Below are 57671 nucleotides of genomic sequence, written 5' to 3'. Positions count from 1 at the left end.
GAACTGCCGATGGAATATGCGGTTGAGATGAATCGTTTGATCAAGTTCGAAATGGAAGGTAGTATTGGTTAACGGAACAGCTAAGCGTATCGGCTATTCTTGGTTTTATTTATTGGTCATGATACCGATTAGTCGAATACGCTCATTGCTTCACGCTTTCTTTCGACGTAAAGGTGCCCGTAGGTGTTGGCTGTTTGCTTGATGTCGTCGTGTCGCATCAGTTCCTTTACGAGATAGATATATACACCTTTGTTAATCAGGTAAGATGCGTAGCTGTGACGTAAGTCATGAATTCGCAGTTCAGGAAAAACGCGTTTAAAATGTTTGCGAAAGTGTGAATAGTGGTATGGGGCCACTATACCGAATACAAACATATCATTATTGAATCCGTAGTTTTTCTCTGCGGATTCTTTTTTTATGCGTTCCAGCATTTCGCCTATAAAGGCAGGAAACGGAACATAACCTACACTGCCCTTAGTTTTGGTCGTAGTGATTTTGCGTGTGATTATATCAAGTGTTTTGTTTACGTGGAGCAGATTCTTTTCAAAGTCCATATCTGACCACTTTACTGCAAGTCCTTCTCCTACTCGTAAACCCGTGTAAAACAGTAATCTAGCCAACTCCTGGTAGTGTAGATGCTCAAGACCCTTAACCCGATGGTCAAAATCCTCACGTCTTATGAAATTAATATTCGGTCGCACTCGCTGAATTGAACCGGCCGCCAGAGTAGGATCAACTTTAACCCGAACTATTTCCACGACGAAGGATTGACCCTGGCTGTATATGATCGACCGCCTGTAAAGGTTGAAATCCCTGATCCCTACCAAAGTTATTCTGCTTTTCAAGGAGGAGGTAAAGGTGAGTGAACGGACATATAAGCTATAAAAGGGCGATCAGGTTGTAATACACGGTTGCTATGAAGCCAGTAAGGAGAAGTACAAGGATAAGGTATGGACAGTAGAATCTGAGCCTTGGGACTTGGGACTTGTGTGGTTCGGAGGTTGTGCGGCTTGAAGGGTACAACGGAGGATTTGCTACGGAATATTTGAAGAGGGTTGAGGCATAACAGCCTTTACCCCCGTACTCTAAAACCCTTCAGATTTATAAAACTACTTGCAACTACCAATTCAATTATAACTGAGAGAGGTATTCTATACCTTCTGTAACTATAAAAAATCCCAAAACGATAAATATAAAGTAAGCAAAAAAGGTTAGAGCTTTTAGTGTCGTTTTTGGGATTCTTTTTTTTGCTTCTGGATCACGAGTGATTATAAAAGCTCTGAATGCAGCATAAAGCGGAATACACATAAGAAGTACTGTTAAAAAGTTCATGTTTCTCTCCTGATTTTTTGAATTTAATTTTATCAGATTTAATTGAGGTGAACAATATGTTAAATGAAGTTATAGACAATATGAGAGACAAAGTTTTAACTCGATACTTATGATGATTGGATTGTCAACAGTAAATCTGGATTACTAAGGAATATTTCTTTTAAAAATGAAAATGGGAAAGTTTTAAAGCAAGTTTCCTTGGGTGGAGGAAGTGTCCAAGAAAATCTAACTGTTAATTTAACAGGGGTTCATAAACTTGACATTGAAATAACAGGAGACGGTTTTGGCATCGTAGATTTTATTAACCCTACTATTAAATAGTAACGATCAGTCATATAAAGTTTTTTTAAGCCACCCGATGCTGGTCATACCCCTGTCAAGTAGACAGAACTAAAAAGACATCTTTAAGCGGCAACCGTTTCTCGGTATTCAATTGGGGAACGGTTGTTTAATTTTTTCTGAAATCTATTTTCATTATAAAATGAAATGTACTCCCGTACGTGTTGTTCTACCTCCGCTAGGGTTCCGGGTTTCGTTAAATAAATCTTCTCTGTTTTAAGATGGGAAAAGAAGGATTCTATACAGGCATTGTCTAGGCAATTTCCACGCCTTAAATGGCTTCCAAGCATTCCAAGCCGCTTAAGTTTGCGGTTAAACGGCTTGGAGGTATACTGAAACCCCTGGTCTGAATGGAGAATGACACCCTCCATGTTCACGTTCTTACTTAGAACGTCTAGCGTCTCGCTAACTAGAGCAAGGTCATTTCGTTCCGAAAGACGCCAAGCCACAATTTCATTGTTAAACAGATCTTGAATGACAGAGAGATATACAAACCGCTCTCCAGCTCGTATGTATGTAATATCGGTAACCAGCTTGGATAAAGGAGAATCTGCCTGACATTGTCGATCTAATCGATGGGCATTTACCACAGATGCCTGTTTGCCGAAAAAGCGCCGCTTCTTTCGAATGACGGAACGGATTCCTAATTCCTTCATTAGGCGGTACACCTTTTTGTGGTTGACCAAGATACCTTCTCTACGTAAGCAACGGTCATACGCAGATAACCAAAATAAGGGTGAATCCGGTGGATCGACAACATATGCAATTCTAGGAGCTCTTCCTCTTGCTTACGCTGCTGGGTTGTTTGCTGAGTCTTTCTCCATTTATAATATCCTGCCCGAGATACATAGGCTAATTCAAGTAACCATTTCAACGAATATCGTGTTCGCATTCCCTCAATAATTTCAAACCTTGTTTCTTTCCTCGTCACTCCTTGTGTAGATTTGGATACTGCTTTTTTAAATATTCAATCTCCGCCCGTAGATACGCCATCTCTTCTTCCATACTGGAAAATTTCGTTTTGGGTCGTCCCTGCCTTGTGGTCGTTGGCTGGAGGTTCTCCCCCGCTCGATATTTCATCACCCAGTTTTGCACTTGGGATTTATTACGAATGTCCAAGTGTTTCGTCACTTCACGAATACTCATATGTTCTTCGTTCACCAACCGGACTGCCTCCATCTTCACATCTAAGGAGTATTGCCGGAATGATTGTCCCTTTTTAGCCATGAAAAATCCCCTCCGTTCAACAAGTTAAGTCCATCTTACCAGGTGTGTTTTTTCTCTTGTCTACTAGAAGGGGATAATACCATAAACAGAGGGCTTTTACTTTTATAAAAGAGGATTAGTATTAGACTGCCTTCAATAATAGAAATAACCCTATGCCTTAATACGTTTATTGAATCGGAACGCAAATTTCGCAATAATGATTATTAATAAGTTCAACTGTATATCGCTCCAAGATAGGTCTGGTTTCATCTAAGCTGAACCTTTGATTTTCCAACTCCAGGAATATTTCAGTCCAAGCCTTTTGAACAGCTTCTGCTGTATGATTTATTTTAAAAACAGCGTATCTTCCTCCACTAATGTTGCTCAGACTTACTTCAACAGTATTAACACAGTAATCATCAGGAAGAACCAAACATGCATCGTAGCGACAATTTTTCGGCTTCACAAATGCAGGATTATCTTGGGCAATACCAAGGATAATAGACTTATCATTAAATAATTTATTAGATTCTACCCAGTATTTAAATTTCTCCATTAGTTGTGAATTTGCAATTCCATAAGGACCAATCTGTCTCATGTATACAATTCTACAAGAAGGTATTTTTTCAATTTCAGCTTTCATTTTTTCTTCTCTTTCTTTTTATAGTACATCGATGTCTGAAACCATCATATAATGCTTTAAAATTAGAAACAAATCAATTTTTAAAATAGTCAAATTGGCGCCTAGTACCCACCGTTCTTTATTCTAAGAAGGCTTGGTAAATAATTGTTTTATAGGCTTTCTTACTTAATTCAGTGCCAACTCTTTTTAATTATTTTATCGTCTTAGGATTCCGATTAGAGTTTAGATTTAAGCCTATTAGTTCAGAAAACGGCAGCCACTTTATCGGCTGCCGTCTCTTCATGTTTATTGAGTTATTGTGTCCCGTTAGCTTTATATAAATATTTATCAACGTACAAAAACATAAAGGATTGACGCACTAAAAGGAATAGGTACCTTCACTGCCTTAAATAAATAAGAATATTATAGACACTATGTGCAATCGTTGGAGCCCATATCGAAGAAGTCTTTTTATATATAAATCCAAGAATGTATCCTACGAGAAATATGGTCACATAGTTAAGAAGTGAATATCCTGAAATAATACCTATTGGAAAGTGTATCCCCATAAAAAGTATCGCTTGTATAAAGCTATATCCTTTTACCCGATGGTCTCTTAGTTTATTCATAACGAATCCCCGGAACACCACTTCTTCAGAAAATGCCGCTAATGGTGTAATGATCCATCTGATTCCTATGTCAAATCTAAAACCATTAAAGATAGTAACCTCGATTACTACCAATAATAATCCAATAATTCCGCCAGTAAATACTCCCTTGATAATATTTTGTTTTAATTTTATGTAGTCAATGATTTGTTGCAACCTTACTCGATCGATATATACGAAATAAATGAATACCAGCCCGATCCAAAAAATCAGTTTTATTAAGAATGATATCAAATAAAGATTCAAATCAGATATTTTTGGATGGAATGTTAGTTCCTTAATTGTCCAGCCTATGTAAAAAAACAATATAAAGAGAATAAGTTTACTTTTAGTCATTTTATTGTTTCCTTTAATAAATTTCAGCTGATGGTTTAATATTACCATAAATTATTCTGTAACTCTAATATCTGTAGTGATTTTAGATTCGCGTTTATTGGGGATAAATAGAACAATGTTTCCCTTTAAAATCCGCAGCGTTATAGCAACAGAAGTAATTTAAGATATGAGTATGAAAGCCTCTGATAACTCAGGGGCTTATTTGGCGTCCCAAGGAGGTGATTATAAAAGTGACAAAAATAAAATCTGCATTGGATATACAACTGGATCTAACAAGGCCGGTTGAAGAATTGACGGAGGTAATTTCTGCTGTCATTGCTTCGCAACCAGCGCGCCGGAAGGAAATACTTAAAGGATTGGATATAGCTGTAGGAAATGCACTAGCAGAGATACAGGCTCAAGAGGAAAAGGATCAGAAAACAGATGATGATAGTTCAGGAAAAGTTTCCTGAACGCAGAGACGGGGGGGACACGATGGATATTACAGTTATTTTTTCGTTAATTGCTGCGATTAGTGGGATTATTTTAGGTTGGGCCGGGCGCAGCAGGTCAATGTGGCAAGACATCATTCAAGAGGCGGGAGCGGAAGCTTTGCAGCGTGCGGATGTTGATTACATCAAGCGCGGCGTGGACGACATTCGGCTCGAACAGCGGGTGCAGGGGCAAAGGATTGATGCCTTATCCGAACGGGTTACGCGGGTTGAAGAATCAGCGAAACAGGCTCATAAACGACTTGATCGAAAAGAAGAAACGGGAGGAATTTAACAATGGATTGGAATACAGTATGGTCGTTAATCGGCCCTGAATTGTTAATCGTTGTAGCTGTTTGTTGGGTTATTGGTATAGGGATCAAGCAAACGCCTAAAGTGCCGAACTGGAGCATTGTATATATCGTCACGGGTGTTGCTGTGATCCTAACGGTCTGGATTCAAGATTGGGGGCCGCAGGCAGTCATTCAGGGCGTGCTTGCTGGAGCATTCGCCGTGTACGGGAATCAGTTGGTCAAGCAAATGAAAAAGGGGGCTGACAAGTAATGCGGAAAATATCGAAAGCGGGCCTTAGTTTAATTAAGAACTTCGAGGGTTGCCGCTTGACAGCTTATAAAGCTGTTCCGACCGAAACGTACTGGACCATAGGTTGGGGGCATTACGGACCGGACGTTAAAGCAGGTATGACCATAACACAAGCCAAGGCCGATGCTATGCTGGTGGAGGATTTATCCAAATGCGAGGCGTATGTAAACAACCCGGCCTATGTCCCGGTAACCGACCAGCTCACGCAAAGCCAGTTCGACGCGCTCACTCTGTTACAACTGCGGGGCCGGAAGTCTGAGAACACTCTGTAAAGGACGCGCGGTGGCGCAGATTGCCGCCAACATCACGAAATATAACAAGGCTGGCGGGAAGGTGTTGGCTGGTCTGACACGCCGTAGAATTGCAGAGTGGGCTCTGTTCAAAAATACTGTCGCAGACACTAGAGATTATAAGACAGTGGACAAGGTTAACGTGGTTGTAAACGGTAAGGGTATCGCTGACGTTAAGATGATCGATGGCAAAACCTATGTTCAGCTACGTGCCGTGGGCGAGGCGTGGGGCGCTACAGTGAATTGGAACGACAAAACTAATACAGCTACAGTAAGCAAATAGGTGCAAGAAGAACGTCCTAATTAACAGAAGGGCGTTCTTCTATAAAGTAAGTTATTTTTACTATATGAGCACGATTTAATAATATTTCGCTATTATTAAATCGTGCTCATATTTACTATAAAGTCACCTTTTTTCGTAATGGTAATTAATCTAGCATTTAATAATTCTCCATTTATCATCTCAATGTTTAAGTAAACATTTTTAAAAAATGAACTAAGTGTTTTTTCAAGTAGTTCGTTTAACATAACAATAAATGAGTATGAAAGAACATACCCTATGAAAATTACCATAAGAAATAACAAAAATGATTGGGAGAAAATAGATTTTTGGTTTCGATAAAATTCCAATGAAAAATTTATTATATAAAAATAGACCATTATTAGCCATAAAGTTATAATGATAAATATGTATCTTCTAGGCATTTCTATATTCTCTTTTTTAATTTTCCTTGTAGAAATTATTGTAAAAGTAATATAAATGAGAAAAGCTGATACTGTTGCTAAATAACCATTTACGTATTTTGATAAAAAGAACGATACTGCAATTATCAATACCATTGAAATGGGAATTACTGTCCAATTACTTACTTTTCTTTTTAGCTTATATCTATTCTCCATTTTTTCAATCATACTTATATTAGTATCTAAAAAGTTTGCTGCTTTAACTATTGTCCCTAAATTTGAAAAAATCATTATTATGAACCCCTCACATTGATTAAAAATGAATTAAATTAAGATTTATTTTACAAACGATTCGACAGAAAGGATGATTTTTCCTTCTAACTATACAGTAGCGTTTTCATAATTAGCAAGAGCCTCTTTATAGCTATAAAGGGGCTCCATTAGAATAATTCTGTCTAACAAGGGATGATAATTTTTGTATAACACTAAATTGAAAAGAAAACATCATTTTATTCCACAAACTCATCTTGCTAATTTTACTAAGGATGGAACTATAAATAGCCGATTGTGGGTTTTTGACTCTCTAAATAGTGGTCAGTGGGAGTCAAAAATCCGTGAAGTTGCCCACAAAAGAGATTTATATAGGGTTCATTATCCAGAAGTCAAGCCTGATATTTTTGAGGATATATTTGGAGAAATTGAAGACAAGGTAGGCCCTATAATAAGAGGTGTATGTGAAAAACTACTTATGCCGATGGGCGATGAATACATATGGTTAATGAATTATATAGCTTTGTTGGCTGAAAGAACACCTGCTCGACGCGAAGTGATTTCAAAACCTATGAAAGAGTTACAGAAACTATTTGTTGAAATGGATTCTTCCGCTTCTGAATATCATAAAACCATGATGGAAGAAACATACATGGATAATATCACCAATAAAGAACGACGTAAGGTTACATTTGAAGATGAGCATTCCATTAGGCTTGATAATAATACACATATGAAATACTTACTTACTGCGATTGATGCTATCATACCTTTTCTAATTGATAGAAACTGGAGTGTTGTTTACTGTCCTCCAACATTAGGGGATTTTATCTGTTCTGATAATCCTGTCAGCTTACATTGGGTAGAAGATAAAGATCGAGGGATATATTCTTCTCCAGGGTATGGACTTATGGGAACAGAAGTGAGCATTCCATTAAGTAGCAGAGTGATGCTTTTAGGACGCTTCGAGCAAGTCCATCCTGCTTCTGGAATTATTCCTTCAAGAAGAACGCTCGCAATTTTAAATAGCTACACAGGTATGTTTTGTGATAGGTTTATATTTTCACGTAAAAACGATTTTTTTTGGTATACTGCAAAGAATAAAATAGGGAATATAAGAGATTTCAAACAGATAGTAAAAGAAGAAGCTGAATCCAAATAAGGAATATGAGGAAGAGGAAGTGGAATTGTTTATGAATATAGCTGGGTTAATTTTAAATATGTTAGGTACTGTGATAATGGCAATTGATGTGTTATGTGTAGATCCGCAAGCAGGAACATACGCTGATTTAACAGATGGAAAGAAGAAGGCATATAAAAGTAGAAAATTTGCAATTGTAGGATTGTTATTTATATTTCTGGGTTTCTTACTTCAATTTTTTGTTGAAGTATCAAAATAAGATGTAATTGAGATATTATGTCAGATAAGTAGTTATTGAGTATCTCGTTGAAGGATTGTCTAAACATTCACCGAATCATTATTTGAGGTTAACAGCATGAAACATACATATAAGATATTTGCAAAATAACCCAAATCGATTATACTCTCCATATAAATCCGAAAGCATCGGTGATACCCTGCTGGCATACGCTGGTGGGGGGTTTTTCTGTTTGCCGTTGGAAGGATATCAAATTAAACAGTTCAATTTCCGATATTATATTTAGTAATGCAGTGTATAATTTTATAAATCATACAGGGATTTTAAATATGAAACTTATAAACTGTAATAATGTAAAGGAATAATATAACATTTAGATCTTGAGTATGTTAGGAGGAAGTGTTTATATATGGGAGAACAAGCTATTTTGTGGATTTTTGTTATCGGTGCTTTTTCTGTTTTTTGTATAATACCGATTATAATGCAAACATGGGAAGACATCGACAACAAAAAGAAACCTATTGTGACCCGTGTGGCTAAGGTACTTGATAAGCGAATGTACCAAAAGGAAGACAGTTCGATTAGATACTACTATTTTACCTGTGAATTTGAAGATGGAGAAAGAGGAGAATTTGAAGCACCTGAATCTGAATACGGAGTAACTATTGTTGGAGATAGAGTTATTGTACTTCAGCAAGGTACATTTTCAAAGGTCGAGAGAGTTGTTGGCAATTAATAAGCATTGAGGTTCTACTTGCGTACTGATAACAACACATCTTGAAGCGCCGTGGCACCCTATTGGCTAAGTTGGTGGGGTGTTTTTATGTTATGGAATACTATATAATTTTGAGGAGTGAATAAAATATGCTCGAAGCGTTTCAAATTTTTCTTACCATGATCGGTTTAATATTAGTTGTTTTTGTGCCTATTATAATATCTTCAAACCGAGAACATGCTAGAAATTTAAAACAACCCAAAATTGAACGAATCGCAAAAATAATTGATAAACGAGTAGACTGGGTGGAGAATTCTTCAACAAAAAAATATTTTATTACATGCCAATTTGAAGGATCGGATCGGAAAGAAGTCAGAGTACAGGAAAATGAATATGGCATTTTAATCGTTGGAGATGAGGTTAAAGTAATAACCTAAGGTACTTCAGAAAAGGTGGAACGTATTACAACATGAGGTGATCAGCATGAACCAAACATATAAAGTGTTAAAGTCGGATATAGAATTATTTGCAGCTGCATTAAGCCAGGTAAAGGTGTACGTTGTTCAGTCATTGGGAGAGGATTTGATATCGGTTATAGACTATGGTGGCACTATAGAAAAGTTTTCGACTGATTCGGTTAAGATTGCCGAGCTTATTACATACGGAACCAGTTTGAACTTAGAGTAGATGTGAAAGAGGATTCCAACGGTATATAGCCGATAGAGTCCTTCTCTGTTTTATGTGAGGCGGATGTATATGAAGCCACTTAGTAATTTCTGTACATTAATTAGAACTGTCTTGCGCTTATATTGAGGTCCATCTGGGAACCGTCTTGGGTGTAAATGTATACACTATATGAGTTTTTACTTTGGGAATAAATTTGCAAGGTCTTTTGACTACCAGGTGAAACCGAAGTGTCTATAGAGGTGCTAGAACCTGCTTTCTTAATCTCTACATAAACTGTTGAACTTCCATTATCTTTAACGAACACATTGGCGTCTTCTCCATTCTCAGGGATCATGGTGAAGGTTTTCTCAAATGCTCCTTTTCCAGTGTGATGTATCGGATTAATCAATTGAACATCAAAAGGAGTAATAACATGCCCGTCCTGATTCTCAGTATTTTCAATCACTTTAATGAAACCATTATCAGTTTGATTTGCTGAAATTGAATCCTGTGCAAAAGCAGCAGGGCTTAGTGACAGAAGCAATGATGTGGCGATACCAAAACTCATTAATCTTTTCAAATTAAATCACTTCTTTCTATAATTTAACTACAAAAATAATTATAATTAATCTGCACATCTGTGTACATAGTCACTAAGTACCATTAAATGATGTTGTTATGTGAATCAACTGGGGGGATAGTTTGATTTATCTATATATAGTAAAAAGCTCTGCTAACCTTAATTGGTCAGCAGAGCCTTTTTCGTTGATCAGTTTGAATTTAGAGTGACGCGAAAAAGGCACTTAATCAAATGTGTATTTTTCATGTCAGACAAAACTCCCCTTACTTTGACAGTTATTAAGCTGTATGTTTATTGATGAAGATTAAAAGAAGGAGGGGACAGAAAAATGAGTATGAAATTAGGAAGGAAAGCTACTTTATGTTTTTCCACAATCGCTCTCTTGTTTTCAGTTATCGCTCCGCTGTCAGCTTCTGCAGATGCAGCAACTGTAACGCTTGACACTTACAAAAAATCTTCAAATCAAGAATTAGTTTTATCACAATCGGTAATTTTTAAAGATGACACGGCATATACAGATGTATCTATTATAGGGAAAAGAGTGAAATTTTCAATTAATGGTTTAGAAAATCCTTTTAATGCTAATTATTATAATCGTTTGGCCTGGACAAGTGATGAAAATACACCGAGTATAGAAAATACGTTATCAGTAAAAATTGCCCCAAAAACAGGGAGTCTTTACGGTTCCTCCAGCTATGAGAACCTTTCTCTGATAAAACAAAAAATCACCTCTGATTCAAAAGTATATGGATGGATTCAATTAGAATCAAAAGAGTGGGCTAAAGCAGGATCAGCTATAATTAAATATTAAAAAATCCTTAACGTTTGAAGTAAGTGAATACTCTAGATAAATTGAAAAGCTCTGCTAACCTTAATTGGTCGGCAGAGCTTTTTTCGTTGATCAGTTTGAATTTAGAGTAGATGTGACAAAGGACTCCGCTGGTATGTAACTAGTATGGAGTCCTTTGTTGTTTATTATTTTATTCCAATCTTAAAGGTATATAGTCTTAACGGTTGCTGAATGGTCCTCTATTAATATAGTGGTTGTTGTTATCATAAAACGGGGGTTTATTATATGTATAATTTTATAAAAAATTGAAAAGTTATCTGTTCTTTTGTCTAAAACCCCATTACATACTATATTTAAGATACGATTCGTGTGTTACATAAATTCAATTAATTGGATGGATTTATTATGAAAAAATTATTATCTGTTGCCGTTACGTCTATTCTAGCTGTCACCATGGTGACCCCAGCTTTTGCTTCTGAAGTTAGTCATGCTGTAGTTCCAGCCTCAACAGACGCAACATACAACATAAAATCTGTAACTCCATTTGCTGAGCCGGTAACAAAGATGTCTACAGAGAAGCAGAATCAAAAGCATCGCTTCAATCAATTTACTATTACACGTTAAATGGTGTGAACAGCTATACTATATCAGATGAGGCATTCAATATTTCCGGAGGAAATGTAAATATTACATTAGTTCAATATTTAGAAGATAGTCGTTACAATCCTGTTGTTAGCTACCAATTAGTGGGGTGGGGAAATAATAGTCATGAGCAAATAATTTCAGTTCCAGGGACATTTACTAATCTGAATACAACAAGAACTTTTTACAATGTTAAGCCAGGAACATATAAGTTAAGAATCGGTAATGTGGGAGAACTAAGTCCTTTATGGGGAAATGGATATCTTACTTATTGATTTTTAAGTATGTGAAAAGTTTCTTTAACTATGAAATACCTCGTGGAACATATCAGAGGCGATTGAAAAAGTCCCTTTGTTGCAAAAGGTAAAGTTACTCATGAAAAATGAGGAGTCTGTACCTTTTTTCTGCCAACAGCATAGAACCCTGAGATAAAGACAGGAAGGCGCACAGAGGACATAAAGGCGGGGCTACTGGCTTTGGAACAAGACAACAATATTGCATGGGATAACAAGAGCGATACCCGCCACATCATGATAATAGAGGGCTGGGATCGCGATCAAAAGATCGTTACGCCTCCTGGCTGCAAATAGGTACTATACAGAATAAAACAACCCCGGATTGCTCCGGGGTTGTTTTATTCGAGACCAAATTGTGCTTTTGCTTGTAGTTTGTTGCCTTGGAATGTGAAAACGGCATTTGCACCAGGTCCGACTTCACCTTTATACGAATACATTACAGTATAAAATTCGTCTCCTTTTTCACCAACCTCTGAAACAGCCTCACCGGGACCACCGATAATTTTCGCAACTTCCTCATAAGTCATTCCATTTTTAATGTTGTTATATTTAGCTTTGGTAATAATTCCGAGGTTTGGCGATTCTGCTACTGTCCGACCCTCTATTTTTCCGTTATATAGTTTCCAATGGGCTTCTCCCTTAACACCACGGGAACCAAGTTCACCCTTAAAGGTAACTATATCCCCCTGGTTAAGACCATTTAATTCTGAACGATCTGAAACTTTTACAACAATAACATCCCCGAGTTTTTTCTTTTCAGCGCTAATATCTGACCATGATTCACCGTTGTAATCTGCTGGTTTACCATAGACATAAAGGCTGCTTGATCCAGCTTCAATAACAACGCCTGACCATGAAACAACTTGATTTCTTACACTGTCGAATGCTTCCCCTTGCTTGGATACTGGCAATGCAAAGAGAGCAGATGAAAACTTATCAAAAGGAAGCGATGTGTCAATCAATGTTTTTTTAGCATCAGTCTGTCCCTTTTGAACTGGTTCAGTAGTAACTTCGTTCCCTTTAACAGGTGTGGTAGCTACCGGTTTGGAATTAGTTTCGGTTGGTTTCTGAGTGTCAGCGACTGATATTCCAATAATAAATACTAGGAAAGCACCTAAACCAAAGAGAAACATTTTCTTAGCCTTGCCGTTCTTTTTTATTAAAGCTATAGCCCACAAAACAAAAAACACAAAAAAAGCCAGCAAAGCAATCACAGCAATTGCAGTCATTACATAACCCCTATCTATTGGTAATGTTATAGTAAAATTAGTATATATGACCTAGGAATAATTTTCTAGAACAAAAGTCTTAGAAGTAGAAAACAAAAGCCCTTGTAAGGAACATACGTTCGGGATATAATTTGAACATATTACATCAGGAGGCTACATACATGTCTAAAAAACTAGAAGATAACGGATTATGGGAAAGCAGTCGCATTATCATACCAGAGCATAAAGAGGCTTATCTGAAGCTAATGAAAGACCGTCAGCGGCGCGGTAAACCGGAGTTGGATGACCAAGAGGTACAATTAATCGAGCATGCTCTAATAGAGTCTTACAATTCACGTCAGCCTGTGACAGTGGTTGTTTTCAGTCCGTTTGACGATGCGGAGTTAACAGGTGTGGTTACATCAATAAACACCGCTAGACGTGAAGTAAAACTATTTCGTGATGAGGATGATTTTAGTTGGATTAAGCTAGAGGATATTATATCAGCTATTGTATAGTCCCCTAAAAAGGAACGGGCTCACTGAGCCTTCTTCGAACAATGGATTTTTGAGCAGTAAAAAGAGCCTTCGATTTCTCCCGAAGACTCCGCATGTGGACTAATCTTGAATTGCTGTTACGACTCCATTTTCGAAATAGATGTACTTGTAATGATCATAGACCCATTGTTCGTTTACACCGTAAGTAGTAGTGTTCTTATTAATATGTTTGGGTAGTCCCCATTTTGAATAAGTTACTTCCTGTTCAGACATACCAATTTGGGGAGCGAGTTTTTCGGGCGGGATATCCTCGTAATATCCAATCTTGGTGAAGGTGTTGACTCCAAGGCTTTCATCCTTTGAAATAAGCTTGTCATTCTTTAGGTAATAAATTGTGCCGTTATCAGCATGTAATTCTGTACCAATTAGGATAACAGGCCAGGTATAAGTGCTTTCATCTTGAGAATTAAAGGAGAGTACCTTGGTTACTTCTCCATTTTTAAAAGTCAGTTTCTCGTAACCTGATTCATCTTCCCAAATGCCTTGAAAGCTATTATACAAAGAAGCTTGAGTCAAATATTGTATTGAGTCCTGATAGTCTTTACTTGCATGAATAATTCTTTTGCTTCACGAAAGTTATACGCCCTAAATTGTTTAACTCCTTCCCGATAATTCGCTTCTCTCAGTAAATTAGAGGAATCTTTATAATCTTGGATTGGTTCAAGTAATTCAATTGCCGAAGCGTAGTTACCTTGGGAGGAATTTTGCTTTGCCAGTAAGTATATTGATTCTGTTTTTGCTTGACACTATCTTTGTAGTTGACTAAATTGATAAACAATTCAATAGCCTTTTCGTATTCTTTATTTTTTAGAAGGTGTTGTGCCTTTAGATAATTTGTTTCATTAATCAACTCATCGGAATCTTTGTACCCATCCAAATTGGTGAAGGTGGCTTGAGTTGCTTTGTCAAATTCACCGTTATTCATTAATGACTTGGCCTGAATATAACTGATATAGGGAGCTGCGATTAAAAAGCCTACGATAATAAGGCATAAAATAAGAAATGGAGCAATTGAGATAATAATTTTCTTTCTATAGCTGATCTCTTTAGGAATCGGACCATCATTCCTAATTTCGGATGTTTTTTCTTGCGGTGCTGTATTGATAGTTACTTCCCTTCCGCAATAATTACAGAAGGCGCTTCCTTTGGGTATTTCTTTCCCACATTTATCACAGAGCATTCTTTTTTACTCCTGCCTTTCCTGGAACTCTGCTGCTTCATAAAAAGTAGTCTATCAAACATAGGAATATTTTTCTAGGTCTAATTACATGAGAAGAATTCGGATAACCTGTCTATAAATAAATCTAACGAGGTGATGCATAGATGCATATTGAATTTATTACATCTGATTCTACTGATATTACGAGCCGCTTGTTATGAGTATAATTATAAAAAATATGGAAGTGTACAGCGTGACAGGCGTTATGTAAGAATTTCAACGGAAGAACAGACGTGCAAGATCATCTGGAAAGATCATCGTTTGAAATTGCTGACCAATGATGATGTTACAAAATACTTGATAATGATTTTTAGGGAATTTCTTAGAGACATTCTTAGTAAAACAATAATGGCTACTGGAGTATGAAAATAGCTTATTTCTAGAGTCAGGTGATCAATATTGAAAGGAGGTTGTTTTAACCGCCCTTGTGAATTCGGAAAGTAGTTTGCGTAAATACATAGTAGAAATGACTACAGGCCGACGAGCTGCTTTGGTTCTGGGTGGGGGGCAAGTCTAACAGTTGTCCTAAAGGAGGTATTGGATGAGGAAAAGAAAGGCGAATGTTAATCGCCAAAGAAACATCATATATAATAGAAGAAAAAATTTAGGCTTTCGGTAAAATGTGATACCATCCATGATACCGAAAGCTTTGAAGACTAAAGAAAAATCGTTAATTTAGCTGTGCGCACAAATACATACATCCTGTAATTAAGCGGATTCTCGTTTCGTTTGCACCTAATCCAAATCGAGATGGAAGGCAGTATCGGTTAAAATCCATTAACCCTTGGTGTCACGAGTTTTTGAAGTAATCTTAAGCTTGTTAAATCCGAGTCATGCCGATTTTATGCCGACTCGGATTTCCTGCTAGTATAGGAGACGAACTTTTTAAGTTCGTCTTCTTTTGTTTTTTCTGTGATACCTAAGTCCATAAGCCTTCTTTCTACTACAAAAAAAAAATTATGCTTAGGACTGCAGATAGTTGCCTAGCACTTATGTATGTTTGCTTAATAGGATGTTGTGAGTGACATAAACATAAGGAGGCATGCCAACAGATGCAGAAGAACAGAGCTGGAGTGAAGAAGAAAACCCTCTCTTCTAAGCAGACACAGAGACATGTACATGAATTTGAAGGTAGCACCAAACTGGCCGAAGAAGGTGCAGACCGACATAACCACCGCTTTGCAGGTGTTACTGGGCAAGCGATTCGAGTTGGAAGAAGTCATGTCCATGAAATTGATCTTACCAAAACTGATTTCGTGAACCATTTTCATAATCTGAGAAGGATTAGAACAGGGCCCGCTATTCCAGTCGGAAATGGTAAGCATGTACATTTTGTTACGGGCCAAACTACATTAAATGATGGTCATGTACACCAGTTTAATTTTGCAACATTGATTCAGGCACCTCTTATTTAATGAACGGTGGTTTGATCCGAAGCTGAGGTAACACAAATGATGGTTATAGACATCTGCTCATACAGAATGAGAGCATCGTCTTTGAAATCAAAAAGCTCTGCTAACCATAATTGGTCGGCAGGGCTTTTAGACTTACATTAATTCTGTACTTCATGATTTATGATCGGCTATGATTTTATGCCTTATGATAAGCCGCCTTATTCGAATATTAAGTATATATTTTTTGTAACATTTTTATGGTCAGTGTCACCAATAAGCAATCTTTAATGTTGGGACAGCTCTTCTGCCGGTTGTTTATTTATCTGAAGTTTTATGGTCTAAGTCATGATGTAACTCGGTTGCTGGTATTTTGGCATTATAGATTTGTCCTTTGGCAACTGGTTTTGAGATGTATACATAGCTCCCGGTTCCATCCGGCGCACTCCCTGTTGCCCACAAACCTTCACTAGATTCTTCGCCCTCAGACAAATTCCAAAACTCATAAGCTTCAGGCTGAGACTCTTGTTCTGCCTCAGGGGGAAAAGAAGCCGGAACCACAACACCGTTTTTCTCTTCTAATTCTTGGATTGCCGCCATCCACTGATACTGGTGATAGCGGTCACGCGCTAGCATTTTCCGTAGTGTAGCTCTGACGCTTTCATCTTGTGTCATATGATATAGCCTTGCTACCTGCAATCGACCCTGACTCTCTGCGTGCAAATTGGATCGCATATCTGCCAAAAGGTTGCCACTTGCGACGATATAAGAGCCGTTCCATGGAACTCCATTTGAATTAGTAGGCAATCCGCCTAGACCGCTGACCAGCAAATGCTGTGGGTTAATTCCCCCCATTATGGCAGCTGTAACAGGGTCTTTTGCAGCTTGTTCTTGATCTTCTGGTTTAGCTCCATCAAGTAGTTGACTAATTAAAGCACACAGCATCTCCACATGCCCTACTTCTTCAGTTCCAATATCCATCAGCATATCTTTATATTTTTCATCACCGCGACAGTTAAACCCTTGAAATAAATATTGCATCATTACGGTCATTTCTCCAAATTGCCCTCCCAAAACTTCTTGTACCTGCCGGGCAAAAAGAGGATCAGGGCGCTCTACTTTCACTTCAAACTGCAACTCTTTTTGATGTCTAAACATATTTACTCCTCCTATAGCTAAAGCAGCTTAGTGAATTCTAACTGTATTTAACCTTTTCAAGATGTAATAAAACGAGGAGCAGCATCACAAAAATCGATACGGGTTTTTATATTTAACTTTCTGTTTGTTTGGTTTGTATATAAATTATTAAAGAGGGAAGCCTATGTTTCACTTTAAAATGAAGAGTCTAAGGAGGGTATTTGAATTGTATTTTTATAAAGAAGATTTAATTAACTTAATAGTACCCGATAAGCCCGATCCTGCTGCTGCTAAAGTGATTCAAGAAGTGTTAGGTGGTCGATTCGGAGAAATGCGTACTATGATGCAGTTTTTCTTTCAAAGTAATAATTTTCGTGGTAATGCTGTGCAGTACAGGGATTTGATACGAGGAGTTTTTCTAGAGGAGCTTAGTCATGTTGAACTGGTCCAACATACTATAAATCAACTTCTGACTGGCTCAGGCGCAGACCAAGCCGGCGATGCGGGAATGGATCATGCTCCTTTAGATGAGGCGATAAAACACGCAAATCCTCATCATTTTATTATGGGAGCCCAAAGTTCCTTACCTGTTGATGCAAGTGGGAATCCTTGGCTAGGTAGTTATGTTTATTCCCACGGGAATCTGGTTAGTGATTTGCTTGATAATCTCGTACTCGAATCTACAGGGGTCCTGCAAAAATCCCGAATTTACGAAATGAGCTCGAACAAAACATTCCGGGAAACGTTGGCTTTTTTGATTGTGAGGGATAATGCTCATCAAAACGCGTTTGCCAAAGCATTAGAGACACTTGGAGTTGATTGGGGAAAATTGTTCCCGGTTCCAAATTACGATATTAACAAGTATCCAGAATGCCGGAAGTATGTTGAGATGGGCTTTCACAATGCGCAGTTTAATTTTCGATTGGATTCTACCCGTATTGGGGAAATATTCAATGGGCAAACTCCAAGCAGAAACGGTGGGGATTTGAGTGTAATAGATCCTCCTGAGGGTTTTCCTCTTCCGTATATGCCCGAATTGCCTAATGAACATAGTCCAGGGCTACACGATCTTACCACTTAGGATTAAACCATAAATAAAGATAGTAACAAGGTTAATATCCGTAACTTAAAAAGAGGCTGTCCTTCGTAGAAGAACCTACGAATCAAGGACAGTCTCTTTTTATTCGCGTAGTCTGTGCTTCGGCAAAACATTTCGTTCCACCGAAGTAACGCCAGGAGGCAGTAGCGGATCAGGATTCCAAATAAATTTCATCAATGGATACATGGCGTTCCCTAGACAAATCTACATATTCATCATCGTTAATTCTTACTAAGGGTCTGAAGTAATCAGCAGGATTGTTCAGAATGATCGTTCCTGTCTGACCTGTAGTCAACAGAACCTGCTTATTAATGAAATTAGGAAGCATGTGTCTGATGAACACTTGGGTAGCTTCTGGGTTTAGATGTCCAAAACTCATGCTGTGCAGCTCGCGTAATACGGTGAGTAGCTCCTGCTTCGTCTGATACACACGATTGGAAATCATCGCGCTATACACGTCGGCAATAGCTGTTATGCTGGCAAAAGGATGAATTTCTTCCTTGAACAGACCATGGGGATATCCACTTCCATCTTCACGCTCATGATGCTGTAAGGCGACAATTGCAGAAATCTCATCGCTGGTTGAATTGCGAATAATATCATAGCCATATAGCGAATGTTTCTTCATTTCATGAAATTCTTCAGGTGTCAGTTTATCCGGTTTGTTCAAAATTTCATCGGGTATCATGGACTTGCCTATATCATGTAAATATCCAGCTTTACCGGCGGCATATGCTTCTTCTTCCGTATACCCAAGCCATGTGGCAATGTAATATGACAGTACGCCTACTTGGAGAGAATGATTATAGGTATAGTGATCTCCCCGTTCCATAATTAACAGCAGAGATACGACATCTTTTTGACGAGCTAGCTCTGAAACGAGAGGGCCGAACAGCTCATCAACTCGATATTCATCAAATTTGCCAGTTGAGGAAGCTTCGAGAAACATACTTTCAAAGCCACTGATCGTCTGCTCCATGAGAGGAACGGCACGTTTGAGGGACTCGGGGGAAGCTGGAACATCGGGGGCAAAGTCAACCGGAATGCTCGCAGAACCGGCATCAATGTCGATATAATCGACACCGTGCATAATGAGCTTGGAAATATCGTCATGCTGTAGCTCGGTGCCCTGAACCATGACAGGCACACCGTGCCCATTGTATGTATCGGATTTGAGGCGATCTCCTGGCTTGGCATCGGTAACGTGTACTCTCATGCGCTAACCTCCTTATTGTCGTAAATTTGTCGAAAATACGAAACAAACTTAATATATCAAGAATTATATGGGATGACAACGACTAATTTACTATTATTCCAAGCTGTAAAATAGGTCCCAGGAACCCAATTCCTATCAGATACCTACAATAGATAACGTCAATACTTTTCACTATGTTTGTAATATGAGATTGCCCAGAGACTACAGCGAAGCTTAAGGACTATGTCTACCCATATGTACCATATTGCTAAATAACATGATATGCTTAAACATTAGAAGCTCCAAAGTCGATATATAAAATATAGAGGAGGGCGGTTATGGAGATGACGACTCGGCAAACGTTGACCATTTTGCATACCAATGATATCCATAGTCATTTTGGCAGTATGCCTTCGATAGCCGCGATGATTAATGAACGAAGAGCTGCATTAGGGGATGCGCTACTTGTGCTTGACATAGGAGACCACATGGACCGGATGGCCCCCGAAACGGAAGGAACGCTAGGTGGGGCAAATGTGGATGTGATGAATCTAACAGGATATGATGCCATTACGATCGGTAATAATGAGGGACTGACTTTTACCCCGGATATGATTGAACAGGCATATGCGGGCATTCATTGTCCGGTCATATGTGGCAATATGACTGAGTGTGCCACAGGGATGAGTCCTGCGTGGATGAAGGAATCCCTTATTGTAGACAAAGCAGGAATCAAGGTCGGTTTACTTGGTGTGACGGCTCCTTTTGTAGAGTATTATCAATTGCTGGGCTGGGATGTGCTCAATCCGTTTGATGTGCTGGGGAAGCAGATCGCGGCACTGAGAAAGCAGGTTGATGTTTTGGTCGTGATGTCGCACCTGGGCCTACCTTCCGATAAAAAGTTAGCGTCGCAATTTCCTGAGATTGACGTTATCCTTGGAGGTCACACCCATCATGTGCTGGAGGAACCGCTTTGGATCGGGAAAACAGCTTTATGTGGGGCGGGTAAGTTCGGAACGCTGCTGGGTGAAGTGACGCTAAGTCGTAACAATAGCCTCGAACCGTTTCGAGTCACGTCAGGCGGTGTAGTTCCTGTGGATCTGACAATACTGGACGAAAAAGTGGCATCGGCCATTGTGGTGCATCGCAGACAAGCAGAGCGCGCCATGGAGAGCACGGTTGCTGTGACGGATCGGAAACTGGAGATCGCATATGATCAGGAATCCCCTTTCGGGAATATGCTGGCACAATCAGTGTCCCATTTTACAGGAACAGAAATTGCCCTCGTCAATGCGGGACAACTGCTCGGCCCATTACCTCAAGGGGATATCAGTAAAGGAATCCTGCATTCCTTATGCCCTTCACCGATTAATGCCTGTGTTATGAAGTTGCGGGGGAGCGATATTCGGTTGGCGCTGGAGCAGTCTTTGCTGCCTGAATTTGCGGACAAGCCTATGACGGGCTTTGGCTTCAGAGGCAAAGTGCTTGGTACGATGTGTGTGGAAGGCTTGGCTATTCAGTATGACCCTGGCCGTGCTCCTTATGAAAAAGTAACGGACATTCGTGTAGCAGGTCAACCTCTGGAAGAGCATGAAGAATACACAGTGGGCACGTTGGATATGTTCACTTTCAAAGCAGGTTATGAGGTGCTTGCGAACGGAACAGATCTCCGATTTATGCTTCCAGAATTTTTACGGGATTTGATTGAAATGGAGTTGAAGCGTCCGGGCGCGATGGAAGAATGTTTTGCAGCTAGGTGGCTTCAGGTATCAAAACAATCGGGAGAGGATTAAGCTGCGACTGGTACCTGTTACATTATTGAGAGCCGGCATGAAGCTGGGCAAAAAAATATACAATGAAAATGGAATGGTGCTGCTCTCGGAAGGTGTTGAGCTTACTTCGCGATTGATTGAACGTCTAGGCCAAGTCGGTATTGGATATGTATACATTGAGGATGCTGTGACAGAAGATATCGTCATTCCTGAGATGATCCATGAACAGACAAGGGCGGCGGCGCTACAGGAAATCAAAAAGCGATTTCAAGGGTTGTCATCCTACTCCGTAGATCATAAGCACAAATATTTTGGCAAGTCATTTTATAAGGTGATGGAATCTATTCTGGACGATATTGGAGGCCGGCAGGACGCCGTCATTATGTTGATGGATATTGGGGCCGCAGATCAGGATTTGTATCATCATTCTTTGAACGTATGTCTATATTCACTTGTACTGGGAATTTCCAACGGCTACGATAACAATCAGCTGATGGAGTTGGGAATAGGTTCACTACTGCACGATATCGGTAAAATGAAAATTTCACCTCAAGTACTCTATAAGCCGGGTAAATTGACCGAAGAGGAATATGAGCATATGAAAACACACACGGTGATCGGCTACAAGCTGCTTAAAGACGAACCTGGAATTCCCTTGTTGTCGGCTCATTGTGCATTACAGCATCATGAGCGTATTGACGGCAGCGGATACCCACACGGTTGGAAAAAGGACCAGATCCACGAATATGCGAAATGGATCGGCCTGGCAGACTCGTACGACGCAATGACAGCAAGTCGGATATATAAGCAGGCTTTGTTGCCTTATGAGGCGATGGAAGTGCTGTACGCCGGGGCAGGAACGTTATATGAGCAGCGAATGCTAGAAGCCTTTCGTGACTGTGTGGCTATTTACCCCTTGGGACTCTCTGTGGTGCTCAACACGGGGGAAGAGGGGGTCGTGGTGCGTATACATTCCAAAATCCCGCAAAGACCCGTCATTCGCATTGTAAGGGACCGGGATGGGCAGGAAGTGAAAGCACCTTATGATGTGGATTTGTCCATATCCCTCTCGGTTATGATTACAAATACATTGGGTGCTACTGTGGCCCCTTTCGGAGGAGTACACGTAGATTAGCAGATGATGTGGAAGAAAGCATGCAGACACTTTACACATCATGATATGATAATTATACGTCTTTTGAGGTTAATAACAGAAATAAGGTGAAAACATAATGACAGTTCTACAAAATAACACGCTACCCCAAATATCGCCAACCTATGATCCGTGGGACCCGATTGTCTCATTGCGTACACATGGTCGTCATTTGCTTACGAGTGTGGAAATGACCGTAACGCATCTGTGTAATATGCGCTGTGAGCATTGCGCTGTTGGCGACATGCTGGTTATGAAGGAGGCCCCTTTCCTTCCGTTAGACCTAATGCTGAAGCGTCTGGATGAAGTCGAGCATCTGGAGACCATCAGTATTACAGGCGGGGAACCTGCTTTGCTCGATAAAACAGTGGATGAAGTGATCGTTCCACTGTTGAAATACGCCAAAGAGCGCGGTATTCGCTCGCAAATCAACTCCAATCTGACGTTAGATATTCGCAGATATGAGAAGATGCTTCCTTATCTAGATGTGATGCATATTTCGTTTAACTATTTGAATGCGGACGATTTTTATGAAGTGGGTTTTGCAAATACAGGCCGGCCGACCCCACGTGCGGGTGCTGTTCGCCTGTATGAAAAAATGATCGAGAATGCCTGCAGATTAAGTGAAATGGGAATGTTCATTTCAGCTGAATCCATGATTAATTATCGGACACACACGAAGCTGGAGGGCATTCATCAGTTGATCAACGAAATGGGATGCCGACGGCATGAGGTTCATCCAATGTATGCGTCAAATTTTGCCTCTGCTTTGCCTGTGCTTTCACTCGACGACATGCGGAACTCTATCCATAAGCTGCTGGATGTACGTAATCAGGACATGTGGATGTTGTTTGGCACATTACCGTTCTTTGCTTGTTCGGACCGGGAAGAAGATCGCAAACTGCTTCGCCGCTTGTGTCAGGAACCGAATATTACGGTGCGTAATGATCCAGACGGAAGAAACCGTGTGAATGTGAATATGTTCACGGGTAGCGTGTATGTGACGGATTTTGCAGACATTCCGGCTTTCGGCAACATTCAGGAAGACAGTCTGGACGATATTTTTGGTGAATGGCTGAATGAGCATCCGTTGAATCAGACTGTGAACTGTCATTGTGATGCCGCTGCCTGTTGTGGACCGAACCTGCTCGTAGCGGATATGTACTACAAAGGAATAGACTTTAAATCAAGAAAAGCATTACAACTATAGAAATGGGGAGTTCGTATTGGATGGTCATACCGAGTTTCATTGGGGATTGCTAGCTGTGAATCTCCTCTTGGTACTGCTGCTTGTCTTTCTAAATGGTGTATTTGTGGCCGCAGAATTTTCGTTGGTCAAAATGCGCCAATCCCGATTGACGCAGCTCCAAAGCGAGGGTCATCGCCTGGCAGGCTATGCGCTGAAGGTGAACCAAAGGTTGGATGCTTATCTGTCCGCCACCCAATTGGGCATTACGCTGGCTTCATTGGGTTTGGGTTGGATTGGAGAGCCAGCAATATCCGGCTACCTGATAGAGCCACTCATGCACAAACTCGGTGTAACTGACGGCACCCTGATTACAACGATATCCGTTGTCGTCGGATTTTGCGTAATTACCTTTTTGCATATTGTATTGGGGGAATTGGCTCCCAAGTCTTTAGCGATTCAGAAGACTGAAGGTGTGGCGTTGTTTTTATCGGCGCCTTTGCTGCTTTTTTATAAGGTCTTTCTACCTGTGATCTGGGTATTGAATGCTGCGGCAAACTTGCTGTTGCGTGCATTCGGGATTCAGCCGGCGAGTGAAGCCGAAGCGGCTCATTCGGAGGAAGAGATTCGTATATTGATGAATCAGAGCGCCAAAAGCGGTGTGATTGATAAGGACGAAATTAAGCTGATGGATAATATTTTTGATTTTTCCGACTTGCTTGCACGTGAAATCATGCTGCCGCGTACAGATATGGATTGTTTGTATACGAATTTGTCGTTTAAGGAAAATCTCAAGATTATCAGCGAGACCAAGCATTCCCGCTACCCGGTAGCGGTTGAGGATAAAGACCAGATTATCGGTTTTGTCCATATCACGGATCTTCTGCTAGCTGAGCAGGGGGAACAACTGGATCTGGCTTCGGTGGTACGTCCTATTTTGAATGTGCCGGAGTCTATGGAAGTGAGTCACGTGCTACGCCTTATGCAGAAAAAACATTCCCAAATGACTCTCGTGGTAGATGAATACGGCGGAACGGCCGGGCTGCTGACAGCGGAGGAAATTTTGGAGGAAATCGTCGGGGATCTCTATGATGAGTTTGAGGATGAACGCCCAAGCGTGGAAATCAAGGAGAACTTCATCTCTGTGGACGGTCGTATGCTCATTGAGGATGTCAATGATTTGACTGGAGTAAACATTGAAGACGACGAGGTGGATTCCATCGGAGGATGGCTGTTCAAGGAATTGGAAGGCATTCCGGTGAAAGGGAAGAAAATTGAGTTTTATAACCTTACCTTCGAGGTGGAGGAAGCAACAAGGCTTCGCATAATGAGAGTGAAGATTCACCGCAAGCCTGAGCCTGTGATTGAAGATGAGCTTTCTACCGATTGAGTCCTGATCCACAGAGATAGGTAAGATCAGTTCAGGTATGTAAGTTATTATAGTGTGCTGAAGCAAGAACCTTTAGATCCACGTTACCGTGGTTTTAAAGGTTCTTTTTGATTAGAAACAGTTTTATAGTTATTTTTTTTGAACAATTATTTTTATCTGTGATTTTTTGTTCGAGACTTGGGCGATGCGGCATATGTTGAATAGTAAAGCAGATGGATCAACCAAAGGAGGTCCCGGCCCGTGAAATTTCCACAGCAAGGTGAGTATGCCCCGTTTGTCGGCCCGTTCGATCCGTGTCCGCCCGTTCTGTGCAAGACTTATGTGCTTCCGCCAAACTTGTTTGTGCAATTTCAGCCCCCTGGTCTACCGCAATTCAGTCCAGATGAGGCGCTGACGAAGGGAACGCTATGGCCTTTGCTTTACAGCCCTTATGAGCCTAGAAGAAACCAGGGGGGAGGCGAATAGAATGGAGAATCCAAATCAGGGTCAGTCCCCATTCCAATTCCAGCAGCAAAATCAGCATGAGAGTGGACAGCAACAGCCGAATCCATATCAAAGCCCTTATTCAAATCCGTATCCATACCAGAACCAGTATCAGAACCAAACTCAGGGCTATAGTCAAGCCGGAAACCCGACCCAAGGCTGCACGTCCCAAACCAAGCCGGGGGATGCCCAGTTTTATGCGTTGCTGGAGAAGCTCCAAGCGGTGGATTTTGTGTTGGTGGAGCTGAATTTGTATCTGAATACGCACCCAGATGATTTACAGGCCATCGAGCAGTTCAATAAGCTGACGCAGGAAAGAACGGCGATTGCTAACGAGTATCAGATGCTATATGGGCCTTTACAAAATTTTGGTCGTGCCTATTCCAAGTATCCTTGGGAGTGGAGTCAATCCCCTTGGCCGTGGCAGGTCTAGGCAGGTACAACCTTTTAACAACCTTTTATAAAGGAGGGGACATGAATGTGGGTATATGAGAAGAAACTGCAATATCCCGTACGTGTCAGCAAATGTGATCCTCATATGGCCAAACTGCTTATGGAGCAGTATGGTGGAGCGGATGGCGAGCTGGCAGCGGCATTGCGCTATCTGAATCAGCGATATACGATTCCCGATAAGGTGATTGGTGTACTGAACGACATAGGCACGGAGGAATTTGCGCATCTCGAGATGATTGCGACTATGATTTATAAGCTGACCAAGGATGCGAGCGTAGAGCAAATGAAGGCTGCCGGTCTGGGTGAATATTATGCGGCACACGACCATGCGCTATATTATCAAAACGCTGCCGGAGTTCCTTTTACAGCGGCTTATATTCAAGCCAAAGGCGATCCTATTGCCGATCTATATGAGGACATAGCGGCAGAGGAAAAGGCACGAGCTACATATCAGTGGCTGATTGATCTGACAGACGATGTGGATTTGCAAGATAGTCTGAAGTTTCTACGTGAACGTGAAATAATCCATTCGCTCCGTTTCCGTGAGTCAGTGGAAATTTTGAAGGGGGAAAGAGACCGGAAGAAAGTGTTCTGATAAAATGATATACGAGGTCTCTTGGTGAGCTTAAGCTTGCAGGAGACTTTTTTTCTTTTGAGGTAATCTAAGCTAATGAAATGGTCCTTCCCGAGGAGCAGCAATGGGCATTTATATATAAGAGGGGGTAAAAATAAAAGCCCCGAAAAATTGCAGGCTGTCCGCCGGGTATCGTGCCGAGCACATATCGGCATGATGACTAAGGTCGGCTACATTGAACGACCTTTCCCCGGCGCGTCTTTCTCATCCCTATTGCTTCAGTTGTGCGAAATACTTCTCGTTATATAAAACACTTGGATGAGTAGGGTGGTGCAACTGAGCTATGCGATGATGCGATTTTGCCTTTTCGATGTCACCGATTCGGTCGTAACACAGGCATAATTGCAAGTGTGGAAACCAGGTATAGTACGACGAATTGGTTAGGGCCATCACATCTTGTGGAGGCTCTATCAACGTTGCCTGGTGAAACCAGTAAATGGCTTGAGTATACTGTTCGTCTTCAATCAACAAATTGCCAAAGACACAGCAGAACTGGGCGCGTGGTACATCAAGGTTAAGTGTGCGAAGCAGAGCCATACGCTGCTCCTGTTTTTGACCCTGGTGGGCGTAGCAATCCGCTAGCTTAAAGCAAGCAGCAATCCGATCCTCAATCCATCCTTGATCGAGTCCCAGATAGTGCTCGTACTGCTGGATGGCTTCTAGTATGCGTCCGTTATCATATAGTTCATTCGCGAAGTAGTAGTGATCTCGCTCAGAAAATGCAGTGCCTTGCTCCCGATGCTTGAGATATATATGCAAATTACGATCAGTGTAGGCACGTGTCTTTTTATGAGTCACCGCTATATTACTGTGAAAGGTGCTGCCAGTCACATGCAGGAATTCGTGCACAAAGCCGATCCATCTGAATCTTCGATCACGCCGCACAATTCGGTTTCTTTTGAGCTTATACAACGGCTGTCCTTGTTCATCTACAGACAGCACATAATCCATCGTAATGCTGTCATAGGAGAGGGTGGCTTGTTTCTTCCAGTTGAGAAATGATATTCGGTCTTTTTCTTCCAGTATGTCATCAGCGTCCAGCCAAAATTGATATTCTTGCGTTGCCTGATCAAACGCATAATTGCGGGCTGCAGAGAAATCATCGCACCATTCAAAATGGTATACCCGAGCATTGAACGATGCAGCGACCTCTTGGGTACTGTCAGTGGAACCAGTATCTACGATAATGATTTCATCTACCAGGTCATGGACTGATTTCAGACAGGTATGAAGGGCTTCTTCTTCATTTTTGACAATCATACATAAGCTGACAGTTACCATGCTCTTTGTCCCTCCCAAAAAACTTGGTATAATCTCCATTTTATTAGGATAGCTTGCTCATTATGTAGTAATTCCTATGGATCGTTTAGAGGATGTGCGATGATCATAAATTCAATCTTGCTCTAATAAATTAGAAAATCAAAGTCTGATATGAGGGGGAGGAGATTGTGCGAAATTCGATATTATCAAGCGACCGGGAAATAAATTTGATGGCTAAATGTAGTTAGAAAACGGGTAGAAAACTGAAAAAGAGTAGTTGTTTGGATGGTAAGATTGTATTTTTGTATGGATGTCGTTTTCATTGATATTTCCAGGTGCAAGTCCATTCATACTACGCTCACTCCCATATCGCTCGGTTGCAATTATGGTATGCCTTAGGATATGGAGGGGGAACGGTTATGAGGCTTCTGCCTGATGGAGGCGTTGAATCATGCGTATACTAATCGGTAGCCCGGTGCACCAGAAACCGGAAATATTGTCTTTATTTCTTCAAGCTTTAGAGCGACTGGAGGCACCTGATGTGCTGCCCGATTATTTATTTGTCGATGATAATGACAATCCGACTTCAAGCCAATGGCTTGCCGATTTTTCCAATCGGCTGCCGGGCAGGGTTTTGCCCTTGTTAACAGGTCCACAGCAAGTGGAGAACCGAAGTGATGAGCACACTCATTATTGGCCGCCAGCCCTCGTCTGGAAAGTGGCCGACTTCAAAAATCGTCTTATTGATTATGCACTTCAGCATAATTATGACGCGCTGTTTTTAGTCGACTCAGACCTGATTCTCCATTCCCGTACCTTATGTAAACTGGTAGAGGCGGAGAAGGATATTGTATCTGAGATTTTCTGGACACGCTGGCAGCCGGAGGGGCCTCTATTGCCTCAGGTGTGGGTTAGTGATGAATATAATTTGTTCCATCGTGAAGAAGGGGAAGTGCTGTCGGCAGAGGAGCGAGCGCAACGCGAGTTGCATTTCATACACCAAATGCATGTTCCTGGTTTGTACGAAGTGGGGGGTCTAGGCGCTTGCACCCTAATCCGCAGACGTGCACTGGAAGCAGGGATTCACTTTGGTAAAATCAAAAACGTTTCCTATTGGGGAGAAGATCGACATTTCTGTATTCGGGCAGCTGCATTTGGATTTCCACTTTTTGTGGATACACACTATCCGGCGATGCATCTGTACCGGGAAGCGGACAGAATGAAGGCAGAGCAGCTACTATTCACCCTAAATTATTTTACAACGAGCGCTGTTCATACGGACCAATCAGAACATTTAGCATATCTAAATCACTCCGATACTTCTACTAACTCTCCTGCCTTCAATCCTTCTGCATCATCAAGTCCATCTAAGTTCCCTGAACCTCCTGTTATACCGTATGACCTCCGTGAGTCAGCTGTCTTTGCCAAGTACACGGCAGATTCTTTTGTTATACCACAAACGTTCCCTGGTCCACGACAAAGTGAACTTCATACGCCGCCTGTCTCCAAACCCAAATTGACGCTGACCATGACGGTATACAATGAGGCAGATCGCAAGCTCATTGACGTGCTGCGGAGTCATCGAGAATATATTGATGAAGCGGTCATTATTGATGATGGCAGTCAGGATGATAGCGGAGAGTTGTGCCGTGAGATCCTAAAGGGAATCCCATTACGTTTAATACGCAATGAAACAGCTTCTTTTAGCAATGAATTGGAACTACGTAAGCAACAGTGGAGAGAGACGTTGGCTTCTTTTCCGGAATGGATATTAAATATGGATGCTGACGAAATGTTCGAATCTCGTTTTGCTCAAGGGGTACATTCTTTGTTAGCGGGAACGAAAGCGGATACGATTTGTTTCAGGTTGTTTGATATGTGGAATTCCACGCATTACCGCGATGATGATTATTGGCAGGCTCATCAATATTACCGTCCTTTTTTAATTCGATATAAGGAAGGGTTCTCTTATAAATGGAAGGAGCAGTCCTTGCACTGTGGGAGATTTCCCGAAAATGTGCTTGACCTTCCCAGTGAAATCAGCAACTACCGCATCCAGCATTGGGGATGGTGTACACCTGCTATTCGCATGGCCAAATTTCAGCGATATCAGTTGCTTGATCCAAGTGCTCGTTATGGCTGGAAAGAGCAATATGAATCTATTTTGGACCCGAACCCCCGACTCACGCTTTGGGTAGATCAGGACAACATAAATGGAGAAAAAGAAACTACACCAGAGTATGAAGCTACCCATGATGTGAACGCCATGGATGTTGCCGAGATTTCAAGTGTCCAGGTTATGAATAATTCCGGTCTACAAATTAAAAGTGAAATAAAGAACGTATTTTATAGTAAATGCAAACTGTGTGGTTCGTCTGACACGGGAGTATTTCATAACTATGAACGCTTTACCTTGATGGGGTGCGGCTCCTGTGGCTTGGTTTTTCGTAATGATGTGGATCATATACAGCCGGAGGATATGATTGCAGAGATTTATAATGCCGATTGGGTTGCTATGCGGGATAGTGCAGCAGCGTCAACTTATGGGGATCATGCCCTTTTTGGACTCATGCTACTGGATATGTTCAGCTCCGGTAAAGGAAAATTGCTTGAGATTGGATCAGGTACCGGAGAATTTATCCATGCTGCCCTTCAAGCCGGCTGGGATGCAGTGGGTATTGAACCTTCCATAGACTCGCGTGCTTACGCCAAACACAAATATGACGTGGATTTATTGCCGGGTTACTGGAACGGTGAAACCGAAGAAGATACTCAAACCGATGAAGCATGTGATATGCAGGAATTGAATGAAGCACAAGAAATACAAGAAGTAGAAGAAGATACTGAATTACCACTGGATCACAAATACGAGGCCGTAGCATGCTGGCATGTGCTGGAGCATATTGCGGACCCTGTTGCATTTTTGACAGATTTACGCGAACAGCTTCAACCTGACGGGACGTTATATATTACAGTGCCCAACAAAAACTCGTTCACCAATGAGGCTTATGGTGTTTATTCACCTTTATTTACTGAGGAAGATCATTTATATCATTATTCTGAGCATACGCTGGCGCTCTTACTGGAAAAGTCTGGATTGCGCTCGGTGGCTATGTTTACCCGCCAGCTTCCCTCTGGTTTGGATGCCTTGCTGCAAGCCCATCCTTTGTACGGTGATCTTGCCTTTACGGAGCAAATGGGATTGTTGGCCAAACTTCAAGGCGAGAAACGGGGTCATGAACTGTGCTGTGTTGCAAGAGTAATTTAAATCTCTCCAAAAGGAGGCAGCATCCATGAACATGTCTGACCCGTATCTATCTCGCTTTTTTGTATATTCTGACCCCAACTCCTCCAGCATGATTTACAGACTCCCCCAAAGCTGGTGGAGTCGCCCCTATGAGTATGAGTGGTGTCTTCAATTTATGTCCGGTCAAGATTCGGTGCTGGATGCAGCGTGTGGAATTCCACATCCATTCAAATTTGAGTTGGCCCGCCGTTGCGCTCAGGTCTATGCTTGCGATCTGGATATACGGATCGTTTCCGTGGATGCCATTTTGGCCGAGGTGCGGCGGGATATCGGAGAGGAGGCTGCCGAGCGCATTCAGGAGATTTTACCGGTTCGGCTCCACTCCGCACATGCCAATCTGACAGCTCTGCCTTATGAGGATGCCAGTTTTGACAAAATTGTATGTATTTCAGTGCTGGAACATTTAACACCTGAGGAGTCTTTGGCAGCCTTACATGAATTTCACCGGACCATACGCGATGACGGAATGCTTCTGCTGACGTTTGATTACCCTACAGTGGATCTATCAGCGATGGAGCAATGGATAGAGCAGGCGGGATTTTCGTATTGGAATGGTGTGGATCTCAACCTTCCAAGGGGTGCCTTACACACGGATATGTGGGGTGGTTTGCATTGTTTCAGGACTGTTTTAAAAAAATATAAGAGTTAGCGGTATGCGCAATGAGGTTTACACGGACCTCTCTTATTGCTTATCATGAGAGGGGTTAGAGTTGTAAACCTACATAGGAAAGGAATGACTGATAACTACATGAACAATGCACCTGTGTTGAAGAAACCTGAGGCTATGGTATTTGATATGGACGGTACACTTTTTCAGACGGAGACGCTATTGCTTCCTGCGTACCACAAGCTGTTTGATACGCTGCGCGCCGAAGGGCTTTATGAAGGAGAGACTCCTCCCGAGGAGCTTATTTTGAATAGTTTGGGCATGCTGCTGGATGAAATCTGGAGAAGAGTGATGCCGGAAGCCAGCGAAGCGGCCCATAGAAGAGCGGACGAGCTGCTGCTTCAGCTGGAACTGGAGGGATTGAAGAGCGGAAGTCATGCCCTGTATCCACAAGTAAAAGAAACACTCCAGGCCCTTCATGAGCAAGGTGTCCGATTGTTCGTAGCTAGTAACGGTCTGGAGGACTATGTAAAGGGGATCGCTGCTGCGTATGAAATGGTTCCCATTTTTGAAGGACTGTACAGCGCTGGGGAGTACAGCACGCTTTCCAAAGTGAATTTGCTGGAAATTCTATTGAGCAAGCACGATATTTCGAACGTATGGATGGTAGGAGATCGTTCCTCAGATGTGGAAGCAGGCAAAAAGAACGGACAGACGGTGATCGGTTGCGCTTATGCGGGATTTGGTGTGGACGATGAGTTGAAGGGGTCCGATGCGATTATTACAGACTTTACGCAACTGCTTACACTTTATAAAAACGCTGAGTAACTGTGAAACACAGGTTATTGGTTATAAATAGGCTCGACGCACCATATAATTAAACATGCTGTTACTGTCGGACAGATGAAAAAAAGAAAGGAAGGCAGCCACTTTACGCGGAGCCTTCCTTTGTCTTATTCTCTGTCTTATTCTCTGTCTTATTTTCTGCTTTATCTTCTGTTTTATCTTCTGCTTTGTGGTCAGCCTGAGGCTTTGGATTAATTTGTGTGTGGTAGACCCACAAGGCATATTCCATGGGCTTGGCGATGGAGCGGCGATAGGTTTCTTTTTCACCAATACGCGAAAAGACCTCACGGGCTGGCTTCGGGTTGACTTCCAGCACATATATATGACCGTGCTTATTAATTGCCAAATCGAGTGCAAGCTCACACAATGCCCCGTAGCTTTCTTCCAGATACGCAGCGATGTCCAGTCCGAGTTTTTCCCCTTGCTTGATGATTTTCTCTCTATGGCTTTCATCACGAATCCATTGCGTTAGCAATTGGCTCATCGGTACTGCCTTGCCTCCACCATGCAGGTTGGAAGTGACACTCCGATGCGCCCCGATGCGCCCGGCGCATCCGGTTAGCTCCCATACTCCTTGGCCATTTTTCTGTACCAGCATACGGTAATCATGGACTCTGCCATTCGGCAACTGCACAGGAATGCCTTCCTGAACAATGTAGTTATCCATGTTCCAGCTGCTCAGACGCGGCTCCAGACGGTCTAGACGTACCCGCTGCTGGGGAATGATATGGCGTTTGCGATTGCGGCCCTCAATCAGATACAGGCCTCCTTGCTTGTTAACAGGTTCAATACGTAAAATACCTCGGCCTCCCGTACCGTTAATCGGTTTGAGGTACACTAGTGAATTCTGTTTGAGCATCCGTTTGACACTATGAAATCCACTGAACAGCTCTGTTGCAGGCAAATGGGGGCGAAAGGCAGACCTTCTCGCAAGCTGCTGATGAATGACCCATTTGTTACTCAGGGGTCGGTTTAAATATACAAGGTCTGTGTATTGCAATCGGAACTGCTTCAACTGACGATATCGCTCACTGCGCTGTACCCGACAACGGTCGAAAATCATGTCTGGGAACTCTCGCCACTTTCGGCTCCATTTTCCGCTGTGTGGATCATAGATTTGGGCAAGGAGCAGCCTGCGATCCTTATGGACATCCGCAGGAGTGAATACATACATATCCAGTCCCAGCCGTTTCCCTTCTGCAATCATGCGCTCATATATGTCGCGTTCCTCTAATTGCTTCTTGTTGTTCAAATACAAAGTCATGATGCCTAGGACAGGTTTTGGCACAGCATTCCACCTTCCTCTGCCGTCTGCTTATCTTGGGATAACTCTCCGTGAAATATCAGCGTGGGTTTCCCGGTTGGTCCAGTCGTCATTTCATGCGCAACAAGCCCAGCGCGGAAACAGGTTTTGAGACTGGACATATTGTCGGCGGCTACGCTGCACGTCAGACGGCGCAGCTGTTTGAGCTGGGCGGACAGCAGTCTAGCGCCCAGTCTGCGGCCCCGGTAAAGCGGACGAACAATTACGATGCAAGCATCCTCCCCGTAATTCAGAGCGAGGGAAAATCCGGCAATCCGCAGCCCCTTCTCCGTGCGCACAAATGCACACAGGAGGGAGGAGCCAGGGGTGTTCAATTGCTCGGGCGTTAAAACGGCCAACTGCCGCAGAGCATTACGAGTAATGCGCATGCCCCCTGAGCTGCGGGCCAAAAACAGCAACTGTCGTCGTCTCAGCAGCCAGCTCCGGGCAGGCAAATGTTGAACATCGCTAATTTGCGGCATGATTCCACTTCCTTGATCATGATTTCATTCGTCCGGCCAAAAAGGAGCTGTACTGGAATATGCGTCTAAGCGACTTTTGGCGGATTTCCGGCTCGTCAAATTTCATTGGTTTGGCATTGGCCTCAAAAAACCAGAGGGTTCCGAGCGTATCCACGCCCAGATCCATGGACATTTCGCCATGAGAAAGACCGGATGCGCGTTCAATTTGACGTGCAATCTGTATGGCCGTACTTTTAACTTTGTTCAGTAGATCCGTGCTGTCCTCAGGCCCAAACAGTGAGGACAGTAGCTTGAAAGGGTCCTCTACACTCCCGCCACGCGGGACATGTGTGGTAATGCTCCCCTTACCGGCCAGTCTGGCACCGACTCCGGTGATACTCCAGGAGCCACGGATATTTTTTTGTACCAGGATACGCAGGTCGAAGGGTTTTTTCTGATAGGTTGCCAGATCGATACCCTGTTGAATGATATAAGGTGAGTTGCCTGCTTCCCGTCGGATACGTCCCCACAGCCGGGATAGCGATACAGATCTGTAGGTTACACTTTTTTTGTCATGCTGAATGGTCAGTCTGTAAGCCATTAGATGGTCTGGGAGGAATTTAAGAATCATAATCCCCTTTCCGGCCTTACCGTTTTCCGGCTTGAGATACAGGTATGGATACGTAGACAGCATTTTTCCTAAGGAAGACAGGTTGCTTAACCGTTTGGTTGCCGGAACAAGCTGACGAGTCGTTTCTGAGGTGCGCAACCACTTGAACAGTTCCCATTTGTTAAAAAAGCCTGGATTGTACAGCTCAATGCCCGAGGCATGTGAAATTTCATCCAACTTTGTGCGCACAGAGGTTTTAAGTTCATAATTACGGTTGGGGATGCGATTATAAATGACCTGTGGAGGTGGGAAATCCTGTTCCTCCCACGTCTGTAAGCTCTTGTTGAAGACATAGCCCTTAATCGTCTCATCTGCCAGTTTCAGGTCCCTGACGGTAACAATGTACACCTGATATCCCATCCGTGTTCCCGTTTCAAGAATATCCCTGAAATTGCGCTGATTTCCCTTGAAAAATTGCCCTTCGTCGTGCACTGTCAATACAGCAACGACTGGCTTATGCTCCGCCCGGGTATTCATAGTTCCTCTTTTCTGCGGAATTTACTGAGGTAAAGACAGTGGTCCAAAATATGCTCCACGGATGCTTTACCCTCCGCACGCAACGATGGATGCTGAAAAATGGATCGGCCTGGCTTGGAGTTGGCTTCAAACATCCATACCTTTTCATCCTGATCAATGCCCAGATCAAAGCCGATTTCGCCCAATAGATGCTGGTGATGGTGTTCAATGGCTTCAGCGAGCGTAACTGCTACGTTCTTGGCACGTTGAAGCACTTCACCCGCTCGGTCTCCGAATACCCGGTTCAACGCCTGTTCAGGTGTCATAAGGGAGCCGCCATTTTTGATATGGGTTGTGACACTGCCACGTCCGGCTTTTTTGGCTCCAATGCCGACGACGACCCACTGATTATTTCCATTTTTATGCATGTGAAACCGGAAATCAATCGGGCAATTGTCAATCTCGATCAGCTGGATACCCTGTTGAATGACATAACCTTTTAACATCTGTCCCTGATTGGAGTGAAGCATCCTGAGCATGGAATTAAAAGAGGCGAATTTTAGCAATACATTGCTACTTTTCTTACGGTACCTCACATAATATCCTTGCTTGGGAACATGGGACAGACGATAGATTCCTTTACCGAGACTGCCTCCACTTGGCTTGTAATAAGCAAATTGATGTCGCTCCAGCATACCTCGGATACGTTCAGAGCTGGGATTCATATATGATTCAGGGACATAGCGGTTAACATCTGGGTTATTCTCCAGCAGATTATAGATATCGGACTTATTGAAAAAGCTCCAGTTAAAAAAGGGAATTCGTTTGCGGGAAAAGCGTTCGCGTAGTTGATTGATCGCCGGGGAAAAATCAGAGCGACGGCTCGGCAAACGGTTATAGATCACGTCCGGCAAAGGTACAAGTTTACGTGTGAATTCCCCGCTGGATGACAGAAAATAGCCGTTAATCGTATCATTTTGCCAGTTGATATCCCGAGGGGTGAAGGCAAAAATATAAGATTTTTTGCTGCCTTCCCTCAGCAGTTGCTTAATAAAGCCTGTGCGCGATCCGAAAGGGCGAGTGGTGGAGGTGGTACCGTCAGACAGCACGCCAATCAACGGCCCTAGCTGTATATCACCATCCAGATTCCGCAAATAGATGGCCCCGCTTTTGGGAACACGGATTGCATTACGTAAGCCGGAGGTCAAGTATAGATGGCGTCCCGCCTTCTGAATTGGTTTTACAGTAGCGGGAATCTGATCCTTACCGAGCCGCAGACGAACGGACTTGGCTCCGGATAATTTAAGGCTTTTCAACAAGGCAGTGGATATATACGCCACCTTGTCGGGCTGCTGTGAGAAATGCACATTGCAATGCGTTAAACTCATCTGTTTATCCTCCTATACCGTATGTTCAAGGGAGGCGCCCGCGCCCTTTGGCCCTGTCGCTTTGGAATGGGTCATTAAATATCGAGCATATTCGAGCGGGCGGTTGACCGACTGGAAAGCGCACTCCGGCTGACGGGTCTGAAAAAAGGCGGCCCGACCAGGTCGGGAATTAACCTCCAATAGCCAGATGTTCCCGCTCTGGTCAATACCGTAATCAATTCCCAACTCGCCAAGGCGGCCATAACGTTCCTCAAGCGCCCTGGTAATGGTCGAGGACAGCGCCCTCATCTGCCCGATGATGAGACGCGTGGTGTCCGCGCCAAATTGTTCACGAAGGTATGGCTCAGCCGGATGGGCTTCGCCCCCACCGTGCAGATTAGAAGTCAGAGTTCCTTTTCTGCCTTCTCTTACAGCAAAGCCCGTCAGGCGCCAATGGCCGTTGCCATCCTTTTGCATGAGTGCGCGAACATCAAAGGGATGATTGCTTTGGCTTGTTAATTTCAAATAAGGCTGCACGATATAAGCGCGTTTGTGTGCAATTCCGTGGATCCATGACAATCCTGCATCCAATTCGGGAAACAAACGCCGGAACGGACGGTTACGGGAGTCTCTACCCTGTACAAGTAGTCCCTGGCCTCCTTCTGCCAGCCGGAGATACAGTGTGCTCTTGCCATGTGTTCCGGTCTGTGGCTTCATAAACAGCTCCGAATGGCGTCCTAGCCATTCCACAAGCTGAACCGTGTCCCGGTAAGGCGCCGTAGGCGGCACAAAAGGACGTACTTTATCTACCGCATGCAAAGCGCGATACACCTGCCATTTGCCAGGTAAGTTACGCGACCAGTAGATGAGCTTGCGCGAATTTTGCTCCGCCATGTCTTCCAGTGTGCGTCTGACATTCTGGCTCTCGTGGACATGGAGACAGCGGTTATACACAATATCCGGCAACGGAAAGCGGCCGGATGTCCATACTCCGTTACGATAAACATAACCTCGTATGGAGTGATCTTCAGGTGAAACTCCTTCGACGGTAAACGCCATTACGCTAAGATCAGAGCGCCTGCCCAACAGACTTAGCCTGCGGCAAAAATCGGCTTCGGTAATAGGGGGAGTGGCGGCCTGATTCCGGCTAACAAGCACGCCCAGCGTGCCTGGCACAACAAGAGACACCGACAACAGCTCCTTTGGCAGCCAGACTCTGGAAGAGATGAATTCATTTGAAGCCGGCTGAATAACAGCAGTATTCAATCATTTTTTTAACGGACGGGCGAGTTTTCTGATCATTTAACGGCGTGTTGTCATTCTTCGATGGCTTCGAATTGACCTCCAGCAACCAGATGCGCCCCGTGCTGTCTATTGCCAGATCAATACCAAATTCCGCGAAATGGGAGGGAATTGCTTTTTCTACTCCGCTTGCGATATCCAGTGCTGCTGTTTTGAGAGAGGTATGCCCATTCGATTTAACGGTTGCGGGCAGCGTGGTCTTGGCAAGTGCTTCCTTGACAGTACTCAGCGTGCCGCCTCTTGCCAGATTGGACACAAAGTGGCTTCCTCCGGCGATCCGAGCGACAATGGATGTTACGGTCCAGGTTCCGGACGAATTTTTCTGTACAAGCGCACGAAAGTCGACCGGACGCTTACCGTGATCAATCAAGGTAAGTCCCTGTTGGAGTTGAAAGCGTGTTGTTTTCATTTTTCCCGCCAAGCTTTTGTACAGCTTATCGACGTTGGCATACGTTTGCTTGCGGGGTGTGCCCGCTGTTGTGGATAGCACCGAAAAGGTGCCATCGGTTTGCTTGTTAATGCGCATTATGCCTTTACCCAGGCTTCCGCGCACTGGCTTGAGAAAAACAGCGGGATACTGGTTGCACATTTTTTTGAAAACAACAAAAGTTTGCAGCAAGTGGGACTCGGGTAAATACTTGCGCAGGGAAGAATTTGATTTAAGCGCATCAAATACTTCATTCTTATCCAAAAACTTTTCGTTAAAAATAGTCGTGCCGTACTGCGATTTTACTTCTTTCATGAAATGCTGTACGCTAGTTCTGTTCTCGAGTTTACGGGAGGTAAGACGATTATTGACGACATCGCCGGCGGGCATGACCGTCTTTTTCCAGCCTCCGTCATACACCCATCCCTGAACTCGCCCGGGCTGACTTCCGATATGCTCCGGGGTGAAGAAATACACATATGCTCCTTGTCTGCGGCATTCCCCGACTAGTTCACGGCAGAACAGGGTGATCGACCCGAAAGGCTTGTCGGGCTGTTCGGGATAGTCCCGACTGACCAGCACGCTAATAAGTGGGCCCACTCGAAGTGTCCGGCGACCTCGGCTGTAGGTTACTCGCAGATCACAATTGGCATGAAGCCCCATTTTTCGGGCTAGCACGCTTCCCACACGTAGGCCGCTATAGCGGGGCACCGATATGACGGTAACCTCTTGGCGGAACGAACCGAAGGCGAGCTGAACGGGGTGGCCAGCGGATATTTTCCATTTGTGAAGCAAGGACTCGCCGACCATGAGTACGTCATCCTGCAAGATGCCCGATCCGATGATTTGAATCGTTGTTTTTTTGATGGACATCGTGGATCTCCTTCCGGGCAGCAACTTGATGTCTTGAAAGTAACGGGAAACGTGAATGGGCTGTAATAGCACTGATTCATCATATGAGGACATATATCCCTTGGTGATTGACGGACAATGTGAAATGTTGACACTAAACTTGTATTGGAGGAATAAACAATCATGAACATCTACGACAAAGCCCATGATTTAGCGAAAGCATTGAAGGAAAGCAAAGAGGTAGAGGAAATTACGTCAGCGATGAAGCTGATCGAAACCGATCCAGAAGCCAAGAAAATGCTCGACGATTTCCGTGAACGCCAAATGGAAGTACAACAACGCATGATGAGCGGCGATATGCCAGCACAGGAAGAGATGGAAAAGATGGAGAAGCTGTTCGAGGTGTTAAGTTTGAATCTCAACATCCGTCGCCTGTTCGACGCTGAACGTCGCCTGAGCGTGATTATTGAGGACGTTAACAAAATTATTGCAGACAGCCTTCAAGATTTGTACGGTTCATCTCTGTAAGTTTGTCTCATATTCCTTCCTGTCCTCTCATAGACTAGATACATAGAGTCACAGGGAGAGGAAGGGATACGATTGGGTTCTTTTAAAAGATGGAAACATGGTTTGTATACACTGATTGCGCTGGCTATGGTCTTGGTCGCGTTACCACGCATCTCGCTTGCAGGCGGTTTGAACTGGGTCAACGGCTTTGGGATAGTATGGGTACTTTTTGCGCTGCTAGTCATCGGAGCGAACATGCATTTTTTGCTGGGTGTGGATGAGGAAAAGCGCAAAACGCTGGAGCGTGTACGGCGGGCCAAAATGCAGCAGTGGCAGATGAAATGGGATGAAAAAGCTGACAAAGGCAGCATGCAGTGAGTTTTTTTTCAGCTTGTCTTGGGCTGGCCTACCAGATTACAAATCAATCATAGTAAGAAGCGGTCCTTGTGAAGAGGGGATCGCTTTTTTGCTATTTCCGAAGCAGAGAACTCAAAATGAACAAAGGTCTAAAATAAAGGGTTTTTGTGCTATAATAGATACAGAATGATACAGATTGAACGTTGGGGGTGTAACAGAGTTGGACGGGCTAGATGAAACAGTTACGAAGCATGAGCAGCTATTGCGACATATCGAGCAGTTGAAAATAGGCTCCAAAATTTCTGTGCGCAGGTTGGCTAAAGAAATGAGCGTCAGCGAAGGAACGGCCTATCGGGCCGTGAAGGAAGCTGAAAACCTAGGAATTGTCATTACCAAGGAACGGATCGGAACAGTACGAGTGGAGAAGCGCCCGCGCGGCTTGTCCGAGCAGCTGACCTTTGCAGATGTCGTGAATATTGTAGAGGGACATGTGCTGGGCGGAAGTGAGGGGCTGGAGAAGCCTTTGCACAAGTATGTGATCGGAGCGATGCGCGAGGAAGCTATGGCTCGTTATATTGACGCAGGTAGTTTGCTGATCGTAGGTAACCGTGAGGATGCGCATTCACTTGCATTGGAGCAGGGGGCAGGTGTGCTGATTACAGGGGGCTTCGGTACGAGCCGAGAGGTTAAGCAGCTCGCAGACAAGATCAGTCTGCCAATTATTTCCTCACGCCATGATACTTTTACAGTGGCATCTATGATTAATAGAGCCATATTTGACCGCTTGATCAAAAAGAAAATTATGCTGATTGAAGATATTGCGGCAGGCAAACCGAAAACGTTGACCTTGAAAATCAACAGCACACTTACCGAGTTTGAAGAACTTTCGGTGACGACCGGACATCATCATTTTGCAATCGTGGATGAATGGAATCGTTTAATTGGTATCGTCAGCCGCAAAGATGTGGAGGGGCTTCAACCTGAGCACACGATGGATAAATGTCTGATCCGCAATCCGATAACGGTCACCTACCAGACCTCGCTGGCTTCAGCCGCGCAAATGATGGCGTGGGAAGGTGTGGATTATTTGCCGGTCGTGGACCGCAACCGCAAGCTGCTCGGGTCCGTTACACGGCGTGAGGTGCTGGAGGCGCTGCGTAACGCCCAAAAGCAGCCGCAACTTGGCGAGACGTTCGACCAGCTGATCTGGAACGGGTTTGCTGAGGAGCGTAATGAGGACGGATCGTTATTTTTTCGCGGGTTTATCATTCCGCAAATGGCGACCAATTTAGGTACGATCTCGGAAGGCGTACTGGTCAACGTGATGACACAAGCGGGCTACCGGGCAGCTAGAGACATGAGCGGCAAAGATTATGTGCTGGACAATTTGACGACATATTTTATTAGACCCGTACAGATAGAAGATGCTGTCGTTCTTCGTCCGATGCTGCTCGAGATGAGTCGCCGTACCTGCAAGCTAGAAATTGCAATTTCACGGGAAAATCATTTGGTATGCAAAGCAGTGATGACGCTTCATTCCATTGAACATGGTTAGTCTACAATGGATCGGAGTAAGGTGTGAAGTCGAATAGATCGACTAGTGGCTTTCAGGCAATCTTTCTTTTGCTTCCAGCCAAATTTGCAGCACGCCTTCCATTACAAGCATCGTTTTGACCTGGATCGTATACTCCTTGTCACGAACGGTGTATTTTTTTTGGTGCAGCAACATACGTACCAGCTTGCTGTCAGAGTCAATCTCGAACATATCTCTGCCGCGCAGCACCTCCAGATCACGACTGACACGGCGAAGAAGTTCCTTCAGGTTGATAGAATCAATTTTTTCGGCCGAAGCTTCCTCCGCGATCAGCTTGATTTCTTTGACAACGGTTTGGCGCTTGCTGTATTTGCGCAATGTTTTGTTGTCCTCCTCGGCTTGCTGGAGCTGGAATTGGAGATCCTGGTTGTTCGTCCATAGCTGATTGAAGCTGGCATGCCAGATGACGTTGTAGATCATGCCTCCCGTAATCATACCGAGTACAAAGACGGAGGACAATTGCATAAAAGGACGCAGGCGCTCAAAAGGGGGAACTCTCATAGTCGTTTCACCTCACGGTCGTCCGTTGCCGCATACCCACTTGACCAGCTCTGCACCCATATGAGCGCCTAAAAAGGCGAAAATCAAATACAATATCTGCTTAATGGCAGGTGACAAATTACCATCCAACATATTGCTTTCAATGACCCGGATCGGGTCCATCGTTCCCCCCACAGCGGCAGCAAGCGCCCATATTTTAATTCTTCCGGCAACCTCTAGCATCGTCTGGGTGGGCGGCTGAAGCGATACCACAGCTCCCATTCCGCCGAGCATGGCTCCACCGAGCACGATGCCGAAAGCAATGAAGAAGTCGAGAATCGCTTTGGATATAAAAGTGCTCATGCTCTTTTCCTCCTTAGGTATACGAATCAAGACCGCGCTTGTCCGCCGAGGTCTGTACTTTTATTCTATGGGCGCTACTAACGCGGATATGATAAAATAGTTTGAAGAAAATCAAGCGGTGAAAGGAAGAGAAGCGCATGAGTTCATTTGTGCATTTGCATGTTCATAGCGAGTACAGCCTGCTGGACGGCGCGGCTCGTACCGCGGAGTTGGTCAAACAGGCATCAGCTTATGGAATGAAGGCGCTGGCCCTTACAGATCACGGGGTCATGTACGGTGCCATTCCTTTTTATAGAGCGTGTGTAGAGAACGGCATTAAGCCGATTATTGGGTGTGAGGCCTATATGACGGCAGGATCGCGCAAGGAGCGTGGCAGCCGCAAGGATCAGCCCATATATCATTTAATTTTGCTCGCCAAAAATAAAACAGGCTATCAAAATCTGATGAAGCTGTGCTCCATCGGCCATTTGGAGGGCTTTCACTATAAGCCGCGCATCGACATGGAGGCTTTGGCTGCTCATCACGAAGGCATCATATGCCTGAGCGCTTGTTTGGGCGGTGAAGTGCCGCAGCATTTACTGCATGGTCGGGAAGCCGAGGCACGACGAGCAGCGGAACGATATCGTAACATTTTTGGCGATGATTTTTATCTGGAACTCCAGGATCATGGTCTTTCGGAGCAAAAACGTGTAAATCCTCTCTTGATCGCACTGGCGAAGGAACTGGATATTCCACTGGTCGCGACGAATGACGTGCATTACTTGACTGAGCCAGATGCGGACGTGCAGGATGTTCTGATCTGTATCGGGACAGGAAAGACAGTTGACGATGAGGAGCGTTTGCGTATACCAACACGTCAGTTGTATCTGAAAAGTCAGGAGGATATGGCTCGTTTATTCCCGCATGTGGCAGAAGCCATCGCCAACACGGTGCGTATTTCTGAAAAATGCGAACTGGAGCTGGAATTCGGTCAATCCATTTTACCTGAATATCGCCCGCTGCCGGAAGGAATGACCTCTTCGTCCTATTTACGCAATCTGTGCGTGCAAGGGCTGGAGCGTCGCTATGGAAGCGATTCCGGATGGAAGCAGCCGGAGGAACGGGAAAGGCTGAACCAACGGCTAAACTATGAGTTGAATACCATTGACAGTATGGGTTTCAGCGATTATTTCCTGATTGTATGGGATTTTATTGCCTTCGCACATAAGCATAAGATTGCAACGGGACCAGGGCGTGGTTCCTCAGCAGGCAGTTTGGTTGCCTATGTGCTTAACATCACGAATGTCGATCCGATGAAATACAATCTTCTCTTTGAACGGTTTCTGAATCCCGAACGAATTAGTATGCCGGATATAGATATCGATTTTAGTGATGAGCGGCGTGACGAGGTTATTGACTATGTAGTACAGAAGTATGGAAATGAGCATGTAGCGCAAATTATTACCTTTGGAACGCTGGCGGCAAGAGCCGCTGTCCGTGACGTCGGCCGTGTATTGAACGTGCCGTATGGCGAGGTGGACAAGGCAGCCAAGCTGATTCCGGCGCAGCTAGGTATTAATATCCGTCATGCGCTGGAAATTACCCCGGAGCTGAAAACGCTATATGAAACGAAGCACAAGACACGTGAACTGTTGGATATGGCGATCAAGGTTGAAGGAATGCCTCGTCATGCTTCGACACATGCAGCGGGTGTTGTCATTTCGCGGACTCCATTGACCGATGCGGTTCCGCTGCAAGAGGGGAGCGAAGGAGTACCTTTGACGCAGTACTCGATGGAAAATCTAGAGCGCATTGGTTTGCTTAAAATGGATTTCCTTGGGCTGCGTACGCTCTCCATTATTGAACGGTGCATACACTGGATTGCGGAAGAGCATGGAGACACGCCTGATTTTAGCCGTATTCCCGATAACGATCCCCATACCTATGACTTGCTGGGCAAAGGAGATACAGGAGGTGTATTCCAGCTGGAGTCGGCCGGTGTACGCCGGGTACTCAAGGATTTGAAGCCGAGTGTATTTGAGGATATCATTTCTGTCCTGGCTTTGTATCGTCCGGGTCCAATGGGTTTTATTCCTAACTTTATACAGGCCAAGCATGGTCAGATCGAGATTTCTTATCCGCATCCTGACTTGGAACCGATCTTAAAGGATACGTACGGTATTATTGTGTATCAGGAGCAAATCATGCAGATTGCTTCGCGCATGGCGGGCTTTTCCCTGGGAGAAGCCGATCTGTTGCGCCGGGCTGTGTCCAAGAAAAAGCGCGAAGTGCTGGATCTGGAGCGCGGACATTTTGTTGAAGGCAGTATCAAGCAGGGATACACGGAGGAGGAGGCCGGCAGGGTTTACGATATGATTGTTCGTTTTGCTGACTACGGCTTCCCGCGTGCTCATGCAGCTGCTTATGGTGTGCTAGCATTTCAGACGGCTTATCTAAAGGCACATTATCCAGTACAATTCATGGCTTCAATGCTGACGGCGGTGATGGGAAGTCATCGGAAAGTGGCTGAATATGTCGTCGAATGCCGTCGTATGGATATCGCAGTGTTGCCGCCTGATGTAAATGAAAGCAGGGTGCTGTTTACTCCATTACAGCAAGGAAGCATCCGTTTCGGCCTGGCTGCAATTAAAAATGTTGGCACACAGGCGATGGAGAGCATTCTCGCTGTTCGCAAGGAACGGCCTTTCGACAGCCTGCTCGATTTTTGTCGACGTGTCGATTTGCGAGTATGTAATAAGAGAGTAATTGAATCGCTTATTCAGGCAGGGGCCTTTGACTCATTGACGGGTCATCGGGCACAGTTGCTTGCCATGCTGGATGAAACGGTGGATGCAGCCGTCAAGTGGCGCAAGGAACGGGATGACTTGCAAATTGATATGTTTGGTTTTGTGGAAATGCCCAATTGGGATATCGAATACCCCAATGTACCCAAATTCAGTGCCAGCCAGCAGTTAGAGCTGGAACGTGAACTGCTGGGACTGTATTTATCCGGGCATCCGTTGGATGATTTTGAGTCGCTGTTGGAAAACAGCGAGGCGGATCGTCTGATGGAGCTGGGCGATGTGCCAGATGAAACGGTTGTTGTGACCGCAGGCATGGTAGTGTCACTCAAAACGATTACGACCAAGCAGGGTAAGGCTATGGCCTTCATTGAGCTGGAGGATCAGATTGAGCGCTGTGAGGTTGTGTTGTTTCCTGAGGTGTGGAAGCGGAGCCAGCAGTGGATTGAAAAGGGGGCTTTGCTTACGCTTCGAGCCAAGATGCAGCAGCAGGACGAGCACTTCAAGCTCCTTGCGGATGAGACCGCCCCGCTGGCGGAAGACTCGCTGGCACGGCTCCTCCAGCGCCGACGTGCCAGTACGCGCTCGTCCGCCGCAGCTGGAGCATCCTTACCAGCTGCTGGTTCTGCCGCTGGCGGCCCAGGCGGGAGCGCGTCGCGTGTGTCGTCCCCGCCTTCGGCAGCCACTGCATCTGCTTCGCCTCAATCGAAGGTGGCTCCCCCCGTGGCGGCGGCTTCACCGCGCGGAGTCGAAGCGGCTCGCGGTGAGCAGGTGCCGGTCCCGCGTAACTCGGAGCAGACCACTCGTCAGCGGGTGTTTGTCAAAATCACCCGCCAGGCCGAGGAGGACGCCAGCTTGTTGGTCAGTCTCAAGGCGCTGCTACAGGAGCATCCCGGTGCTATGCCTACCGTACTTTTTTATGAGAGCAACCAGCGTCTGCTGGCGTTGAGCGATGCTTACAGTATTAAGCCCTCTCCTCAGCTTTTTGATCAAATGGAGTCGATGTTGGGTGAAGGCACGGTGAAAGTCAAATAATAGGTACACAGTAACCCGCCCTTATTGTAACGGTTTAATGAACATTTTCCTTCCCTCCCGCATACACTTGGAAAACTGGCGGAACAGGGGTTCAACACGCACCCTGCACCATAAGGTCCCGCACGGTGAAAGAATAGAACTGCACGGTGAAAGCGGGAGGGAAATTATGTCCTATGAATATGCAGAAACTTTGCTAAATCGCAGAGGCATTCGTATCGAGTCCATTGCGGACATTGTTTTTCAGCTTCAGCTAAAATATTATCCTCATTTGACGATGGAAGAATGTATAGACAGTGTCAAAGCGGTTTTGCAAAAGCGCGAGGTTCAATATACGTTGCTCACAGGCATTGCGCTCGATGAATTGGCTGAAAAAAAACTTCTCCCTCAGCCGCTGCAAGCCATTATGGAGGCAGACGAACCGCTGTACGGAGTGGACGAGACACTAGCTCTTGGAATTACGAGTGTGTACGGCATGATTGGCTTAACCAGTTTTGGTTATCTGGATAAGGAAAAGACGGGGATTATCGAACAGCTGAACCAAAAAGGCAGTGGCATTCATGTGTTTTTAGACGATCTTGTCGCCGGACTGGCTGCCGCTGCTTCTTCGCGAATTGCACATCGGAGTCTCCATGCCAAGCATTATCCTGCATCATTGGACGCTTAGTTGACCTGTGTAAACAGAGTTGATGATTTTCTAGGCCCTCCGACGGAACTTAAATGATCAGGAGGGCTTTTGTTGCGGGAAAAAAGTAAGGTATGTTATCATGAGTCTATTATATGGGCTCAAAACTTGAGGCTTAGGGGGTAGAAACAAGGCATGTGGACGGTGATTTATATTGCACCGACGGCCAGACTGGCTGACATGATTAAGCTCAAACTGTCTGAAGAAGGTTTTATGGTGCAGGCCCGGGCCATCAGCGCATCCAAGCAACAGTTTGAGATACTTGTGCCTTCGGGTGAAGTCGAAGAAATTCAGGAAGTGCTTAATTCGATTTTGCGCCCTTGAGTCCGGAACGGCGGAAGTGATACAGCAGCATGAGTGGAACAAAGGATGCACGATCGGCGGTAATGTTTTAGGAACAGGCGTTGACGTGTGTATGAACATAATGCTTAGAGGTGCCGCATAGACGGTAGAGGACCTTGTATCGGTTACGGCTGACAAATAAACGGCTGGAGAGGTGTAGTTGTGTTTAAAGATTTATTCCAAAAGAAGCGTAAATACGCGACCATCCCTTCGGAACGGGCGCTGAGCGGCGATCAAGCGGACATGCCGGATCGTCCCAAACGGGAAATTCCCGAAGGTCTTATGACCAAATGTGGCAAGTGCGGAAGTATTCAATACAGCAAAGAACTAGAGAAAAATTTGAAAGTGTGTCCGGTGTGCGGATACCATATGCGTTTGAATGCAATGGATCGTATTCGCATGGTGCTCGACGAAGACACGTTTACGGAATATGATGCCGATATGATTTCGGTTGACCCGCTGGACTTTCCGGGATATGCGAGCAAGCTGGAGCAACAGACCCTGAAATCTGGCTTGCGAGAGGCTGTCGTTACGGGCGACGGCCTTATTTATGGACACCCTGTTGTCGTTGCTGTGATGAGCTTTGACTTTTTTACTGGTAGTATGGGTTCAGTCGTAGGAGAGAAAATTACGCGCGCCATTGAGCAAGCAATAGACAAGCGTCTGCCGCTAATAATTTTCTCGACTTCCGGCGGGGCACGTATGCAGGAAAGTATTTTAAGCTTGATGCAGATGGCAAAAACAAGTGCTGCTCTTGCTCGTCTGGATGAGCAGGGATTGCTGTATATTTCTGTTATCACCGACCCGACTACAGGTGGAGTATCCGCTAGCTTTGCTACGCTTGGAGATATTAATATCGCAGAGCCAGGAGCTGTATTCGGTTTTGCAGGGCGTATTGTAATTGAACAGACAATCAGACAGAAGCTGCCGGATGATTTTCAAACTTCCGAATTTAATTTGCAGCACGGACAATTGGATATGGTTGTACATCGCAAGGAACTGCGCGATACCCTTGGGCAACTGCTTGATCTACACAGTGTGAAAGGGGAGGAATAGATGGCTGGCGAATTGCCTTATGAAAAGCCCCTGGTCGAGATGCGACAGAAGATCGAAGAACTCAAGCAATTCGGACAGGATAAGCAAATTGATTTTACAGATGAAATCAACCGTCTCGAGGAACGTTATCTCGAGATGGAAGAAGAAATATATTCGAACATTACAGCACCACAAAAAATGCATTTGGCTCGTCATCATCAAAGACCAACATCTCTTGATCTGATAGAGCAGGTGTTTACGGATTTTATTGAATTACACGGCGACCGCTTGTTTGGAGATGATTTGGCGGTTGTAGGCGGGATTGCCAAGCTGAATGGTATTCCGGTGACCGTCATTGGCCAGCAGCGTGGTAAGGATACGAAAGATAACATTGCACGTTTTTTTGGTAGTGCCCATCCGGAAGGATTCCGTAAAGGCTTGCGTCTGATGCAGCAGGCTGAGAAATTTAAACGCCCTATTATTACATTCATTGATACGAAGGGCGCTTATCCGGGTAATACAGCAGAGGAGAGAGGTCAATCGGAAGCGATTGCCCGCAACTTGCGGGAGATGGCAAAGCTTTCGGTGCCTGTTATTTGTGTGGTCATCGGCGAGGGTGGAAGCGGCGGTGCGCTTGCGTTTGCAGTCGGTAACCGTGTGCTGATGCTGGAACATGCCATTTATTCGGCCATTTCTCCAAACGGTGCAGCCTCGATTCTATGGAAAGATGCTTCCAAGGCCGATCAGGCAGCTGAAGCCATGAAGATTACGGCTAATGACCTCCTTCGCATGGAAATTATCGAGGATATTGTGCCGGAGCCGAAAGGGGGCGCGCATCGTAACTATGAAGTGACCGCTGCCGCAATCAAGGAGCTATTGGAACGTCATTTGGCGGAACTTACCAATATGAGCTGCGATGAATTGAGGGAAGATCGGTATCAGAAATTCCGAAAAATAGGTCAATACACCTTCTTGAAGTCTTCGGAAACTGAACCTATGTTGTAATACGCTGTAAACGGGTAACAATAAATATGACGAACTTCCTATACAAATAGGAAAAAGTGTAGTAGATTTAATTGTTGGAAAAAGATATAAAGAGTAGCACCTTTGAAAACGGAGGAAAAACCCAAATGCGCAAAACTAAGATTGTATGTACCATCGGTCCTTCCAGTGAGTCATTGGAAAATGTGAAGAAACTGATTTTGGCTGGTATGAACGTAGCCCGCCTGAATTTCTCTCACGGTGATTTCGAGGAGCATGGCAACCGGATTAAAAACATCCGTCAAGCTTGTAAGGAGCTTAACAAAAATGTTGCTATTTTGCTCGATACGAAGGGGCCGGAAATCCGGACAGGAAAGCTCGAAGTTGAACCTATTGAGCTTGTTCAGGACGAGTTCATTACGCTGACAACGGAAGAAATTCTCGGTACGCAAGATCGTATTTCTATTACGTACAAAGATCTTCCCTCGGACGTGGAGCCCGGCTCCACCATTCTGATCGACGATGGTCTGATCGGACTCACCGTTATTGAAGTATCAGGCACTGAAATCAAATGCCGCATTGTCAATGGCGGAACGATCAAAAGCAAGAAGGGCGTTAACGTTCCAGGCGTTGCAATTTCTTTGCCTGGTATTACGGAGAAAGATGCTAATGATATCATTTTCGGCATTGAGCAGGACATTGATTTCATCGCGGCTTCTTTTGTTCGTAAAGCAAGTGATGTACTGGAAATTCGTGAATTGCTGGCGAAACACAACGCAAGTCATATTCAAATCATTTCCAAAATCGAAAATCAGCAAGGTGTGGACAACCTGGACGAAATTTTGGAAGCTTCGGATGGCCTGATGGTTGCCCGTGGTGACCTTGGTGTGGAAATTCCTGCTGAAGAAGTACCTCTGGCGCAAAAATTGATGATTAACAAATGTAATGTAGCTGGCAAGCCTGTTATTACGGCAACACAAATGCTGGATTCCATGCAACGTAACCCGCGTCCGACTCGTGCGGAAGCAAGTGACGTGGCGAATGCTATTTTTGACGGAACAGATGCAATTATGCTGTCCGGCGAAACAGCTGCGGGTAAATATCCAGTAGAATCCGTATTGACAATGTCACGTATTGCAGAAAAAGCTGAGTCCTCTCTGAACTACCGTGATTTGTTCAAAAAACAAAGAACGGCTCAAGAGATTAGTATCACAGAAGCAATCAGCCAATCCGTTTCTATTTCTGCACTTGACTTGCATGCTAAAGCGATTCTGACGTCCACACAAAGCGGAACAACGGCGCGTATGATTTCTAAATACCGTCCAGAAGCTCCGATTATTGCTGTGACAACACAGGAAAGAACAGTTCGCCGTTTGGCTCTGATCTGGGGCGTACATGCAGTACAAGGCAGACCAATCGTTGACACAACAGACAGTCTGTTTGACAACGCGCTGGAAGGTGGTCGCAAATCTGGCCTCGTTAAAGAGGGCGATTTGGTTGTGATTACTGCGGGCGTACCTCTTGGTGATTCCGGTTCTACGAACCTGATCAAAATTAGCTGCGTTCCAGCACAAGCGTAATTAAAGCCTCCGTGAAATAATACCGAGGCTGTATGTATCGTTACAACAAGCAAAAGAGCATTCAAGTCAATAAGACTTGGATGCTCTTTTTTATGTTCTCTAGCTTTTTATTTCTAGTCCTTCTTGTCGTATGAAATCAAGGAATGCCTGTTGCATTAAGTTCATGTGTGTATCTTGTTGATACACGATGTTTATTTGATAATGGCTCCTTTTGTTATCAGCCTCGGGATAAGGAAGCCACTCCACCGAGGAAGCAGCATTTTCATGATTATCGACTCCGCTTGCAGGAAAGAAGGCAAGCGCCTCTCCGCCGCTTACGACTTGCTTTACCGCTTCCCAAGAGTTGATTTCCAGATGGGGCTTAACTAGCGAGGAGTACAGATCTACAACGGATGAACCGCTATATTTTACCCATGTGTGCTTGTCCAGCATATCGGTTCCATCGAACTCCTCTAATTTGACTTCAGGTGCACGTGCAGAACGGATAACTCCTACTTGATCTGAAGCCACTGGCTCTGCCACTGTATACTCTGGAAGAGATCCTCTATCGTCGAGAAAAGCAAAATCAATTTCCCCCTGTTTCAGTAGCTGCCTAATTGCATCCGGGGATTGAATCTCTAACTGAATACGACAATCTGGATACCGCTCAGCAAACTTAGCCATCAAAGTGGGGAGGAGATACGTACCTGATATCGACTCAGCACCTAGATGTAATTGACCCTGTGACTCTTCTGTCAGTTCATCTACAGCTTGTCTAGCTTCTTGCTCCAGAGAGATGATTTGCTTTGCGTAAGGTAATAATTTTTTTCCAGCTTCCGTTAGCATAATCCTGCCTTGTTGAAGAGAGAATAGGGAAACACCCATTTCCTTTTCCAAGCTTTTCATATGAAAGCTGACGGTAGGTTGTTTGACTTGCAAAGCTTCGGCCACATCCGTCGCCTTATGGAATTTGTCGATCAGCATCAAGATACGCAATTTTAGAATATTCATGGAATCCAACAGCTCTCCTTATATGTCCATTCATATATGAATTTCAAACTATAGATTAATTATATACCGAAAAATAATTTATCTATCAATATTTTATATTTGTTTTACAAAACCACGTCGTTCGTCTAACATTCCAGGCCTACAATGTAAAAGTGTTGATGGTCATAAATAAAAAACCGTCACTTAACTAAGGGGAGGACAATAAAAAATGTTGAAAAAATGGCCGTTCATTCTGATGACTCTCACCATGGTATTTGCACTTGCAGCTTGTGGATCAGGTAACAATGCTGCACCACAAGGAGAAGCTGCTACAGGAACAGACAATAAAGCAGCTGCTGAACTGACAGGAAACATTCTGGCTGTGGGCTCCACTGCACTTCAACCATTGGTAGAGCAAGCGGGACAAAAATTTATGGCTGTCGATAAATATAAAGGCATTGCAGTTCAAGTACAGGGCGGCGGTAGCGGTACTGGCTTGACTCAGGTTTCCGGCGGACAAGCGGACATCGGTAACTCCGACGTGTTTGCAAAAGAAAAACTGGAGAGCGGTGCAGATGAGCTGGTCGATCACCAAGTAGCTGTTGTAGCCATGTCAGCGGTAGCGAATCCTAAAGTAGGCGTTACAGACCTGAAAAAAGATCAATTGGTACAAATCTTCACAGGTAAAATCACAAACTGGAAAGAAGTTGGCGGTGCGGATCAAAAAATCGTTATTGTAAACCGTCCAAGCAGCTCCGGTACTCGTGCAACATTTGAAAAATACGCATTGGGACAAAAAACAGAAGATCTGCCGGGCTCCATTCAAGAAGATTCCTCCGGTACTGTGAAAAAGCTGATTGCTGAAACACCGGGTGCGATTGGTTATCTGGCTCTGTCCTACATCGACAACACAGTAACTGCTTTGAAATACGATGGCGTTGAAGCTAACGTTGAAAATGTAGAACAAGGTAAATATCCAGTATGGGCTTACGAGCATATGTACACTAAAGGTGAGCCAAAAGAGCATGTGAAAGCATTCCTGGACTACATTCTGTCAGATGAAATCCAAAAAACGGATGTCGTAGACTTGGGATACATTCCAGTATCAGGTATGCAAGTGAAACGTGATGCTGACGGTAATATCACGAAATAAGGAGAGTCACACCTCCTGTTCGATGAACGCAGCTAACGCGAGTATATTCACGAAGAAGAGGCGGACTAGCGTCCGGCCTCTATTCTTCGGTTAAAGGAGTTACAGTATGGGACCAATTGAAGGGAAGGCATACATGGAACAGAATAAACGATCCCGAGTTATGAAAGAAAGACATTACTGGGAAGAATGGACCGGCCGCATATATACGTCGGTTTGTGTCGTTTTTTTAGTTGCGGTTATTGTCTCCATCGTATATTTTGTTGCCTCCAAAGGTGTAGCTACATTTGCGGTGAATGGAGTCAGTCTGCGAGAGTTTTTCTTTGGAACCAAATGGAGTCCGGATGGCGAGCCTAAGTCCTTCGGCGCACTTCCGTTTATTACGGGTTCTTTTGCAGTAACCATACTGGCGGCTTTAATTGCCAGTCCGCTCAGCTTATGTGCGGCTTTATTTATGACGGAAATTGTGCCGAAATCGGGTAAGCGTATCCTTCAACCCGCGATTGAATTATTATCCGGTATTCCGTCTGTTGTATATGGCTTTGTCGGCTTGACCGTAATCGTCCCGCTGCTACGGAACGTGTTTGGAGGACAAGGCATCGGCATTCTGGCAGGCTGCCTAGTGTTGTCAGTCATGATTTTGCCGACGATTACGAGTATTATGGCGGATGCGTTGTCTTCCTTGCCGGGGGGGCTACGTGAATCCTCTTATGCTTTGGGTGCTACCCGCTGGCAGACAATTGCTCGTGTTATTATTCCGACGTTGTTGCCTGCTCTTTTAACAGGAATTATTCTCGGTATGGCTCGTGCCTTCGGAGAAGCGTTGGCTGTACAGATGGTAATCGGGAATGCTCCGCACATACCGCATTCCTTGCTGGAATCCGCTTCGACCTTGACCAGTGTCATTACACTTAGCATGGGGAATACAGCGATGGGCTCTGTTCATAACAATGCTCTCTGGAGTATGGCGCTTGTTCTTCTGCTCATGACATTCATTTTCGTGCTGCTGGTAAGGCTGCTTGAAAGGAGAAACCGGGTTTGATGAAAGCTAAAACGACCGACAAGATCGCTACATTTGTAATCTGTTTCTTCGCCTTGTTCATTGTTGCACTTTTGGTGGGATTACTGGGCTTCATTTTGGCCCGCGGAGTCAGTCATATTTCTTTTGACTTTCTAACCAGTGCTCCCCAAACATTACGTGCAGGCGGTGGCATTGGACCACAATTATTTAATTCCGTATTTTTGTTAATCTTAACTTTGATTATCACCATTCCGATTGGCTGGGGCGCAGGTATTTACATGGCGCAATATGCAAAGCCGGGAAAAATTACGGACTTTATACGACTTGTTGTCGAAGTATTGTCCTCGTTCCCGTCTATCGTCATCGGATTGTTTGGACTACTACTTATCGTAAATACGTTTGATTTTGGCTTTTCCCTCTTATCAGGAGCCTTGGCTTTGGCCGTATTTAACCTGCCGCTGATGGTTCGCACAACGGAGCAGGCTTTCCGAGCTGTACCGAAGGAGCAAAAGGAAGCTGGACTTGCGCTTGGATTGTCCAAGTGGAAAATCATTACCTCCATTTTGTTGCCAGCTGCGCTGCCAAGCTTGATTACGGGTACCATTTTGGCCGCAGGCCGTATTTTCGGGGAAGCCGCAGCATTGCTGTTTACAGCAGGGATGAGTACGCCGCCGCTTGATTTTACTGATTGGAATCCATTGCATGCTAGATCGCCTATTAACCCGATGCGACCTGCTGAGACATTGGCTGTTCATATTTGGAAGGTCAATAGTGAGGGGATTGCTCCTGACTCCAAAGATATTGCTGCAGGCGCTTCTGCCGTACTGGTGCTGCTTGTGCTTGCATTCAACTTGAGTGCAAGATGGTTCGGAAGAGTTGTATACCGCCGTCTGACAGCTGCCAAACGTATGGATTAGAAAGGGGATGGAGAACAATGGAACATGTGATTACGCGAACGGCAAAAACCGCCGCACCAGCAACATCCGTTCAGTCTACGCGTTCGGAACAGCTTGTGGGGCAACCGCCGCATCCGTTCAGTACTGAGGATTTGAGTATTTATTATGGCAGCTTTGAGGCTGTGAAAAAAGTGAATCTAGCCTTTCCCGAGCAGACAGTGACTGCCCTGATCGGGCCTTCCGGCTGCGGTAAATCGACCTTTTTGCGCTCCCTTAATCGGATGAATGATGAGATTGCATCTTCCTCTACAACGGGACACATCTGGATGGATGGACAGGATTTGACGGCACCGGAAACGGACGTGATCAAGCTGCGTCAGCAAATTGGCATGGTGTGGCAGCGTCCCAACCCTTTTTACAAATCCATTTACAATAATATCGCCTTCGGTCCTAAATATCGTGGGGTGCGCAAGAAGAAACAGCTTGATGAAATCGTCGAAAGCAGCCTGCGTAAAGCAGCATTATGGGATGAGGTCAAGGATCGCCTTCACGACTCCGCTCTAGCGCTGTCTGGCGGGCAACAGCAGCGGCTTTGCATTGCACGTGCTCTATCCGTTCAACCGAAAATTCTGTTACTTGACGAGCCAGCTTCAGCGCTGGACCCTGTGTCTACAGGCAAGGTAGAAGAGCTTATTACCGAATTGAAAAAAGAATTGCGCATCGTTATTGTGACGCACAATATGCAGCAGGCTGCACGAATTTCCGATTATACTGCTTATTTTTATATCGGAAGTCTGGTTGAACATGGGAAAACGAACGATATTTTCACGAATCCTGAAAATGAGCTGACTCAGGAGTACATCATGGGTCGATTTGGTTAAGCGATGTTGCTCATCGACCTACTTTATATTAGCTTTACGTAAAATCCTCTTACTAATCCGGCATTAGTAAGAGGATTTTTATTGTTTTCAAAGTTTTTTAACTTTTTTAATCTATTAGTAAATTAAAATATATTGATCGTTTGGATATATTTTCATATAATACAACTAACTATTTATCATGCATAAATAGTGGTTCAGTCCCTCTCACTATCCAAAAGAATCCTCAGCAAGAATGTATAGGTTAAACTGAACGCAATGACCCAACTTAAAATAAGGGAGAGGTTCAAATGAAGAAGAAGATGTGTCCAACTGTAAAGATGATAGCGCTTTCAAGTTTGGCGATTACAGTAACGTCAGGGCTCCTAAGTCCCTCATGGGCTGCGGCACAGGAGATTGTGCCGGCTACATATGATTCAGTACGTGAATCGGCTACTGCTTCTTATGAGCTTACCACAGATTCAGCTGTGGGACGGGACGTTTATGGTGACGATGTAAATTCAGGTGTGTTGGATCGTGAGCAATTATTTGGGCTGTCGGCTGTGGCGAAGCCAACCGCTGTTGTCAATACAGACAGCATCCTAAACAAGATGCGCGATTTCAGTAAGTTTTCTACGGGGAATACATCCAAGGATACTACACTTGCCTTAAATATTGTATCCTGGCAATTGCCACATGGCGGATTCTTCAAAGCTATGGAAAAGAATTATAAATCCAAATGGGATGGCAAAGCTGCACGCTCCACATGGAAGAGCAAGGATGGTGTTGAACTCGGAACGTTCGATAACGAGGCGACGACAACCGAGATTCGCTTTTTGGCGGATGTATACAAAAAAACCAAAAATAAAGACATTAAGATCAGTGTACAAAAAGCAGTTGACTTCGTACTAACTTCTCAATATTCCTCCGGTGGCTGGCCTCAAGTATACCCTAAACGTGGTAATTATTCCGATGCTGTAACTTATAATGATGATGCAATGGTCAGAGTTATGGTTTTGGCTGACGATATCGTGAACAAGAAGCAGCCGTTTGATAGCGATATTCTGGATAACTCTTACCGCTCCAGACTTCAGCAAGCGCTAAACAAAGGTATCCAGTACACAATTAAATCTCAAATTGTAAATAATGGTACACCAACAATCTGGGGTGCACAGCACGATCCGGCTACTTATGCATCTGTTGAAGCCCGGGCATTTGAGTTACCTTCCAAAACAACTACGGAATCAGTAGGCATTACTGCTTTTCTCATGTCCCAGCCGCAAACCGCTGAAGTGAAAAAAGCGGCTCAAAGTGCTTTGAAATGGTTTGACGCGAACCGAATCGACGGTATGAAATACAATCGTCAAGGTCCGGAGTTTTTCCAAAAGGACGCATCGAGTGTAATGTGGTATCGGTTCT

At 44.2% G+C, this 57671-nt stretch carries 59 protein-coding genes and 3 pseudogenes (2 of these 62 cut by a window edge); 40 read left to right on the top strand and 22 right to left on the bottom strand.

The window, feature by feature from the left end:
• Positions 1-72 carry the end of a Fe-S cluster assembly protein SufB gene (gene sufB, locus JOD82_RS19875; RefSeq protein ID WP_013309556.1) on the top strand. It extends 1326 nt beyond the left edge of the window, so the window shows 72 of its 1398 coding nt (coding positions 1327-1398); its start codon lies off the left edge, out of view; it ends in the stop codon at positions 70-72.
• Between the two features lie 56 nt (positions 73-128).
• Here the strand turns inward: sufB and JOD82_RS19870 are convergent, their stop codons facing one another.
• The 5 genes and pseudogenes from JOD82_RS19870 to JOD82_RS19850 form a co-directional block, all read right to left on the bottom strand.
• Entirely contained in the window at positions 129-758 is a 630-nt protein-coding gene (locus JOD82_RS19870) for a site-specific integrase (RefSeq protein WP_256026147.1), read from the bottom strand.
• Positions 759-1131: 373 nt separating this feature from the next.
• Positions 1132-1332 (bottom strand): hypothetical protein, encoded by a 201-nt coding sequence (locus tag JOD82_RS19865; RefSeq protein WP_069012767.1) that lies wholly within the window; start codon positions 1330-1332, stop codon positions 1132-1134.
• A gap of 404 nt (positions 1333-1736) precedes the next feature.
• Positions 1737-2898: pseudogene (locus tag JOD82_RS19860) on the bottom strand (IS3 family transposase).
• Positions 2899-3064: 166 nt separating this feature from the next.
• On the bottom strand, positions 3065-3520 hold the full coding sequence (locus JOD82_RS19855; protein ID WP_069012765.1) for an AraC family transcriptional regulator: 456 nt from the start codon (positions 3518-3520) through the stop codon (positions 3065-3067).
• Positions 3521-3897: 377 nt separating this feature from the next.
• The gene (locus tag JOD82_RS19850) at positions 3898-4503 is read right to left on the bottom strand and encodes a CPBP family intramembrane glutamic endopeptidase (protein ID WP_069012764.1); all 606 of its coding nucleotides are present in this window, start codon (positions 4501-4503) and stop codon (positions 3898-3900) included.
• A 230-nt stretch (positions 4504-4733) separates the two neighbouring features.
• Between JOD82_RS19850 and JOD82_RS19845 the strand changes: the two genes are divergently transcribed.
• The 5 genes and pseudogenes from JOD82_RS19845 to JOD82_RS29550 all read left to right on the top strand — a co-directional run bounded on the left by JOD82_RS19845 (position 4734) and on the right by JOD82_RS29550 (position 6149).
• Positions 4734-4955, top strand: coding sequence for a hypothetical protein (locus JOD82_RS19845; protein WP_208332473.1), 222 nt, complete (start codon positions 4734-4736; stop codon positions 4953-4955).
• 22 nt (positions 4956-4977) lie between these two features.
• Positions 4978-5268 carry a hypothetical protein gene (locus JOD82_RS19840; RefSeq protein ID WP_069012763.1) on the top strand — a complete coding sequence of 97 codons (291 nt, stop codon included), beginning with the start codon at positions 4978-4980 and terminating at the stop codon, positions 5266-5268.
• 2 nt (positions 5269-5270) lie between these two features.
• The gene (locus JOD82_RS19835) at positions 5271-5537 is read left to right on the top strand and encodes a phage holin family protein (protein WP_069012762.1); all 267 of its coding nucleotides are present in this window, start codon (positions 5271-5273) and stop codon (positions 5535-5537) included.
• Positions 5537-5885, top strand: a pseudogene (locus tag JOD82_RS19830) (lysozyme); the annotation flags it as partial. The gene JOD82_RS19835 and the pseudogene JOD82_RS19830, both read left to right, overlap by 1 nt.
• The gene (locus JOD82_RS29550) at positions 5859-6149 is read left to right on the top strand and encodes a stalk domain-containing protein (RefSeq protein WP_069012760.1); all 291 of its coding nucleotides are present in this window, start codon (positions 5859-5861) and stop codon (positions 6147-6149) included. The pseudogene JOD82_RS19830 and the gene JOD82_RS29550, both read left to right, overlap by 27 nt.
• A gap of 95 nt (positions 6150-6244) precedes the next feature.
• Here the strand turns inward: JOD82_RS29550 and JOD82_RS19820 are convergent, their stop codons facing one another.
• Positions 6245-6841, bottom strand: coding sequence for a hypothetical protein (locus JOD82_RS19820; RefSeq protein WP_208332475.1), 597 nt, complete (start codon positions 6839-6841; stop codon positions 6245-6247).
• Between the two features lie 184 nt (positions 6842-7025).
• On the opposite strand from JOD82_RS19820, the gene JOD82_RS19815 reads away from it, so the two are divergent.
• From JOD82_RS19815 to JOD82_RS19795, 5 genes and pseudogenes are all read left to right on the top strand, one after another.
• Positions 7026-7982, top strand: coding sequence for a DUF4238 domain-containing protein (locus JOD82_RS19815; RefSeq protein WP_069011227.1), 957 nt, complete (start codon positions 7026-7028; stop codon positions 7980-7982).
• Positions 7983-8001: 19 nt separating this feature from the next.
• Positions 8002-8220, top strand: a complete 219-nt coding sequence (locus JOD82_RS19810) for a hypothetical protein (protein ID WP_141695483.1) — start codon at positions 8002-8004, stop codon at positions 8218-8220.
• 388 nt (positions 8221-8608) lie between these two features.
• The gene (locus tag JOD82_RS19805; RefSeq protein ID WP_069011225.1) at positions 8609-8935 is read left to right on the top strand and encodes a DUF2500 family protein; all 327 of its coding nucleotides are present in this window, start codon (positions 8609-8611) and stop codon (positions 8933-8935) included.
• A gap of 128 nt (positions 8936-9063) precedes the next feature.
• The gene (locus JOD82_RS19800) at positions 9064-9351 is read left to right on the top strand and encodes a DUF2500 family protein (protein WP_069011224.1); all 288 of its coding nucleotides are present in this window, start codon (positions 9064-9066) and stop codon (positions 9349-9351) included.
• A gap of 46 nt (positions 9352-9397) precedes the next feature.
• Positions 9398-9630 (top strand): annotated as a pseudogene (locus JOD82_RS19795) (hypothetical protein).
• Between the two features lie 71 nt (positions 9631-9701).
• On the opposite strand, the gene JOD82_RS19790 reads toward JOD82_RS19795, so the two are convergent.
• Positions 9702-10160, bottom strand: a complete 459-nt coding sequence (locus JOD82_RS19790) for a hypothetical protein (RefSeq protein ID WP_069011222.1) — start codon at positions 10158-10160, stop codon at positions 9702-9704.
• Between the two features lie 328 nt (positions 10161-10488).
• Between JOD82_RS19790 and JOD82_RS19785 the strand changes: the two genes are divergently transcribed.
• Together JOD82_RS19785 and JOD82_RS19780 are read left to right on the top strand one after the other, a co-directional pair.
• Positions 10489-10971, top strand: a complete 483-nt coding sequence (locus JOD82_RS19785; RefSeq protein ID WP_069011221.1) for a hypothetical protein — start codon at positions 10489-10491, stop codon at positions 10969-10971.
• A 384-nt stretch (positions 10972-11355) separates the two neighbouring features.
• Positions 11356-11574, top strand: a complete 219-nt coding sequence (locus JOD82_RS19780) for a hypothetical protein (protein WP_069011220.1) — start codon at positions 11356-11358, stop codon at positions 11572-11574.
• A gap of 652 nt (positions 11575-12226) precedes the next feature.
• Here the strand turns inward: JOD82_RS19780 and JOD82_RS29310 are convergent.
• On the bottom strand, positions 12227-13117 hold the full coding sequence (locus JOD82_RS29310; protein WP_245231554.1) for a hypothetical protein: 891 nt from the start codon (positions 13115-13117) through the stop codon (positions 12227-12229).
• 161 nt (positions 13118-13278) lie between these two features.
• Here JOD82_RS29310 and JOD82_RS19770 point away from each other — a divergent pair, with 161 nt between their 5' ends.
• Positions 13279-13614 (top strand): YolD-like family protein, encoded by a 336-nt coding sequence (locus JOD82_RS19770; RefSeq protein WP_069011219.1) that lies wholly within the window; start codon positions 13279-13281, stop codon positions 13612-13614.
• Positions 13615-13713: 99 nt separating this feature from the next.
• Here the strand turns inward: JOD82_RS19770 and JOD82_RS19765 are convergent, their stop codons facing one another.
• Together JOD82_RS19765 and JOD82_RS19760 are read right to left on the bottom strand one after the other, a co-directional pair.
• Positions 13714-14169, bottom strand: coding sequence for a hypothetical protein (locus JOD82_RS19765; RefSeq protein ID WP_069011218.1), 456 nt, complete (start codon positions 14167-14169; stop codon positions 13714-13716).
• A 106-nt stretch (positions 14170-14275) separates the two neighbouring features.
• A complete protein-coding gene (locus JOD82_RS19760) occupies positions 14276-14833 on the bottom strand; it encodes a zinc-ribbon domain-containing protein (RefSeq protein WP_209949840.1) in 558 nt (185 codons plus the stop codon).
• A gap of 1091 nt (positions 14834-15924) precedes the next feature.
• Between JOD82_RS19760 and JOD82_RS19755 the strand changes: the two genes are divergently transcribed.
• A complete protein-coding gene (locus tag JOD82_RS19755) occupies positions 15925-16287 on the top strand; it encodes a YmaF family protein (protein WP_069011216.1) in 363 nt (120 codons plus the stop codon).
• Positions 16288-16581: 294 nt separating this feature from the next.
• On the opposite strand, the gene JOD82_RS19750 is transcribed toward JOD82_RS19755, so the two are convergent.
• Entirely contained in the window at positions 16582-17421 is an 840-nt protein-coding gene (locus JOD82_RS19750) for a manganese catalase (protein ID WP_029516588.1), read from the bottom strand.
• Positions 17422-17626: 205 nt separating this feature from the next.
• On the opposite strand from JOD82_RS19750, the gene JOD82_RS19745 reads away from it, so the two are divergent.
• A complete protein-coding gene (locus JOD82_RS19745; RefSeq protein ID WP_029516589.1) occupies positions 17627-18481 on the top strand; it encodes a manganese catalase family protein in 855 nt (284 codons plus the stop codon).
• Positions 18482-18650: 169 nt separating this feature from the next.
• Here JOD82_RS19745 and JOD82_RS19740 read toward each other — a convergent pair whose 3' ends face one another.
• Positions 18651-19715, bottom strand: a complete 1065-nt coding sequence (locus JOD82_RS19740) for an HD-GYP domain-containing protein (RefSeq protein WP_029516590.1) — start codon at positions 19713-19715, stop codon at positions 18651-18653.
• 317 nt (positions 19716-20032) lie between these two features.
• Between JOD82_RS19740 and JOD82_RS19735 the strand changes: the two genes are divergently transcribed.
• The 7 genes from JOD82_RS19735 to JOD82_RS19705 all read left to right on the top strand — a co-directional run bounded on the left by JOD82_RS19735 (position 20033) and on the right by JOD82_RS19705 (position 26726).
• Positions 20033-21487, top strand: coding sequence for a bifunctional metallophosphatase/5'-nucleotidase (locus JOD82_RS19735; protein ID WP_069011215.1), 1455 nt, complete (start codon positions 20033-20035; stop codon positions 21485-21487).
• A complete protein-coding gene (locus JOD82_RS19730) occupies positions 21441-22601 on the top strand; it encodes an HD-GYP domain-containing protein (RefSeq protein ID WP_209949839.1) in 1161 nt (386 codons plus the stop codon). The genes JOD82_RS19735 and JOD82_RS19730 overlap by 47 nt, the downstream gene beginning before the upstream one ends.
• Positions 22602-22698: 97 nt before the next feature.
• Positions 22699-23829: a radical SAM/CxCxxxxC motif protein YfkAB gene (gene yfkAB / locus JOD82_RS19725; RefSeq protein WP_209949838.1), complete on the top strand. Its 1131-nt coding sequence runs from the start codon at positions 22699-22701 to the stop codon at positions 23827-23829.
• Positions 23830-23845: 16 nt separating this feature from the next.
• The gene (locus JOD82_RS19720; protein ID WP_029516594.1) at positions 23846-25195 is read left to right on the top strand and encodes a hemolysin family protein; all 1350 of its coding nucleotides are present in this window, start codon (positions 23846-23848) and stop codon (positions 25193-25195) included.
• Positions 25196-25435: 240 nt separating this feature from the next.
• Complete coding sequence (locus JOD82_RS19715) at positions 25436-25660, top strand: spore coat associated protein CotJA (protein WP_029516595.1); 225 nt, start codon at positions 25436-25438, stop codon at positions 25658-25660.
• A gap of 1 nt (position 25661) precedes the next feature.
• Positions 25662-26111 carry a spore coat protein CotJB gene (locus JOD82_RS29545; RefSeq protein WP_081317561.1) on the top strand — a complete coding sequence of 150 codons (450 nt, stop codon included), beginning with the start codon at positions 25662-25664 and terminating at the stop codon, positions 26109-26111.
• 45 nt (positions 26112-26156) lie between these two features.
• The gene (locus JOD82_RS19705; protein WP_029516597.1) at positions 26157-26726 is read left to right on the top strand and encodes a manganese catalase family protein; all 570 of its coding nucleotides are present in this window, start codon (positions 26157-26159) and stop codon (positions 26724-26726) included.
• A 249-nt stretch (positions 26727-26975) separates the two neighbouring features.
• On the opposite strand, the gene JOD82_RS19700 is transcribed toward JOD82_RS19705, so the two are convergent.
• Positions 26976-28046 carry a glycosyltransferase family 2 protein gene (locus JOD82_RS19700; RefSeq protein ID WP_029516598.1) on the bottom strand — a complete coding sequence of 357 codons (1071 nt, stop codon included), beginning with the start codon at positions 28044-28046 and terminating at the stop codon, positions 26976-26978.
• 430 nt (positions 28047-28476) lie between these two features.
• Here JOD82_RS19700 and JOD82_RS19695 point away from each other — a divergent pair, with 430 nt between their 5' ends.
• From JOD82_RS19695 to JOD82_RS19685, 3 genes are all read left to right on the top strand, one after another.
• Positions 28477-31293 (top strand): bifunctional glycosyltransferase/class I SAM-dependent methyltransferase, encoded by a 2817-nt coding sequence (locus JOD82_RS19695; protein WP_209949837.1) that lies wholly within the window; start codon positions 28477-28479, stop codon positions 31291-31293.
• 25 nt (positions 31294-31318) lie between these two features.
• The gene (locus JOD82_RS19690; RefSeq protein ID WP_069011210.1) at positions 31319-31981 is read left to right on the top strand and encodes a class I SAM-dependent methyltransferase; all 663 of its coding nucleotides are present in this window, start codon (positions 31319-31321) and stop codon (positions 31979-31981) included.
• A gap of 84 nt (positions 31982-32065) precedes the next feature.
• Positions 32066-32767: an HAD family hydrolase gene (locus tag JOD82_RS19685; RefSeq protein WP_081317560.1), complete on the top strand. Its 702-nt coding sequence runs from the start codon at positions 32066-32068 to the stop codon at positions 32765-32767.
• Between the two features lie 103 nt (positions 32768-32870).
• Here the strand turns inward: JOD82_RS19685 and JOD82_RS19680 are convergent, their stop codons facing one another.
• The 6 genes from JOD82_RS19680 to JOD82_RS19655 are packed head-to-tail and all read right to left on the bottom strand — an operon-like array spanning position 32871 to position 39644.
• Positions 32871-34073, bottom strand: coding sequence for a YheC/YheD family endospore coat-associated protein (locus tag JOD82_RS19680; protein ID WP_165145276.1), 1203 nt, complete (start codon positions 34071-34073; stop codon positions 32871-32873).
• Positions 34055-34570 (bottom strand): GNAT family protein, encoded by a 516-nt coding sequence (locus tag JOD82_RS19675; protein WP_069011207.1) that lies wholly within the window; start codon positions 34568-34570, stop codon positions 34055-34057. The genes JOD82_RS19680 and JOD82_RS19675 overlap by 19 nt, the downstream gene beginning before the upstream one ends.
• Positions 34571-34586: 16 nt before the next feature.
• The gene (locus JOD82_RS19670; RefSeq protein ID WP_029516604.1) at positions 34587-35696 is read right to left on the bottom strand and encodes a YheC/YheD family endospore coat-associated protein; all 1110 of its coding nucleotides are present in this window, start codon (positions 35694-35696) and stop codon (positions 34587-34589) included.
• Positions 35693-37063, bottom strand: coding sequence for a YheC/YheD family endospore coat-associated protein (locus JOD82_RS19665; RefSeq protein ID WP_029516605.1), 1371 nt, complete (start codon positions 37061-37063; stop codon positions 35693-35695). The genes JOD82_RS19670 and JOD82_RS19665 overlap by 4 nt, the downstream gene beginning before the upstream one ends.
• Before the next feature lie 12 nt (positions 37064-37075).
• Positions 37076-38230 carry a YheC/YheD family endospore coat-associated protein gene (locus JOD82_RS19660; protein WP_209949836.1) on the bottom strand — a complete coding sequence of 385 codons (1155 nt, stop codon included), beginning with the start codon at positions 38228-38230 and terminating at the stop codon, positions 37076-37078.
• A 43-nt stretch (positions 38231-38273) separates the two neighbouring features.
• On the bottom strand, positions 38274-39644 hold the full coding sequence (locus JOD82_RS19655) for a YheC/YheD family endospore coat-associated protein (protein ID WP_209949835.1): 1371 nt from the start codon (positions 39642-39644) through the stop codon (positions 38274-38276).
• Positions 39645-39806: 162 nt separating this feature from the next.
• On the opposite strand from JOD82_RS19655, the gene JOD82_RS19650 reads away from it, so the two are divergent.
• The 3 genes from JOD82_RS19650 (at position 39807) to JOD82_RS19640 (ending at position 42042) form a co-directional block, all read left to right on the top strand.
• Positions 39807-40151: a YlbF/YmcA family competence regulator gene (locus tag JOD82_RS19650; RefSeq protein WP_013309578.1), complete on the top strand. Its 345-nt coding sequence runs from the start codon at positions 39807-39809 to the stop codon at positions 40149-40151.
• Between the two features lie 72 nt (positions 40152-40223).
• Positions 40224-40508, top strand: coding sequence for a hypothetical protein (locus JOD82_RS19645; protein ID WP_029516608.1), 285 nt, complete (start codon positions 40224-40226; stop codon positions 40506-40508).
• A gap of 199 nt (positions 40509-40707) precedes the next feature.
• Positions 40708-42042 carry a DRTGG domain-containing protein gene (locus JOD82_RS19640; protein ID WP_029516609.1) on the top strand — a complete coding sequence of 445 codons (1335 nt, stop codon included), beginning with the start codon at positions 40708-40710 and terminating at the stop codon, positions 42040-42042.
• 42 nt (positions 42043-42084) lie between these two features.
• Here the strand turns inward: JOD82_RS19640 and JOD82_RS19635 are convergent, their stop codons facing one another.
• Positions 42085-42582 carry a sporulation membrane protein YtrI gene (locus JOD82_RS19635; RefSeq protein ID WP_039269883.1) on the bottom strand — a complete coding sequence of 166 codons (498 nt, stop codon included), beginning with the start codon at positions 42580-42582 and terminating at the stop codon, positions 42085-42087.
• Between the two features lie 12 nt (positions 42583-42594).
• Positions 42595-42924: a YtrH family sporulation protein gene (locus tag JOD82_RS19630; RefSeq protein ID WP_013309582.1), complete on the bottom strand. Its 330-nt coding sequence runs from the start codon at positions 42922-42924 to the stop codon at positions 42595-42597.
• Positions 42925-43061: 137 nt separating this feature from the next.
• Here JOD82_RS19630 and JOD82_RS19625 point away from each other — a divergent pair, with 137 nt between their 5' ends.
• The 6 genes from JOD82_RS19625 to pyk all read left to right on the top strand — a co-directional run bounded on the left by JOD82_RS19625 (position 43062) and on the right by pyk (position 51359).
• Complete coding sequence (locus JOD82_RS19625; RefSeq protein ID WP_209949834.1) at positions 43062-46739, top strand: DNA polymerase III subunit alpha; 3678 nt, start codon at positions 43062-43064, stop codon at positions 46737-46739.
• Between the two features lie 166 nt (positions 46740-46905).
• Positions 46906-47403: a phosphatidylglycerophosphatase A family protein gene (locus tag JOD82_RS19620; protein ID WP_023987905.1), complete on the top strand. Its 498-nt coding sequence runs from the start codon at positions 46906-46908 to the stop codon at positions 47401-47403.
• Between the two features lie 153 nt (positions 47404-47556).
• On the top strand, positions 47557-47745 hold the full coding sequence (locus tag JOD82_RS19615) for a hypothetical protein (protein WP_013309585.1): 189 nt from the start codon (positions 47557-47559) through the stop codon (positions 47743-47745).
• 180 nt (positions 47746-47925) lie between these two features.
• Complete coding sequence (gene accD / locus JOD82_RS19610; RefSeq protein WP_029516612.1) at positions 47926-48819, top strand: acetyl-CoA carboxylase, carboxyltransferase subunit beta; 894 nt, start codon at positions 47926-47928, stop codon at positions 48817-48819.
• Positions 48820-49803 (top strand): acetyl-CoA carboxylase carboxyltransferase subunit alpha, encoded by a 984-nt coding sequence (locus JOD82_RS19605; RefSeq protein ID WP_039269886.1) that lies wholly within the window; start codon positions 48820-48822, stop codon positions 49801-49803. It begins immediately after the preceding gene.
• A gap of 125 nt (positions 49804-49928) precedes the next feature.
• Complete coding sequence (pyk, locus tag JOD82_RS19600) at positions 49929-51359, top strand: pyruvate kinase (RefSeq protein WP_165145285.1); 1431 nt, start codon at positions 49929-49931, stop codon at positions 51357-51359.
• A 99-nt stretch (positions 51360-51458) separates the two neighbouring features.
• Here the strand turns inward: pyk and JOD82_RS19595 are convergent, their stop codons facing one another.
• Complete coding sequence (locus JOD82_RS19595; RefSeq protein ID WP_165145288.1) at positions 51459-52349, bottom strand: LysR family transcriptional regulator; 891 nt, start codon at positions 52347-52349, stop codon at positions 51459-51461.
• 208 nt (positions 52350-52557) lie between these two features.
• Between JOD82_RS19595 and JOD82_RS19590 the strand changes: the two genes are divergently transcribed.
• The 5 genes from JOD82_RS19590 to pelA form a co-directional block, all read left to right on the top strand.
• Positions 52558-53481 (top strand): phosphate ABC transporter substrate-binding protein, encoded by a 924-nt coding sequence (locus tag JOD82_RS19590; RefSeq protein ID WP_029516616.1) that lies wholly within the window; start codon positions 52558-52560, stop codon positions 53479-53481.
• A 106-nt stretch (positions 53482-53587) separates the two neighbouring features.
• Positions 53588-54520, top strand: coding sequence for a phosphate ABC transporter permease subunit PstC (pstC, locus tag JOD82_RS19585; protein WP_029516617.1), 933 nt, complete (start codon positions 53588-53590; stop codon positions 54518-54520).
• Positions 54520-55416, top strand: a complete 897-nt coding sequence (pstA, locus tag JOD82_RS19580; RefSeq protein WP_023987910.1) for a phosphate ABC transporter permease PstA — start codon at positions 54520-54522, stop codon at positions 55414-55416. Before pstC ends, pstA begins: the two co-directional genes overlap by 1 nt.
• Positions 55417-55433: 17 nt before the next feature.
• Complete coding sequence (gene pstB / locus JOD82_RS19575) at positions 55434-56276, top strand: phosphate ABC transporter ATP-binding protein PstB (protein ID WP_039269891.1); 843 nt, start codon at positions 55434-55436, stop codon at positions 56274-56276.
• A gap of 287 nt (positions 56277-56563) precedes the next feature.
• Positions 56564-57671, top strand: the 5' portion of a protein-coding gene (gene pelA, locus JOD82_RS19570) for a pectate lyase (RefSeq protein WP_029516619.1). It continues 182 nt past the right edge of the window; 1108 of the gene's 1290 nt are visible here — the first part of the coding sequence; the start codon lies at positions 56564-56566; its stop codon lies off the right edge, out of view.

Origin of the sequence: Paenibacillus sp. 1182 (genome assembly GCF_017833915.1) — a bacterium.
Taxonomy (GTDB): Bacteria; Bacillota; Bacilli; order Paenibacillales; family Paenibacillaceae; genus Paenibacillus; species Paenibacillus polymyxa_D.
This window is presented reverse-complemented; position numbering and strand designations above follow the sequence as displayed.

Bases quoted from the DNA above. Each gene is read 5' to 3' on its own strand.
- JOD82_RS19835 (WP_069012762.1), top strand. From the start codon at position 5,271: ATGGATTGGAATACAGTATGGTCGTTAATCGGCCCTGAATTGTTAATC.
- JOD82_RS19780 (WP_069011220.1), top strand. From the start codon at position 11,356: ATGAAAAAATTATTATCTGTTGCCGTTACGTCTATTCTAGCTGTCACC.
- pstA (WP_023987910.1), top strand. From the start codon at position 54,520: ATGAAAGCTAAAACGACCGACAAGATCGCTACATTTGTAATCTGTTTC.
- JOD82_RS19595 (WP_165145288.1), bottom strand. From the start codon at position 52,349: ATGAATATTCTAAAATTGCGTATCTTGATGCTGATCGACAAATTCCAT.
- JOD82_RS19615 (WP_013309585.1), top strand. From the start codon at position 47,557: ATGTGGACGGTGATTTATATTGCACCGACGGCCAGACTGGCTGACATG.
- JOD82_RS19675 (WP_069011207.1), bottom strand. From the start codon at position 34,570: ATGCCGCAAATTAGCGATGTTCAACATTTGCCTGCCCGGAGCTGGCTG.
- JOD82_RS29545 (WP_081317561.1), top strand. From the start codon at position 25,662: ATGGAGAATCCAAATCAGGGTCAGTCCCCATTCCAATTCCAGCAGCAA.
- JOD82_RS19695 (WP_209949837.1), top strand. From the start codon at position 28,477: ATGCGTATACTAATCGGTAGCCCGGTGCACCAGAAACCGGAAATATTG.
- JOD82_RS19750 (WP_029516588.1), bottom strand. From the start codon at position 17,421: ATGTTTAGACATCAAAAAGAGTTGCAGTTTGAAGTGAAAGTAGAGCGC.
- JOD82_RS19705 (WP_029516597.1), top strand. From the start codon at position 26,157: ATGTGGGTATATGAGAAGAAACTGCAATATCCCGTACGTGTCAGCAAA.
- JOD82_RS19590 (WP_029516616.1), top strand. From the start codon at position 52,558: ATGTTGAAAAAATGGCCGTTCATTCTGATGACTCTCACCATGGTATTT.
- JOD82_RS19785 (WP_069011221.1), top strand. From the start codon at position 10,489: ATGAGTATGAAATTAGGAAGGAAAGCTACTTTATGTTTTTCCACAATC.
- JOD82_RS19665 (WP_029516605.1), bottom strand. From the start codon at position 37,063: ATGAGTTTAACGCATTGCAATGTGCATTTCTCACAGCAGCCCGACAAG.
- JOD82_RS19865 (WP_069012767.1), bottom strand. From the start codon at position 1,332: ATGAACTTTTTAACAGTACTTCTTATGTGTATTCCGCTTTATGCTGCA.
- JOD82_RS19740 (WP_029516590.1), bottom strand. From the start codon at position 19,715: ATGAGAGTACACGTTACCGATGCCAAGCCAGGAGATCGCCTCAAATCC.
- pstC (WP_029516617.1), top strand. From the start codon at position 53,588: ATGGGACCAATTGAAGGGAAGGCATACATGGAACAGAATAAACGATCC.
- JOD82_RS29310 (WP_245231554.1), bottom strand. From the start codon at position 13,117: ATGACTGCAATTGCTGTGATTGCTTTGCTGGCTTTTTTTGTGTTTTTT.
- JOD82_RS19700 (WP_029516598.1), bottom strand. From the start codon at position 28,046: ATGGTAACTGTCAGCTTATGTATGATTGTCAAAAATGAAGAAGAAGCC.
- JOD82_RS19625 (WP_209949834.1), top strand. From the start codon at position 43,062: ATGAGTTCATTTGTGCATTTGCATGTTCATAGCGAGTACAGCCTGCTG.
- pyk (WP_165145285.1), top strand. From the start codon at position 49,929: ATGCGCAAAACTAAGATTGTATGTACCATCGGTCCTTCCAGTGAGTCA.
- JOD82_RS19630 (WP_013309582.1), bottom strand. From the start codon at position 42,924: ATGAGCACTTTTATATCCAAAGCGATTCTCGACTTCTTCATTGCTTTC.
- yfkAB (WP_209949838.1), top strand. From the start codon at position 22,699: ATGACAGTTCTACAAAATAACACGCTACCCCAAATATCGCCAACCTAT.
- JOD82_RS19850 (WP_069012764.1), bottom strand. From the start codon at position 4,503: ATGACTAAAAGTAAACTTATTCTCTTTATATTGTTTTTTTACATAGGC.
- JOD82_RS19605 (WP_039269886.1), top strand. From the start codon at position 48,820: ATGGCTGGCGAATTGCCTTATGAAAAGCCCCTGGTCGAGATGCGACAG.
- JOD82_RS19760 (WP_209949840.1), bottom strand. From the start codon at position 14,833: ATGCTCTGTGATAAATGTGGGAAAGAAATACCCAAAGGAAGCGCCTTC.
- JOD82_RS19735 (WP_069011215.1), top strand. From the start codon at position 20,033: ATGGAGATGACGACTCGGCAAACGTTGACCATTTTGCATACCAATGAT.
- JOD82_RS19770 (WP_069011219.1), top strand. From the start codon at position 13,279: ATGTCTAAAAAACTAGAAGATAACGGATTATGGGAAAGCAGTCGCATT.
- JOD82_RS19755 (WP_069011216.1), top strand. From the start codon at position 15,925: ATGCAGAAGAACAGAGCTGGAGTGAAGAAGAAAACCCTCTCTTCTAAG.
- JOD82_RS19840 (WP_069012763.1), top strand. From the start codon at position 4,978: ATGGATATTACAGTTATTTTTTCGTTAATTGCTGCGATTAGTGGGATT.
- JOD82_RS19655 (WP_209949835.1), bottom strand. From the start codon at position 39,644: ATGTCCATCAAAAAAACAACGATTCAAATCATCGGATCGGGCATCTTG.
- JOD82_RS19670 (WP_029516604.1), bottom strand. From the start codon at position 35,696: ATGAATACCCGGGCGGAGCATAAGCCAGTCGTTGCTGTATTGACAGTG.
- JOD82_RS19855 (WP_069012765.1), bottom strand. From the start codon at position 3,520: ATGAAAGCTGAAATTGAAAAAATACCTTCTTGTAGAATTGTATACATG.
- pstB (WP_039269891.1), top strand. From the start codon at position 55,434: ATGGAACATGTGATTACGCGAACGGCAAAAACCGCCGCACCAGCAACA.
- JOD82_RS19635 (WP_039269883.1), bottom strand. From the start codon at position 42,582: ATGAGAGTTCCCCCTTTTGAGCGCCTGCGTCCTTTTATGCAATTGTCC.
- JOD82_RS19800 (WP_069011224.1), top strand. From the start codon at position 9,064: ATGCTCGAAGCGTTTCAAATTTTTCTTACCATGATCGGTTTAATATTA.
- JOD82_RS19650 (WP_013309578.1), top strand. From the start codon at position 39,807: ATGAACATCTACGACAAAGCCCATGATTTAGCGAAAGCATTGAAGGAA.
- JOD82_RS19820 (WP_208332475.1), bottom strand. From the start codon at position 6,841: ATGATTTTTTCAAATTTAGGGACAATAGTTAAAGCAGCAAACTTTTTA.
- JOD82_RS19685 (WP_081317560.1), top strand. From the start codon at position 32,066: ATGACTGATAACTACATGAACAATGCACCTGTGTTGAAGAAACCTGAG.
- JOD82_RS19620 (WP_023987905.1), top strand. From the start codon at position 46,906: ATGTCCTATGAATATGCAGAAACTTTGCTAAATCGCAGAGGCATTCGT.
- JOD82_RS19690 (WP_069011210.1), top strand. From the start codon at position 31,319: ATGAACATGTCTGACCCGTATCTATCTCGCTTTTTTGTATATTCTGAC.
- JOD82_RS19805 (WP_069011225.1), top strand. From the start codon at position 8,609: ATGGGAGAACAAGCTATTTTGTGGATTTTTGTTATCGGTGCTTTTTCT.